This window comes from Paracoccus sp. N5 (assembly GCF_000371965.1).
GTDB lineage: Bacteria > Pseudomonadota > Alphaproteobacteria > Rhodobacterales > Rhodobacteraceae > Paracoccus.
In genome coordinates this window covers 653,374-708,153 of sequence record NZ_AQUO01000002.1, presented here as the reverse complement: position 1 = coordinate 708,153, position 54,780 = coordinate 653,374, and the positions used below count along the sequence as shown (strand labels likewise).

At 69.3% G+C, this 54,780-nt stretch carries 53 protein-coding genes (2 of these 53 cut by a window edge); 18 read left to right on the top strand and 35 right to left on the bottom strand.

What is annotated here, in order from left to right:
* The 3 genes in view from PARN5_RS0117770 to PARN5_RS0117760 are tightly spaced (at most 23 nt apart) and all read right to left on the bottom strand, a layout consistent with a single transcriptional unit that may run on beyond the window.
* Window positions 1-1,122: the 5' portion of a form I ribulose bisphosphate carboxylase large subunit gene (locus PARN5_RS0117770; RefSeq protein ID WP_198289632.1), read on the bottom strand. 333 nt of this gene lie to the left of the window's left edge; the window shows 1,122 of its 1,455 coding nt (coding positions 1-1,122); its start codon is at window positions 1,120-1,122; its stop codon lies beyond the left edge, outside the window.
* A gap of 23 nt (window positions 1,123-1,145) precedes the next feature.
* Complete coding sequence (locus PARN5_RS0117765) at window positions 1,146-2,018, bottom strand: phosphoribulokinase (RefSeq protein ID WP_018001121.1); 873 nt, start codon at window positions 2,016-2,018, stop codon at window positions 1,146-1,148.
* Between the two features lie 9 nt (window positions 2,019-2,027).
* Window positions 2,028-2,984 (bottom strand): hypothetical protein, encoded by a 957-nt coding sequence (locus PARN5_RS0117760; protein WP_018001120.1) that lies wholly within the window; start codon window positions 2,982-2,984, stop codon window positions 2,028-2,030.
* 93 nt (window positions 2,985-3,077) lie between these two features.
* Between PARN5_RS0117760 and PARN5_RS0117755 the strand changes: the two genes are divergently transcribed.
* The gene (locus PARN5_RS0117755) at window positions 3,078-4,007 is read left to right on the top strand and encodes a LysR family transcriptional regulator (RefSeq protein WP_018001119.1); all 930 of its coding nucleotides are present in this window, start codon (window positions 3,078-3,080) and stop codon (window positions 4,005-4,007) included.
* A 121-nt stretch (window positions 4,008-4,128) separates the two neighbouring features.
* Here the strand turns inward: PARN5_RS0117755 and PARN5_RS0117750 are convergent, their stop codons facing one another.
* The 8 genes from PARN5_RS0117750 to bhcA all read right to left on the bottom strand — a co-directional run bounded on the left by PARN5_RS0117750 (window position 4,129) and on the right by bhcA (window position 13,385).
* Window positions 4,129-5,631 carry a nucleobase:cation symporter-2 family protein gene (locus PARN5_RS0117750; protein ID WP_232419449.1) on the bottom strand — a complete coding sequence of 501 codons (1,503 nt, stop codon included), beginning with the start codon at window positions 5,629-5,631 and terminating at the stop codon, window positions 4,129-4,131.
* A 237-nt stretch (window positions 5,632-5,868) separates the two neighbouring features.
* Complete coding sequence (gene uraH, locus PARN5_RS0117745; RefSeq protein ID WP_018001117.1) at window positions 5,869-6,219, bottom strand: hydroxyisourate hydrolase; 351 nt, start codon at window positions 6,217-6,219, stop codon at window positions 5,869-5,871.
* Window positions 6,220-6,235: 16 nt separating this feature from the next.
* On the bottom strand, window positions 6,236-7,579 hold the full coding sequence (locus PARN5_RS0117740) for an 8-oxoguanine deaminase (RefSeq protein WP_018001116.1): 1,344 nt from the start codon (window positions 7,577-7,579) through the stop codon (window positions 6,236-6,238).
* A complete protein-coding gene (locus tag PARN5_RS0117735) occupies window positions 7,579-9,060 on the bottom strand; it encodes a nucleobase:cation symporter-2 family protein (RefSeq protein ID WP_026155543.1) in 1,482 nt (493 codons plus the stop codon). Before PARN5_RS0117735 ends, PARN5_RS0117740 begins: the two co-directional genes overlap by 1 nt.
* 34 nt (window positions 9,061-9,094) lie before the next feature.
* Window positions 9,095-10,057: an iminosuccinate reductase BhcD gene (bhcD, locus tag PARN5_RS0117730; protein WP_018001114.1), complete on the bottom strand. Its 963-nt coding sequence runs from the start codon at window positions 10,055-10,057 to the stop codon at window positions 9,095-9,097.
* Complete coding sequence (bhcC, locus tag PARN5_RS0117725; protein ID WP_018001113.1) at window positions 10,057-11,220, bottom strand: 3-hydroxy-D-aspartate aldolase BhcC; 1,164 nt, start codon at window positions 11,218-11,220, stop codon at window positions 10,057-10,059. The genes bhcD and bhcC overlap by 1 nt, the downstream gene beginning before the upstream one ends.
* 11 nt (window positions 11,221-11,231) lie before the next feature.
* Window positions 11,232-12,191, bottom strand: a complete 960-nt coding sequence (gene bhcB, locus PARN5_RS0117720; RefSeq protein WP_018001112.1) for a beta-hydroxyaspartate dehydratase BhcB — start codon at window positions 12,189-12,191, stop codon at window positions 11,232-11,234.
* Window positions 12,192-12,194: 3 nt separating this feature from the next.
* Window positions 12,195-13,385, bottom strand: coding sequence for an L-aspartate--glyoxylate aminotransferase BhcA (bhcA, locus tag PARN5_RS0117715; protein WP_018001111.1), 1,191 nt, complete (start codon window positions 13,383-13,385; stop codon window positions 12,195-12,197).
* Window positions 13,386-13,569: 184 nt separating this feature from the next.
* Here bhcA and bhcR point away from each other — a divergent pair, with 184 nt between their 5' ends.
* The 3 genes from bhcR (at window position 13,570) to PARN5_RS0117700 (ending at window position 17,079) form a co-directional block, all read left to right on the top strand.
* Window positions 13,570-14,409, top strand: coding sequence for an HTH-type transcriptional regulator BhcR (bhcR, locus tag PARN5_RS0117710; protein WP_018001110.1), 840 nt, complete (start codon window positions 13,570-13,572; stop codon window positions 14,407-14,409).
* A 182-nt stretch (window positions 14,410-14,591) separates the two neighbouring features.
* Window positions 14,592-16,277: a DUF6345 domain-containing protein gene (locus PARN5_RS0117705; protein ID WP_018001109.1), complete on the top strand. Its 1,686-nt coding sequence runs from the start codon at window positions 14,592-14,594 to the stop codon at window positions 16,275-16,277.
* A 100-nt stretch (window positions 16,278-16,377) separates the two neighbouring features.
* Entirely contained in the window at window positions 16,378-17,079 is a 702-nt protein-coding gene (locus PARN5_RS0117700) for a pentapeptide repeat-containing protein (RefSeq protein WP_018001108.1), read from the top strand.
* Window position 17,080: 1 nt separating this feature from the next.
* Here PARN5_RS0117700 and PARN5_RS0117695 read toward each other — a convergent pair whose 3' ends face one another.
* Entirely contained in the window at window positions 17,081-18,652 is a 1,572-nt protein-coding gene (locus PARN5_RS0117695) for an SARP family transcriptional regulator (protein WP_157404077.1), read from the bottom strand.
* 156 nt (window positions 18,653-18,808) lie between these two features.
* On the opposite strand from PARN5_RS0117695, the gene purM reads away from it, so the two are divergent.
* Both purM and purN read left to right on the top strand, forming a co-directional pair.
* A complete protein-coding gene (gene purM, locus PARN5_RS0117690) occupies window positions 18,809-19,855 on the top strand; it encodes a phosphoribosylformylglycinamidine cyclo-ligase (RefSeq protein WP_018001106.1) in 1,047 nt (348 codons plus the stop codon).
* On the top strand, window positions 19,852-20,448 hold the full coding sequence (gene purN, locus PARN5_RS0117685; RefSeq protein ID WP_018001105.1) for a phosphoribosylglycinamide formyltransferase: 597 nt from the start codon (window positions 19,852-19,854) through the stop codon (window positions 20,446-20,448). Before purM ends, purN begins: the two co-directional genes overlap by 4 nt.
* A gap of 70 nt (window positions 20,449-20,518) precedes the next feature.
* On the opposite strand, the gene PARN5_RS0117680 is transcribed toward purN, so the two are convergent.
* The 6 genes from PARN5_RS0117680 to PARN5_RS0117655 all read right to left on the bottom strand — a co-directional run bounded on the left by PARN5_RS0117680 (window position 20,519) and on the right by PARN5_RS0117655 (window position 26,878).
* A complete protein-coding gene (locus PARN5_RS0117680; protein ID WP_018001104.1) occupies window positions 20,519-21,859 on the bottom strand; it encodes a branched-chain amino acid ABC transporter permease in 1,341 nt (446 codons plus the stop codon).
* A gap of 13 nt (window positions 21,860-21,872) precedes the next feature.
* Complete coding sequence (locus PARN5_RS0117675; RefSeq protein ID WP_018001103.1) at window positions 21,873-22,880, bottom strand: branched-chain amino acid ABC transporter permease; 1,008 nt, start codon at window positions 22,878-22,880, stop codon at window positions 21,873-21,875.
* Between the two features lie 3 nt (window positions 22,881-22,883).
* On the bottom strand, window positions 22,884-23,594 hold the full coding sequence (locus PARN5_RS0117670) for an ABC transporter ATP-binding protein (protein ID WP_018001102.1): 711 nt from the start codon (window positions 23,592-23,594) through the stop codon (window positions 22,884-22,886).
* Window positions 23,594-24,460 (bottom strand): ABC transporter ATP-binding protein, encoded by an 867-nt coding sequence (locus PARN5_RS0117665; RefSeq protein WP_036745102.1) that lies wholly within the window; start codon window positions 24,458-24,460, stop codon window positions 23,594-23,596. Before PARN5_RS0117665 ends, PARN5_RS0117670 begins: the two co-directional genes overlap by 1 nt.
* Before the next feature lie 99 nt (window positions 24,461-24,559).
* Window positions 24,560-25,744, bottom strand: coding sequence for an ABC transporter substrate-binding protein (locus tag PARN5_RS0117660; protein ID WP_018001100.1), 1,185 nt, complete (start codon window positions 25,742-25,744; stop codon window positions 24,560-24,562).
* A 135-nt stretch (window positions 25,745-25,879) separates the two neighbouring features.
* On the bottom strand, window positions 25,880-26,878 hold the full coding sequence (locus PARN5_RS0117655; RefSeq protein ID WP_036745100.1) for a GlxA family transcriptional regulator: 999 nt from the start codon (window positions 26,876-26,878) through the stop codon (window positions 25,880-25,882).
* Between the two features lie 116 nt (window positions 26,879-26,994).
* Here PARN5_RS0117655 and PARN5_RS0117650 point away from each other — a divergent pair, with 116 nt between their 5' ends.
* The gene (locus PARN5_RS0117650; RefSeq protein WP_036745098.1) at window positions 26,995-28,401 is read left to right on the top strand and encodes a 3-deoxy-7-phosphoheptulonate synthase class II; all 1,407 of its coding nucleotides are present in this window, start codon (window positions 26,995-26,997) and stop codon (window positions 28,399-28,401) included.
* Window positions 28,402-28,465: 64 nt separating this feature from the next.
* Here the strand turns inward: PARN5_RS0117650 and PARN5_RS22555 are convergent, their stop codons facing one another.
* Window positions 28,466-29,233, bottom strand: a complete 768-nt coding sequence (locus PARN5_RS22555) for a PAS domain-containing protein (RefSeq protein ID WP_051071041.1) — start codon at window positions 29,231-29,233, stop codon at window positions 28,466-28,468.
* A 210-nt stretch (window positions 29,234-29,443) separates the two neighbouring features.
* On the opposite strand from PARN5_RS22555, the gene gmk reads away from it, so the two are divergent.
* From gmk to PARN5_RS0117625, 4 genes are all read left to right on the top strand, one after another.
* On the top strand, window positions 29,444-30,076 hold the full coding sequence (gene gmk / locus PARN5_RS0117640) for a guanylate kinase (RefSeq protein ID WP_026155542.1): 633 nt from the start codon (window positions 29,444-29,446) through the stop codon (window positions 30,074-30,076).
* Complete coding sequence (locus PARN5_RS0117635; RefSeq protein ID WP_018001096.1) at window positions 30,073-30,600, top strand: gamma carbonic anhydrase family protein; 528 nt, start codon at window positions 30,073-30,075, stop codon at window positions 30,598-30,600. Before gmk ends, PARN5_RS0117635 begins: the two co-directional genes overlap by 4 nt.
* Entirely contained in the window at window positions 30,597-31,652 is a 1,056-nt protein-coding gene (locus tag PARN5_RS0117630) for an ATP-binding protein (protein ID WP_018001095.1), read from the top strand. Before PARN5_RS0117635 ends, PARN5_RS0117630 begins: the two co-directional genes overlap by 4 nt.
* Before the next feature lie 96 nt (window positions 31,653-31,748).
* Complete coding sequence (locus PARN5_RS0117625) at window positions 31,749-32,132, top strand: hypothetical protein (RefSeq protein WP_018001094.1); 384 nt, start codon at window positions 31,749-31,751, stop codon at window positions 32,130-32,132.
* Between the two features lie 138 nt (window positions 32,133-32,270).
* On the opposite strand, the gene purF is transcribed toward PARN5_RS0117625, so the two are convergent.
* The 6 genes from purF to PARN5_RS0117595 all read right to left on the bottom strand — a co-directional run bounded on the left by purF (window position 32,271) and on the right by PARN5_RS0117595 (window position 38,200).
* Complete coding sequence (purF, locus tag PARN5_RS0117620) at window positions 32,271-33,770, bottom strand: amidophosphoribosyltransferase (RefSeq protein ID WP_085999874.1); 1,500 nt, start codon at window positions 33,768-33,770, stop codon at window positions 32,271-32,273.
* 133 nt (window positions 33,771-33,903) lie between these two features.
* Window positions 33,904-34,521, bottom strand: coding sequence for a CvpA family protein (locus PARN5_RS0117615; RefSeq protein ID WP_018001092.1), 618 nt, complete (start codon window positions 34,519-34,521; stop codon window positions 33,904-33,906).
* Between the two features lie 54 nt (window positions 34,522-34,575).
* Window positions 34,576-35,940: a DNA repair protein RadA gene (gene radA, locus PARN5_RS0117610; protein WP_018001091.1), complete on the bottom strand. Its 1,365-nt coding sequence runs from the start codon at window positions 35,938-35,940 to the stop codon at window positions 34,576-34,578.
* Between the two features lie 144 nt (window positions 35,941-36,084).
* On the bottom strand, window positions 36,085-37,275 hold the full coding sequence (locus PARN5_RS0117605; protein WP_018001090.1) for a UbiH/UbiF family hydroxylase: 1,191 nt from the start codon (window positions 37,273-37,275) through the stop codon (window positions 36,085-36,087).
* Between the two features lie 16 nt (window positions 37,276-37,291).
* Window positions 37,292-37,483, bottom strand: a complete 192-nt coding sequence (locus PARN5_RS0117600; protein ID WP_018001089.1) for a hypothetical protein — start codon at window positions 37,481-37,483, stop codon at window positions 37,292-37,294.
* A 36-nt stretch (window positions 37,484-37,519) separates the two neighbouring features.
* Window positions 37,520-38,200: a pyrimidine 5'-nucleotidase gene (locus PARN5_RS0117595; protein WP_018001088.1), complete on the bottom strand. Its 681-nt coding sequence runs from the start codon at window positions 38,198-38,200 to the stop codon at window positions 37,520-37,522.
* 64 nt (window positions 38,201-38,264) lie between these two features.
* On the opposite strand from PARN5_RS0117595, the gene PARN5_RS0117590 reads away from it, so the two are divergent.
* Genes PARN5_RS0117590 through PARN5_RS0117580 form a run of 3 tightly spaced genes read left to right on the top strand, consistent with a single transcriptional unit; the run spans window position 38,265 to window position 40,192 of the window.
* A complete protein-coding gene (locus tag PARN5_RS0117590) occupies window positions 38,265-38,900 on the top strand; it encodes a GntR family transcriptional regulator (protein WP_018001087.1) in 636 nt (211 codons plus the stop codon).
* The gene (locus PARN5_RS0117585) at window positions 38,900-39,523 is read left to right on the top strand and encodes a DNA-3-methyladenine glycosylase (protein WP_018001086.1); all 624 of its coding nucleotides are present in this window, start codon (window positions 38,900-38,902) and stop codon (window positions 39,521-39,523) included. The genes PARN5_RS0117590 and PARN5_RS0117585 overlap by 1 nt, the downstream gene beginning before the upstream one ends.
* Before the next feature lie 9 nt (window positions 39,524-39,532).
* Window positions 39,533-40,192, top strand: a complete 660-nt coding sequence (locus tag PARN5_RS0117580) for an alpha/beta fold hydrolase (RefSeq protein WP_018001085.1) — start codon at window positions 39,533-39,535, stop codon at window positions 40,190-40,192.
* A 193-nt stretch (window positions 40,193-40,385) separates the two neighbouring features.
* On the opposite strand, the gene PARN5_RS0117570 is transcribed toward PARN5_RS0117580, so the two are convergent.
* Window positions 40,386-40,805: a VOC family protein gene (locus PARN5_RS0117570; protein WP_018001083.1), complete on the bottom strand. Its 420-nt coding sequence runs from the start codon at window positions 40,803-40,805 to the stop codon at window positions 40,386-40,388.
* 62 nt (window positions 40,806-40,867) lie between these two features.
* Between PARN5_RS0117570 and PARN5_RS0117565 the strand changes: the two genes are divergently transcribed.
* The 3 genes from PARN5_RS0117565 to PARN5_RS0117555 all read left to right on the top strand — a co-directional run bounded on the left by PARN5_RS0117565 (window position 40,868) and on the right by PARN5_RS0117555 (window position 42,944).
* Window positions 40,868-41,188 carry a multidrug efflux SMR transporter gene (locus tag PARN5_RS0117565; RefSeq protein WP_018001082.1) on the top strand — a complete coding sequence of 107 codons (321 nt, stop codon included), beginning with the start codon at window positions 40,868-40,870 and terminating at the stop codon, window positions 41,186-41,188.
* A 138-nt stretch (window positions 41,189-41,326) separates the two neighbouring features.
* On the top strand, window positions 41,327-41,923 hold the full coding sequence (locus PARN5_RS0117560; protein ID WP_018001081.1) for an HNH endonuclease: 597 nt from the start codon (window positions 41,327-41,329) through the stop codon (window positions 41,921-41,923).
* Window positions 41,924-42,017: 94 nt separating this feature from the next.
* Window positions 42,018-42,944, top strand: a complete 927-nt coding sequence (locus PARN5_RS0117555; protein WP_018001080.1) for an MYG1 family protein — start codon at window positions 42,018-42,020, stop codon at window positions 42,942-42,944.
* Here the strand turns inward: PARN5_RS0117555 and PARN5_RS0117550 are convergent.
* The 4 genes from PARN5_RS0117550 to PARN5_RS0117535 are packed head-to-tail and all read right to left on the bottom strand — an operon-like array spanning window position 42,941 to window position 46,693.
* The gene (locus PARN5_RS0117550) at window positions 42,941-43,714 is read right to left on the bottom strand and encodes a heme ABC transporter ATP-binding protein (protein ID WP_018001079.1); all 774 of its coding nucleotides are present in this window, start codon (window positions 43,712-43,714) and stop codon (window positions 42,941-42,943) included. The genes PARN5_RS0117555 and PARN5_RS0117550 overlap by 4 nt on opposite strands.
* Window positions 43,711-44,781: an iron ABC transporter permease gene (locus tag PARN5_RS0117545; protein ID WP_018001078.1), complete on the bottom strand. Its 1,071-nt coding sequence runs from the start codon at window positions 44,779-44,781 to the stop codon at window positions 43,711-43,713. The genes PARN5_RS0117550 and PARN5_RS0117545 overlap by 4 nt, the downstream gene beginning before the upstream one ends.
* Window positions 44,781-45,656, bottom strand: coding sequence for an ABC transporter substrate-binding protein (locus PARN5_RS0117540; RefSeq protein ID WP_018001077.1), 876 nt, complete (start codon window positions 45,654-45,656; stop codon window positions 44,781-44,783). The genes PARN5_RS0117545 and PARN5_RS0117540 overlap by 1 nt, the downstream gene beginning before the upstream one ends.
* Window positions 45,653-46,693: a hemin-degrading factor gene (locus PARN5_RS0117535; protein WP_018001076.1), complete on the bottom strand. Its 1,041-nt coding sequence runs from the start codon at window positions 46,691-46,693 to the stop codon at window positions 45,653-45,655. Before PARN5_RS0117535 ends, PARN5_RS0117540 begins: the two co-directional genes overlap by 4 nt.
* A gap of 143 nt (window positions 46,694-46,836) precedes the next feature.
* Between PARN5_RS0117535 and PARN5_RS0117530 the strand changes: the two genes are divergently transcribed.
* Window positions 46,837-48,885 carry a TonB-dependent receptor gene (locus tag PARN5_RS0117530; protein ID WP_018001075.1) on the top strand — a complete coding sequence of 683 codons (2,049 nt, stop codon included), beginning with the start codon at window positions 46,837-46,839 and terminating at the stop codon, window positions 48,883-48,885.
* A 177-nt stretch (window positions 48,886-49,062) separates the two neighbouring features.
* Here PARN5_RS0117530 and PARN5_RS0117525 read toward each other — a convergent pair whose 3' ends face one another.
* The 5 genes in view from PARN5_RS0117525 to PARN5_RS0117505 are tightly spaced (at most 23 nt apart) and all read right to left on the bottom strand, a layout consistent with a single transcriptional unit that may run on beyond the window.
* Window positions 49,063-50,763 carry an ABC transporter ATP-binding protein gene (locus tag PARN5_RS0117525; protein WP_026155540.1) on the bottom strand — a complete coding sequence of 567 codons (1,701 nt, stop codon included), beginning with the start codon at window positions 50,761-50,763 and terminating at the stop codon, window positions 49,063-49,065.
* 23 nt (window positions 50,764-50,786) lie between these two features.
* On the bottom strand, window positions 50,787-51,563 hold the full coding sequence (locus PARN5_RS0117520; protein WP_018001073.1) for an ATP-binding cassette domain-containing protein: 777 nt from the start codon (window positions 51,561-51,563) through the stop codon (window positions 50,787-50,789).
* Window positions 51,560-53,536 (bottom strand): Fe(3+)-hydroxamate ABC transporter permease FhuB, encoded by a 1,977-nt coding sequence (fhuB, locus tag PARN5_RS0117515; protein WP_018001072.1) that lies wholly within the window; start codon window positions 53,534-53,536, stop codon window positions 51,560-51,562. The genes PARN5_RS0117520 and fhuB overlap by 4 nt, the downstream gene beginning before the upstream one ends.
* Entirely contained in the window at window positions 53,533-54,426 is an 894-nt protein-coding gene (locus PARN5_RS0117510; protein WP_026155539.1) for an ABC transporter substrate-binding protein, read from the bottom strand. The genes fhuB and PARN5_RS0117510 overlap by 4 nt, the downstream gene beginning before the upstream one ends.
* Window positions 54,420-54,780 carry the end of a TonB-dependent siderophore receptor gene (locus PARN5_RS0117505; RefSeq protein ID WP_018001070.1) on the bottom strand. Its footprint extends 1,736 nt past the window's final position, so 361 of the gene's 2,097 nt are visible here — the last part of the coding sequence; its start codon lies off the right edge, out of view; it ends in the stop codon at window positions 54,420-54,422. Before PARN5_RS0117505 ends, PARN5_RS0117510 begins: the two co-directional genes overlap by 7 nt.

The window sequence follows — 54,780 nt, the reverse complement described above, 5'->3', positions numbered from 1 at the left end:
CACCTTCTTCAGGTTGCCCCAGTCCTGCGCGAAGAAGATGCCGCGCGGCAGGTCGACCGCGTTCTGCATCTCGCGGCAGACGTTGTAATAGCCCTGCACGGTCAGCGGATCGCCCTCCAGCTTGCCGACGGCGGTGCCGCAATGCAGGTGATCGACCCCCGCCATGCGCAGCCATTTGGCGATGACGCGGAAGCTGATGCCGTGGTTCTTCTGCCGGGTATAGGTGCCGTGCCCGGCGCGGTGCATGTGCAGGATCATGTCGTTCTGCCGGCACCAGTTGGAAATCGACTGGATCGCGGTCCAGCCGACGATCAGGTCCACCATGACGATGACCGAGCCCAGCTCCTTGGCCAGTTCGGCGCGGCGATACATCTCTTCCATGGTGCCGGCGGTGATGTTCAGGTAATGGCCCTTGACCTCGCCGGTGGCGGCGGTGGCCTTGTTCACCGCCTCCATGCAGTAGAGGAAGCGGTCGCGCCAATGCATGAAGGGCTGCGAGTTGATGTTCTCGTCGTCCTTCATGAAGTCGAGCCCGCCCTTCAGCCCCTCATAGACCACGCGGCCGTAGTTCTTGCCCGACAGCCCCAGCTTGGGTTTGGTCGTGGCGCCGAGCAACGGGCGGCCGAACTTGTCCAGCCGCTCGCGCTCGACCACGATGCCGGTGGGGGCTCCGGCAAACGTCTTCAGATAGGCGATGGGAAAGCGCATGTCCTCGAGCCGCGCCGCCTTCAGCGGCTTGAAGCTGAAGACATTGCCGATGATCGAGGCGGTCACATTGGCGATGGAGCCTTCCTCGAACAGGATCAGGTCATAGGCGACGTAGCAGAAATATTGCCCCGGCGTGCCCGGCACCGGCTCGACCCTGTAGGCTTTCGCGCGATACTGGTCGCAGGCGGTCAGCCGGTCGGTCCAGACCACGGTCCAGGTCGCGGTCGAGCTTTCGCCGGCCACCGCCGCCGCCGCCTCGATCGGGTCCACGCCCTCCTGCGGGGTGATGCGGAACAGCGCCAGCACATCGGTGTCCCCGGGCTCGTAATTGCCGTCCCAATAGCCCATCTGCGCATATTTCAGCACGCCCGCGGCATAGCGCTGCTTCTTGTCGGTGATCTCGGACCGGGGCATCTCGTCCATGGCGAAGCCTCCTTTCAGGCGCGTTTCGATTCGCTGACCAGCCGCAGGATCATCGGCGTCAGGATCAGCTGCATGGCGAGGTCGAGCTTGGGCCCCGGGATGACGATGGAATTGGCGCGGCTCATCCACGAGCCCTGCAGCATCGAGGTCAGATAGGGAAAGTCGATGCCGCGCGGATTCTTGAAGCGGATCACCACCAGGCTTTCGTCGGCGGTTGGGATCCAGCGCGCGATGAACGGGTCCGAGGTGTCGACCACCGGCACGCGCTGGAAGTTGATGTCGGTCTGGGTGAATTGCGGGCAGATGACATGCACATAGGCATGCATCCGGCGCAGGATCACGTCGGTGACCGCCTCGGTCGAATAGCCGCGGCTGGCCTTGTCGCGGTGGATCTTCTGGATCCATTCCAGGTTGATGACCGGCACCACGCCGATCTTCAGGTCGGCATGGCCGGCGATGTCCAGGGTCTCGGTGCGGACCGCGCCATGCAGCCCCTCGTAGAACAGCAGGTCCGAGGTCGGGTCGAACTTCGCCCAGGGGGTGAAGCTGCCGGCCGTGACGCCCCATTCCTTGGCCTCGTCCTCGTCATGGATGTAATGGCGCGTCTCGCCCATGCCGGTGGCGCCATAGTCGCGAAACACCTGTTCCAGCTTTTCCAGGTCGTTGGCGTCCAGGCTGAAATGGCTGAAGGTATGGTCGCCCGCCTCGGTGCGGCGCGCCAGCTCCGCCTTCATCGCGGCGCGGTCGTAGCGGTGGAAGGCGTCGCCCTCGATGCTGACGGCGCGGATGCCCTCGCGGCGGAAGATCTGGTCGAAGGTGTTCTTGATGGTCGTGGTCCCGGACCCCGACGAGCCTGTGACCGAGATGATCGGGTGCTTCCTGCTCATGCTCTCCTCTCAGGCCCGGAACAGGCCGCGATGACCGAAAAGCGCCGAGACCTCGGGCTCCGGCAGGTCGTGATAGGCGGCGATGCGCGCGACCTTCTCGGTCGAGCCGAAGGCGAAGGGGATGCGCTGGTCTAGCCCGGCTGGGCGCAGGCCCAGCACCGGCTCGCACAGGTCGGTGGCGCGGCCGCCGGCCTCTTCGATCAGCCGGGCGATCGGGGCGCAGTCATGGACCAGCCGCAGCCGGCTTGCCGCGTCGCGGGCGTCGCCGCCGGGTTGCAGGAACACGCCGCCATGCATCAGGATGCGATGCGTCTCGGCCACCAGCGAGGCGAGCCAGCGCATGGCGAAGTTCTTTTTCCGCGGCCCGTCGCTGCCGGCCAGGCAATCGTCGATATAGGCCCGCACCGGGCGCGGCCAGTGCCGGTAATGCGCCACGTCGATGGCGAATTCGAAGGCGCATTCCGGCATGCGCAGCCGCCGGTTCACCAGCCGGAAGACCTGGGCGTCGGGGTCCAGCAGGTAATGCTGCACCCCGTCGCCGAAGCTGACCATCATCATGCAGCGCGGGCCGTGGATGACATAGCCCGCCGCCAGCTGCTCGGACGGCGGGCGCAGGAAACTTTCGGCCGCGGTATCGGCGGCGGCATGCAGCGAAAACAGCGTGCCGGTGGCAAGCTCGATACCGATATTGGCGCTGGCGTCGAGCGGCGTCAGCGCCAGGGCGAAGCCGCCCTGCGGGTCCAGCCCGGCCGGGCCGTTGCCCATGTCGAGCCAGCGCAGCCCGGCGCCGGGCAGGGCGTGGGTAAAGACGGCGGCGGCCTCGCGCTCCAGCCGCGCGGGCGCGCGCGGGTCGGTCGAGGCGCGGCGGACCAGCCCGGCCAAGGCGACGCTGCCGCTGGCCAGCGCCTGCATCGCCGGGCGCAATTGCGCCGGGATTTCCGCGCTTTCCATGCGCTCGGCCGTCATGTTCCGTCTCCCCCCAAACGTCCGGAGACTTGTTGACACGGCGGCGCCTTTCAGAACATTTAATAATACAGAAATCGTTTTTGGAAATTCTGAATGGCTCGCATCGACGCCGTGACCCTGCGCCACCTGCGGGCGCTGCGCGCCGTGACCGGCAGCGGTTCGCTGACCGCCGCGGCGGCCGAGCTTGGGCTGACGCCGCCGGCGGTGCACGGCCAGCTGCGCGCGCTCGAGGATCTGATGGGCGCCGCGCTGGTCTGCCGCGGCGAGCATGGCGCCTTCCTGCCCACGGACGAGGGCCGGGCGGTCCTGGCCGCCGAGGCGCAGATCGCCATCGCGCTTGACGGTTGCGCGCGGCGGGTGGCGGCGCTGCAAAGCGGCCATGTCGGCAATGTCTCGCTGGGGGTGATCTCGACCGGCAAGTATTTCGCGCCGCGCCTCGTCGCCGATCTGCGCCGCGCCTTGCCCGAGGTCGAGGTGACGCTGCGCATCGGCAACCGCGACGCGGTGATCCAGTGGCTGCAATCGCGGGCGCTGGACCTGGCGATCATGGGTCGGCCGCCGCGGGCGCCCGCCGTGCTGGCCGAACTGATCGGCCCGCATCCCCATGTCATCATCGCGCCCGCCGGCCATCCGCTGGCCGAGGCCGACCCGGCCACGCCGCAGGATCTGCTGGCCGAGACCTTCCTTGCGCGTGAGGCCGGTTCGGGCACCCGCATCCTGATGACCCGGTTACTGGACCGTCTCGGCGAGGGCACGCCCTGGCGCATGGTCGAGATGGGCACCAACGAGACCATCAAGCAGGCGGTGATCGCCGGGCTCGGCATCGCGCTGATCTCGCAGCATACCGTGACCGAAGAGCTGCGCGCCGGCCGGCTGGTCGCGATCCGGGCCGTGGGCCTGCCGATCCAGCGCAGCTGGTTCCTGATGCGGCGCGAGGACATGGCGCTGTCGCCGGCCGGCCAGCGCGTCCACGACCACATCCTGGCGCAGCGGGGTGGTTTCCTGCCGCGACTGGACGGCTGAGCGCGGGAGTTCCGGCGATCCGGTTTCGCGCAAGCGGCAGACCGCAGATGATCGGCGGCCCCCTCATGGCAGACAGCCGCCCCGCCAGCATGGCCGGGGCGACCGCCGAAAGAGCGCGCGCCTAGTGCTCGGCCGGGCGGATCAGCGGCACCTCGTTGCCGGCCGCGTCGAAAAGCTTGCCATCCAGGAAATAATCCCCGTCCTCGAGCTGCGAGATGTCGGTGTAACGGATCACCCGCTCGGCCGCGGCGCCGAAGACCGAGGGCTCCTCCGAATTCCCGGCGGTGAAGTGGTTGAACATCAGGTTCAGCAGGATCGCCATGATGGCCGAGGAGCTGATGCCGGAGTGGAAGATCGTCTGCACCCAGGTCGGGAAATGGTGGTAGAACTCGGGCAGCATGATCGGCAGCGTGCCGAAGCCGATCGAGGTCGCGACGATGATCAGGTTCATGTTGCCGTGGTAATCGACCTTGGCGAGCGTGCGGATGCCGCTGGCCGCGACCGTCCCGAACAGCACGATCCCCGCCCCGCCCAGCACCGGCATCGGGATGGTGGCGACGACGCGGCCCATGATCGGCAACAGGCCCAGCAGCACCAGGATCAGCCCGCCGGTGGCGACGACATAGCGGCTTTTCACCCCGGTGACCGCGACCAGCCCGACGTTCTGGGCGAATGCGCTTTGCGTGAACGAACCCACGACCGGCGCCAGCATCGAGGACAGCATGTCGGCGCGCAGCCCGTCGCCCAGCCGGCGCGAATCGACCTTGGTCTCGACGATCTCGCCCACGGCGAAGATGTCGGCCGAGGTCTCGACCAGCGTGACCAGGATCACGATGAACATCGAGATGGTCGCCGCCACCCCGAAGGTCGGCCAGCCGAAGTGGAAGATGTCCGGCAGCGCGAAGACCGCGCCATTGCCGACCTGGGAAAAGTCGGTCATGCCGGTCAGCCATGCGATCAGCGTGCCCGCGACCAGCGCCAGCAGGATCGACAGGCGCGAGATGGTGGCATTGCCGACCTTGCTGAGCAGCAGCACGATGGCCAGCGTCACCCCGGCCAGCAGGATGTTTTCCACGCTGCCGAAATTCTCGGCCTTGCTGTTGCCGCCCATGGCCCAGCGACCGGCGACCGGCATCAGCGTCAGCCCGATGGTGGTGATGACGATGCCCGCGACCAGCGGCGGAAAGAAGCGCGTGATGCGCGAGAAGATGGGCGTGATCAGCAGCCCCAGGAAAGAGGCCGCGATCACGGCGCCGAACACCGCCTGGATGCCGCCATTGCCCGAGATGGTGATCATCGTGGCGACGCCGGCAAAGGACACGCCCTGCACCAGCGGCAGCTGGCAGCCGAAGAAGGGCAGGCCCATGGTCTGCAGGATCGTGGCCACCCCACCCGCGAACAGCGATGCGGTGATCAAGAGCCCGATGTCGGCCGGCGACAGGCCCGCGGCCTGGCCGACGATCAGCGGCACGGCGACGATGCCGCCATACATGGTCAGGATGTGCTGGATGCCGTAGGCGATATTGGCGAAAAGCCCGAGCTTCTCGTCCTCGGGCCGCGTGGCGGCCGCGGCCGGGGCCGAAGGCGGGGCCGAAGCCGGGGCCATGTCTGGGGTTGTCTGCACGGTGTTCTCCTCCGTCTCGTCGGACCCTGCGCTCTCTCCTCGCGGGGGCTGACCGGAATTTAGCGGGATGGGTGCCGGCTGACTTTGCATGATCGGTTTAAGCTAACCCAAGCTGCGATAGAAAGTCGCAGCCTGGCACGCAGCCGGTCGCGGCCGCCGCCGGGGGCCGGCGGCGCGGATTTCAAGGGGAGTTTGCGGAAAGAAGGACCGGCCCAAGGGGGCCGGCCGGGGCGCGGTTCAGCTGCCGCGATAGGTCGAATAGCCGTAGGGCGAGATCAGCAGCGGCACATGGTAATGGTCCTGTTCCGACATGCCGAAGCGCAGCGGCACCACGTCCAGGAAGCGCGGCTGCGCCGCCTGGTGGCCGATGCCGTCGAGCCAGGCGCCGACATGGAACACCAGCTCGTATTCGCCGGCCTGGAACTCGGCTTCGGGCAGGATGTGCTTGTCGGTGCGGCCGTCGTGGTTGGTGACGGTCTCGGCAATCAGCCGGCGCTCGCCGTCCAGGCGGTAGAGCTCGATCCGCATGCCCTGCGCGGGCGTGCCATTGGCGGTGTCCAGCACATGGGTGGTCAGATAGCCGGGCATAGTCTTCCTTTCCTTGTCAATCCGCCAGCCGCACGATGGCACGGCGGGCCTGTTCGTTCAGATGATTCGTGTCGGCGCCGGTCAGGTGATGATCCTGCACCACGGCGCGGCCCTCGACATAGACCGCGCGCGGCCGGATCGGCGCGCAGAAGACCAGCGCCGCGACCGGGTCCCATTGCCCGGCGGCCGGCAGTTCGGAAACGTCCCACAGCACCAGGTCGGCGCGCTTGCCGGGCTCCAGCGCGCCGATGTCGCTGCGGCCCAGCACGCGGGCGCCGCCTAGGGTGGCGATCTCCAGCGCCTCGCGGGCGCCCATCGCCGCCGGCCCGTCGCGCAGGCGCGCGACCAGCATGGCCTGCCGCGCCTCGAGCCCCAGATGCGAGCAGTCGTTGCTGGCCGAGCCATCGACGCCCAGACCCACCGGCACGCCCGCATCGCGCATCTTGCGGACCGGCGCGATGCCCGAGGCAAGCCGCGCGTTCGAGCAGGGGCAATGCGCCACCCCGGTGCCGGTGCGGGCGAAGAGGTCGATTTCCTTGTCGGACAGTTTCACGCAATGCGCGTGCCAGACATCGTCGCCGGTCCAGCCCAGGCTTTCGGCATAGTCGCCGGGCAGCATGCCGAAATTTTCCAGCGAATAAGCGATGTCCTCGTCGTTTTCCGCCAGGTGGGTGTGCAGACGCACGCCCTTGTCGCGGGCGAGAATGGCGGCGTCGCGCATCAGTTCCCGACCGACCGAGAAGGGCGAGCAGGGCGCGAGGCCGACCTGCACCATGGCGCCGGGGTTCGGGTCGTGGAAGGCGGCGACGACGCGCTCGCTGTCCTTGAGGATCGCGGCCTCGGATTCGACCAGCGCGTCGGGCGGCAGGCCGCCCTTGGACTCGCCGATCGACATGGCGCCGCGGGTGGCGGTGAAGCGGATGCCGATCTCCGCCGCCGCCTCGATGCTGTCGTCCAGCCGCGACCCGTTCGGGAACAGATACAGGTGGTCCGACGAGCAGGTGCAGCCCGACAGCGCCAGCTCGGCCAGGCCGATGCGGGTGGACAGGCGAATGTCGTCGGGCGTCATGCGGCCCCAGATCGGATAGAGCGTGCGCAGCCAGCCGAACAGCGCCGCGTCCTGCGCCGCAGGCACCGCGCGGGTCAGGGTCTGGAACAGGTGGTGATGCGTGTTGACGAGGCCGGGCGTGACGACGCAGCCCCGCGCCTCGACCACTTCGCTGCCCTCGGCCACCAGGCCGGTGCCGACCGCGGAGATCACCCCGCCGTCCACCAGCACGTCGCCGCCCGCGATCTCGCGCCGGGCGCCGTCCATGGTGACGACCACCTCGGCGCCGCGAATGAGCAGGCGTCTTGCCATCAATGAGCCTCCGCTGCATGGGCCGCCGCGGCGATTTCCTCGTCCGAGGTATGCGGCGCACCGTTGAAGAACCAGTTCAGCCCGACGGCGGCCAGCGCGGCCAGCAGGATGCCGGAATGGATCAGCGTGTGCAGAGAATGCGGCAGCCACTGGTTGAAGTCGGGCGCGATCATCGGCACCATGCCAAGCCCCAGCGAGACGGCGACGATGAACAGGTTGTGCTTGTTGCCCTTGAAATCGACGGTCGACAGGATGCGGATGCCGGTCGCGGCGACCATGCCGAACATCACCAGCCCCGCGCCGCCCAGCACCGTGGTCGGCAGGCTTTCGACCAGCGCGCCCATCTTGGGGATCAACCCCAGCACGATCATGATCGCGCCGCCCGCCACGCAGACGAAGCGCGAGCGCACGCCGGTCACGCCGACCAGGCCCACGTTCTGGCTGAAGGACGTATAGGGGAAGGTGTTGAACAGCCCGCCGATGGCGGTGCCGAGCCCGTCCACGCGCAGGCCCGCGGCCAGCGCCCTGGGTGTCATGCGGCGGCCGCAGATGTCGGACAGCGCCAGGAACATGCCGGTCGACTCGATCATGGTCACGAACATGACCAGAAGCATGGTCAGGATCATCACCGGATCGAAGATCGGCGCGCCGAAATGCAGGGGCTTGATCGGCGCGAACCAGGCCGCGCCCAAGACGCCGCCGAAATGCATCATGCCCAGGGTGGCGGCCAGCACGCCGCCGATGACGATGCCCAGAAGCACCGCGATATTGGCGACGAAGCCCCGCGCATAACGCGCGATCAGCAGGATCGAGGCCAGCACGGTGATGCCGATCAGGATGCGCGGCAGCGAGGCATATTCGGGGTTGGCCACGGTCGGCAGCAGCTTGACGGCCTCGGGCACGCCGCCGGCGGCGCGGGCGGCGTCAAGCCAGGCCTGGGCGGCGGGATCGACCAGCTTCGGCGCGGTCGGGCCGACGGGCAGGCCGAAGATCCAGTTGATGCCCACCGGCATCAGAGACACGCCGATGACCAGGATCACCGTGCCGGTGACGACGCTGGGAAAGAACCGCAGCATGCGGCTGACCAGCGGCGCGAACAGGATCGAGATCAGGCCCGCCGCCATGATGGCGCCGAACATCATCCGCGCGCCCTCGGGGCCGGGATTGGCCGAGGCGATGGCGACCATGGGCCCCACGGCCGCGAAGGTCACGCCCATCATCACCGGCAGCTTGATGCCGAACCATTGCGTGGCGCCGAAGCTTTGAATGATGGTGACGATCCCGCAGACGAACAGGTCGGCGGAAATCAGGAAGGCCACGTCCTGCGGCGAAAGCTGCAGGGCGCGGCCGACGATCAGCGGCACCGCGATGGCGCCGGCATACATGACCAGCACATGCTGGAGACCCAGGGTCAACAGCCGAGGAGCGGCGATGCGCTCCTCGACCGGATCGAACCCGGGCGGGGTTCGGCTTACTTGCATTCGTCCCATACCTCCCAGTTTTCAGGACGTTACTTCAGATCTCGACCTCTTGCGCCAGTCCCTTTTCCTTGGCGATTTCAAGGACTTTTTGCGCCACGGCCAGGTCTTGCAGGCCCACGCCGGTGCCGTCGAAGATCGTGACCTCCGCGCCGTCGCGGCCCGGATCGTCGCCCGAGACCACCGCGCCCAGCTCGCCGATCGCCTCCTCCGCGATCAGGCCCGCCGCGATGGCGTGCTGGCATTCGCCGATCGTCACCGACTGCGCGACCTCGTCGGTGAACACCCGGGCGCGCGCGACCAGCGCCGGGTCCAGCTCCTGCTTGCCCTTGGTGTCGGTGCCCATGGCCGCGATATGCGTCGGGCCCTTGACGTGCTGATCCATCAGCAGCGGCGAGAAGGACGAGGTGATCGAGATGATCACGTCGGCTTCCGCGCCCAGCCGGTCCAGCTCGACCGCCTCGAAGGGCAGGCCCAGATCGGCCGCGGTATCGGCCAGCCGGGTCAGCATCTCGGGATGCGGGTTCCAGCCGATGACCTTTTCGAAGCCGTGCACGGCAGCCGCCGCCCGCATCTGGAAGGCGGACTGGTGGCCGGCGCCGATCATGCCCAGCACCTTGGCACCTTTCGGCGCCAGATACTTGATCGACACCGCCGAGGCCGCCGCGGTGCGCAGCGCCGTCAGCAGGTTGCCCCCGATGGCGGCCGAGACCCGGCCGGTATCGGGGTCGAACAGGAACACCGTGGACTGGTGGTTGATCAGGTTGTGCTTCTGGTTGTTCGGCCAGTAGCCGCCGGCCTTCAGGCCCAGCACCAGCGCCGAGGCGTCGAAGCCGCCCTTGAAGCCATAGAGCGCATCCTCATGCCCGATGGCCTCGCGGACCACCGGGAAGTTGTAGGCCTTGCGCCGGGCCATCGAGGCAAAGACCGCCTCGATGGCCTCGAAGGCCGCCTCGGGGGTCATCAGACCCGCGATTTCCTTTTCGGCGACGACGAACATCAATAGGCCTTTCCGCGCGCCGAGACCGGCCAGACCGACTCGACCTTGCCGTTCCGGACGCCGACATACCAGTCGTGCACGTTGCAGGTCGGGTCGCAATGGCCGGGCACCAGCCGCAGCTTGTCGTTGACCTTCAGCACGCCCTGCGGATCCTCGACCACGCCATGCTCGTCGCTGCACTTGATGTATTTCACATCGTCGCGGCCATAGATGAAGGGCAGGCCGCTGTCGACCGACTGCGCCTTCAGGCCCGCATCGACCACCGCCAGATGCGGCTTGGCATGGCTCATGACCGAGGTCAGGATGAACAGCGCGTTTTCCCATTCGCCCTGGTCGATGCGCTTTCCGTCCTTGTCGTGGATGCGGCCGTAATCCGCGTCCATGAAGGCATAGGAGCCGCATTGCAATTCGTTGTAAACGCCCGAATTGCTTTCGAAATAATAGGAGCCGGTGCCGCCGCCCGAGACGAATTCGGGCTTGAGCCCTTCGGCGGTCAGCGCGTCCACGGCATCCTTGACCTGCGCGATGGCGGCGTCGAGCTTCGCCTTGCGATCCTCATAGCTGTCCATGTGCTGCATGGCGCCCTGATAGGCCTGGATGCCCTTGAAGGTCAGGCCGGGGGCTGCCGCCACGGCGCGGGCGATTTCCAGCACTTCCGGGGTGGTCTTGACGCCGCAGCGACCGGCGCCGCAGTCGATCTCGATGAACACGCCAAGGTTGGTGCCGTGCTTTTGCGCCGCCGCCGACAGGTCAGCCACGTTCGCCACGTCATCGACGCATACCGTCACGGTCGCGCCCAGCTTCGGCATGCGGGCCAGGCGGTCGATCTTGGCCGCGTCGCGGACCTGGTTCGACACCAGGATGTCCTTGATGCCGCCACGGGCAAAGACTTCGGCCTCGCTGACCTTCTGGCAGCAGACGCCGACGGCGCCGCCCAGGGATTCCTGCAGCTTCTGCACGTCGACCGACTTGTGCATCTTGCCGTGGCTGCGGTGGCGCATGCCATGGGCCTTGGCGTAGTCGCCCATCTTCCTGATGTTGCGCTCCAGCGCGTCCAGGTCCAGGATCAGGCAGGGCGTCTGGATGTCGCCCTCGTCCATGCCGGGCAGGGCGGGAATGTCATAGCCGACTTCGAAGCCGGCGAAATCCGCTTTCGCGTTCATGGGAATGCTCCTCAGATCCAGGGCAGCTTGTCGAGATCGACATTGCCGCCGGTAACGATGATGCCGACGCGCTTGCCGGCGAAGGCTTCGGGGTTCTTCAGGATGGTGGCCAGCGGCACGGCGCTGCTGGGCTCCATCACGATGCGCAGGTGCTTCCAGATCAGCTTCATCGCATCGACGATCTCGGCGTCCGAGGCGGTGTAGATCTCGCTGACGTGGTTCCTGACGAAATGCCAGGTCAGGTCCTTGAGCGGCACCAGGAGGCCGTCTGCGATGGTCTTGGGCGCGTCGTCGGCGATGATGTGGCCGGCCTTGAAGCTGCGATAGGCGTCGTCGGCCTGCTCGGGCTCGGCCGCGATCACCTTGACCTCGGGCGCCAGCGTCGAGAGCGTCAGGCAGGTGCCCGAGATCATGCCGCCGCCGCCGATCGGCGCGACCATCATGTCGAGCCCGTCGGTCTGCTCCATCACCTCGCGGGCGCATGTGCCCTGGCCGGCGATCACGCGCGGGTCGTTATAGGGATGGACGAAATCGCCGCCGGTCTCGGCCTGCACCTTGGCGAAGGTTTCCTCGCGCGAGCTGGTCGAGGGCTCGCATTCGGTGATCTTGCCGCCATAGCGGCGCACGGTGTCCTTCTTGGCCTGCGGCGCGGTGCGCGGCATGACCACGTTGCAGGGGATGCCGCGCAGCATGGCCGCGTAGCTGAGGCAGGAGGCATGGTTGCCCGAGCTGTGCGTGGCGACGCCCTTGGCCGCCTGCGCCTCGTCCAGGCCGAAGACCGCGTTGGTGGCGCCGCGGACCTTGAAGGCCCCCGGCTCCTGGAAATTCTCGCATTTGAAGAACAGCTGCGCGCCGGCGAGCTCGTTCAGGTAATCCGAGGTGCGGATCGGCGTGCGGCGGATATGCGGCTTGATGCGCTCATGCGCGTCCAGCATGTCCTGATAGGTCGGGATATACATGGCGTCCTTCATCCCTCAGGCGGCCTTTTTCAGCGCCGCGGCGGTGGACTGGCGATAGTGCTCCTGCGCGGCGGCGACGCCCGAGCCCAGCTTGACCGGCAGGCCCAGGTCGGCCATCACCATCTCGGCCGTGGCGATCCCCGACAGCGCCATGGCGTCGGTCAGGCTGCCCAGGTGGCCGATGCGGAACACCTTGCCCGCGACTTCGCCCAGGCCGGTGCCGAAGGCCATGTCATAGGTCTCCAGCGCATGGCTGACGATGCGGTTGGCGTCGAAACCCTCGGGCACGCGGATGGCGCTGACGCTGTCGGAATAAAGCTCGGGCCGGACGGCGCAGAGCTTCAGCCCCCAGGCCTCGACCGCGGCGCGCACGCCGGAGGCGATGCGGTTGTGGCGGGCAAAGACGTTCTCGAGCCCTTCGGACAGCAGCCGCTCGCAGGCGACGTTCAAGCCGTTGATCAGGCCGACCGGCGGCGTGTAGGGATAGCCGTTGCGGGCATAGCCGGTCGCCATGTCGCGGATGTCGAAGAAGGTGCGCGGCAGGCGGGCGGTCTCGACCGCCTCCATCGCCTTGGGCGAGAAGCCGACGATGGCCAGGCCCGGCGGCAGCATGAAGCCCTTCTGGCTGCCGGTGACGGCGATGTCGACGCCCCATTCGTCCATGCGGAAATCCATCGAGCCGATGGAGCTGACGCCATCGACGAACAGCAGCGCCGGGTGCTTGGCCGCGTCCAGCGCGCGGCGGACGGCGGCGATGTCGGATTTGACGCCGGTCGCGGTCTCGTTATGCGTGGCCAGCACGACGCGGATCTCGTGGCCCTTGTCGGCGGTCAGGATCTCCTCGAAGCGGTCGGCCGGGATGCCTTCGCCCCAGGGCGTCTCGACATAGGTCACGTCCAGGCTGTGGCGCTGGCACATATCGATCCAGCGGTGGCTGAACATGCCGTTGCGCGCGGCCAGCACCTTGTCGCCGGGCGACAGCGTGTTGCTGATGGCGGTTTCCCAGCCGCCGGTGCCGGTCGAGGGAAACAGGAAAACCTGCGCGCTCTCGGTTTTCAGCACTTTTTTGACGCCTTCCAGGGCGGGGTGCAGCATGCGGCCGAACACCGGCGAGCGGTGGTCGATGGTGGGCATGTCGACGGCCTTGCGCATCTCCTCGGGGATGTTGGTCGGGCCGGGAATGAAGATCGGGTTCTGGCTGGTCATGGCAATTCCTCCTGCGCTTGTCACCCAGCCTAGGCCCTGCTGTCCATTCGGGCAATTTTTCTGAAAAATATTTCGCAATCGCGGAAAAACCGTGTAAAAGGACATGGAAACAGGATGTTGGGCTTTTCCATGCGGGATTCCTGATTTTCAATAATCCCGCATATCTATCGCAAGGAATATTTGAATGTCAGCAGAGCTGCGCAAAAGGGGCCGCCCGCGCGGGCGCACGGCCGGGGCGGGGGCCGAGGATTCGGGCGGCATCCGCGCGCTCGACCGGGCGCTGGACATCCTGGACCTGATCGCCAGTTCCAGCGGGCTCACGCTCAGCGAGATCGGGCAGCGGCTCGACATGGCGCCCTCGACCGTGCACCGGGTGCTGGTGACGCTGGCCGCGCGCGGCGTGGCCGAGACCGATCCCGCGACCCAGGCCTGGCATGTCGGGCCGACCGCCTTTCGCCATGGCTCGGCCTTCATGCGCCGCTCGGGGCTGGTGGAACGCGCGCGCCCGCTGTTGCGGCGGCTGATGGAGCAGACCGGCGAGACCGCGAACCTTGGCATCCTGAACGGCGATGCGGTGCTGTTCCTGTCCCAGGCCGAAACGCATGAGACGATCCGTGCCTTCTTTCCGCCCGGCACCCGCTCGGCGCTGCATGCCTCGGGGATCGGCAAGGCGCTTTTGGCGCATGTCCGCCCGGCACAGTTGCGGCTGATGCTGCAGGGGATGGCGTTGCAGCGTTTTACCGACAAGACCCTGACCGAAGCGCAGGCGCTGGAGCAGGATCTGGCCCGGATCCGCGCCCGCGGCTATTCGCTGGACAATGAGGAACGCACGCCCGGGATGCGCTGCATCGCGGCGCCGATCTTCGACCTTTCGGGCGAGGCGGCGGCGGGGATCTCGGTCTCGGGGCCGACGTTGCGCATGTCGGACGCGCGGCTGGAGGCGATGTCCGAGGCGGTGATCGCGGCGGCGCGCGAACTGTCCTTTGGCATGACGCCGGCGCGGGGAACGGGCGGCGAATCGTGATTCCTCATCCGCCCGCCAGCCTAAATGCGCAAAATTGCGCCAAATTACCGGGAAACCGGCGCGGTCGTTAAGTGAATTGGCGGATTCACGCCCAGTTCACGCGGGCCGGCCTAGCCTCTTGCAGCAGCCGTCGCGTCGGGACCGGCCTACGGTCCCGGCGCTGTCCGCAAGGAGCTTTGGTGATGGACGATTACACGCCCCGTTTCGGCATTCTGCACCCGCAGCGCGCCCACCCGGTCCCGCAGGCGGACGACGACCCCGATCCCGCGGAGGTTGTGGCCGGCGGCGTGCTGGATGCCGGCAACGCGGCGAGCCGGCTTTACGGGGCCTGCAGCGTCGAGACCTATCGCGCCGCGGGTGCGCTGCATGCCGCGCATCGCGATGCCGAAGGCTTCCTCGATGCGGTGGACGGCTTTGCCACCCCCGAATTCTGGCGCCGCGACCTCGGCGTGAAATCCTGGATCTATGATCGGCGCGAGACCGAGCACGCTCCCGGCCGCGACATGGATTCCGTGCGGGTCTTCTATCACGCCGGCCACGGTCGCACCGATGAGCGCGGCGTCTTCCACCTGCCGATGGGGGCGCTGTGGAACGGCGCCGACCATTGCCTGACCTCGGAGCGGATGCGCTTCGGCGGCGGCGGGCTGCGCTATCTGTTCTGGTCGGCCAGCCAGTCGCTGCCCTGCGACGTGAGCCAGGATCAGGGCCAGGGGCCGGCGCAGGTCTGGGCGCGGGCCAATGCCGGGCTGCGGATGATGTTCGGCTTCGACAGCTCCTGCTGGGATTCGGGCCAATACGGCCGCAATTTCTGGCGGCACTGGCGGCTGGGCAAGAGTTTCTCGCAAGCCTGGCTGGACGGCTGCGGCGACGTCTCGACCGACCAGAGCCCGGCGGTGGCCGCCTGCGGCGACAGCCGCGACGAGGCGCTGGACCGGCTGTTTCACGAACGGCGCTTTCGCGCGGCGGCGGCGGGCGGGACCTGGTGGGCCTGGCGCTGGCATGTCCCGACCCCGCTTGGCCCGCGCGAGCCCGGGCTCTCGACCCCGCCCGAGGCCTTCTCGGCCGTGCGGCTGGTGCCCCCGGCCGAAGATCACGCCCTGGCCGGCGAGGTCCTGTCGCGCATCGGCGGCGAGCCTGGGCTGCTCTGCCGGCAGGGCGAGGACGGGCTGCGCCTGGAACAGGGCGGAAGCCTGTTCCACCTGCGCCCCGACGGCCGCATCCTGCTGGCCTTCGCGCCCAGCCGGCCCGGGCAGCAGGCCCGCATGCCGCTGCAGCGCCGGGCGCTGGTCGCCCGCGCCCGCAGTGCGCTGCGCCGCTACGGCTTTCTGCAACCGGGCTGCGAGCTGGTCTTCGACCGGGTGCTGCTGGCCATGTCGGCCAGCGCCACCCCCTGCCGCCCCGACGAGCCTGCCCGCGAAAGCCTGGACGAGATCGTGGTGCAGTTCCGCCAGAGCTTTGCCGGCATCCCGGTGCTGACACCGGATTCGGGCAAGCTGCGGCTGACCATGCGCCCGGACGGCACGGTGCTGCGCATCGAATCGAGCCTGCGCCGCGTGGCCGAGCTGCTGCCGGCCCGCGCCCATCGCAACGGCCTGCCGGACGATCCGGCCCCGCCGGCCGGCGCCGAAACCGGGCTCGAGCCGCCGGCGATCCCGCAGATGCTGGCCCAGCATTCGGCGCGGCTGATGCGCGACCTGGCGGCACGCGGCGCGGCGCCGCTGGAACTGACCGTGCTGCCGGGCACGCAGGAAATCGGCTACGGAATCCGCAGCAACACGGCGCGTCTCGTGGCCCGCAAGGCGATCGAGATCGAATGCCGGCGCGGCTTTCGCAAGCGTTACTGGATCCAGTCCGACCTGGGTGACTGACGATCCGGTAGCCCGGGGACGGAGGCAGCCGTCTCCGGGCACAATTCGGCGGCCGGGCAGGGGCCCGGTCCCAGATCTCTGCCACGGGTCGAGGTGGGCGATGGCGGATTACACCCGCGCCGAAATCGTGCGGCGCATCGCGACGATGGGCCGGTTGCAGCTGGCCGGGGCCGATCTCGCCGGGCTCGACATGGCGGGCCTGACGCTGGTCGGCGCCGACCTGTCCTATGCCGACCTGACCGAGGCCGACCTGACCGGCGCGCAGCTGTCGGGCGCCAGCCTGTGGTCGGCGCGGGCGGCGGGCGCGCGGTTCTTCCAGGCCAATCTCTCGGGCGCCAGCATGGGGCTGGCGGATCTCGGCGGCGCCGACCTGCGCGAGGCGGTGCTGGAGCGCGCCGACCTGACCGGCGCCAGGCTCGACCGCGCCGACCTGACCGGAGCACGGCTGCGCGGCGCCTGGCTTGACGCCATGCAGCGGGCGCTGGCGATCAGCGCGCCGCCGCTGCGCTATCCGGCGCCGCGCCACCGCGCCACGACCTGCATCCTGCACGAGGCGCAGCTGGGCGCGCCGGTCTGCCTGCGCTGCGGCGACCGGCTGGAAATGCATCTGGACGGCCCGACCCCCGCCGCCCATGTCGAGGGCGCGCCGATCCTCTCGGGGCCCGAGGCCCCCGACACCGCGCCGGGGCCGCTGCGGGTGCTGGCCTTCAGCGCCGTGGCGCCGGGGCGGGCGCGGCTGGTGCTGGACCTGCGCCAGACGGGCCGGGCGCCCATCGCGCTCGAGGTGCTGGTCACGCCCTGAGCTACAGCCCGGACCGGACGATGCCCATCAGCCCGGCGCTGCGCAGGGTCTGGACCGGGTAATCGGGATGCGCCATCAGCTCCAGCGAGAAATCCGGCTCGATCCGGCGCAGGTGGCGCAGCGCATCCGCCGCCCCGGCGCGGTCGCCGCGATGGTGGCGCAGCGCCGCCAGCAGCCGCAGTGCCGGACGGTGGTCGGCGGCAAAGGCGAAGGCGGCGGCGGCGGAGTTCTCGGCATCGCCGAAGCGGCCCAGCCGGACCAGCACCTGCGCCCGCCGCATCAGCCAGCTGGCTTGGCCCAGCTCGGCCAGCGCGCCGCGGGCGCCGCGCTCGATCGCCTCCAGCGCCTCCAGGTCGCGGCCGACGCCGCTCAGCGCCTCGGCCAGGGCATGGCAGGCCAGCTCGTTGTCCGGGTCGGTGCGGCAGGCGGCCTGCGCCAGCTCCAGCGCCCCCACCGCATCCCGCCGCCAGGACGCCGACAGCGAGGCCACCGCCAGCACCACCGGATTGTTCGGCGCCAGCGCGCGCGCGCGCAACGCGAAATCCTCGGCCTCGTCCGACAGCCGCGCTGGATCCTCGGCCAGCCGCTCGCAGACCAGCGTGTGGCGCAGATAGGAGCGCAGCGCCAGGCTGACGGCATTCTGCCGCCGCTCGGGCAGTTGCGCCAGCACCGCGTCGGCCGCCTCCAGCCGCTCGCGCGAATAGCTGAACACGTCCCAGATCGGGAAACTGTCCCATTTCGCCGAAGCCGTGCGCCGCGCCCGGTCGAGCAGCGCGACCGTGATCTGCGCCACGGCATGGCGCATGGTCGCGGTCTCGTCCGCCGCGCGGATGGTGAAGCGCCGCGTCCAGACCCGCCGGCCGGTGGCCAGGTCGCGCATGACCGTCAGCAGCGCGCAATCGCCGCCGGTGGCATAGCAAAAGGGCAGGATCTGCACGCCGATCAGCGCCGCGCCGGGTTCGGGCCGGTCGGCCAGCGTCGCCGGGATCATCTCGCAGGCCCGCGCCGCGGCCTCGTTCACCACCATCTCGCCGACCAGATGCGCGCGGGCGTCGTTGCCCTGGACCGGCGCCAGCGCCACGACATAGGCGCCGGCGCCCGGCTCGCCCGGTTCGGGCCGCAGCGCCACCCGGCCGTCCTCCTCGGGCATCAGCCGCAGCCGCATGTCGCGCAGCCAGCTTTCGAATTCGGGGTCGGGAATGTCGATGTCGGCGGCGAATTCGATCGGCGCGCCGCCGGCGTCATAGACCGGGCTCAGGTCGATGCGCAGCCGGTCCGGGTCAAGCCCGACCCAGCCGATTCCGGTCTGCAGGATATTGCGTTCGTCGGACATGGCGCCGCGCAATTCGCGCAGCATCTGGCGCAGGCTGGCCGAGCCCTGCTGCTTGCCGCGCTCGCTCCACAGCAGGTCTTGCAGCCGGGCCCGGCTCAGCCGCAGGTCCGGCGCCGTGCCCAGAAGCACCAGCGCGCCCCGCGCCTTCTGGCTGCGCGGGGTCAGGTCATCCCCGCCCGAGCCGCGAAGGCGCACGGATCCCATCAGGCTCAGCTTGGCAGGCATCTCGACTCGCCGCATTGCCCCGTTCCGGTCTTATTAACCATAATTCCTCCAGGCCCCGCGAAACAACAGAAACACGCGCCGGGAGGCGTCGGGCTGTCCTGGAAACGCAGGCGATCATTGCCACTTGGCCGCGCCTGCGCTATCGGGGCGTCAAAGCGAAGGGGAACCGAAATGACCGAGCGCAACAGCGGCCTGTCCTATGCCGAGGCCGGAGTGGATATCGACGCGGGCAATGCGCTGGTCGAGCGGATCAAGCCCGCCGCCGCCGCCACGCAGCGCTCGGGCGTCATGGAGGGCCTGGGCGGCTTCGGCGCGCTGTTCGACCCGCGCGCGGCCGGCTTCACCGACCCGGTCCTGGTCGCGGCAACCGACGGCGTCGGCACCAAGCTGCGCATCGGCATCGACACCGGCGCGCTGGACGGGCTCGGCATCGACCTGGTGGCGATGTGCGTGAACGACCTGGTGTGCCAAGGCGCCGAGCCGCTGTTCTTCCTGGATTATTTCGCCACCGGCAAGCTTTCGGTCGACGAGGCCGCCCGCGTCATCGCCGGCATTGCCGAGGGCTGCCGGCGTTCCGGCTGCGCGCTGATCGGCGGCGAGACGGCCGAGATGCCGGGCATGTATGCCAAGGGCGATTTCGACCTCGCCGGCTTCGCGGTCGGCGCGATGGAACGCGGCACCGCGCTGCCCGCCGGGGTGGCGGATGGCGACGTGCTCCTGGGCCTCGCCTCGGACGGGGTGCATTCCAACGGCTTCTCGCTGGTGCGCAAGGTGGCCGAGCATGCGGGCCTCGACTGGGAATCGCCCGCGCCCTTCGGCACCGGCACGCTGGGCCAGGCGCTGCTGGTCCCGACCCGGCTCTATGTCAAGCCGGTGCTGGCCGCGATCCGCGCGGGCGGCGTCCATGCGGCCGCCCATATCACCGGCGGCGGCATCACCGAAAACCTGCCGCGCGTGCTGCCCAAGGGGCTGGGCGCGGAAGTGGACCTCGACAGCTTCAGCCTGCCGCCGGTCTTCGACTGGCTGGCCGAGGCCGGCGCTATCGCCGAGGCCGAGATGCTGAAGACCTTCAACTCCGGCATCGGCATGATCCTCGCGGTCGCCGCCGACCGCGCCGAAGCCATCGAGGCGCTGCTGCAGGACCAGGGCGAAACCGTCCACCGCCTCGGCCATGTCGCGCCGGGCGAGGGCGTGCGCTACACCGGCCGGCTGCGGTGAAGCGAGTCGCCATCCTGATCTCGGGCGGCGGCTCGAACATGGTCAAGCTGGTCGAGTCCATGACCGGCGACCACCCGGCCCGCGCCGTGATCGTCGGATCGAACGACCCGGCCGCGGCCGGCCTCGCCCGGGCCGAGGCGCTCGGCGTGCCGACATTCGCCGTCGATCACCGTGCCTTCATGGGCGACCGCGCCGGTTTCGAAGCCGCGCTGCTGCAACCGCTGCTCGCCGCCCAGCCCGACATCCTCTGTCTCGCCGGCTTCATGCGCATCCTGACGCCGGCATTCGTGCAGCGCTTCCAGGGCCGGATGCTGAACATCCACCCCTCGCTCCTGCCGAAATATCCCGGACTCCACACCCACCAGCGCGCCATCGAGGCCGGCGATGCCGAGGCCGGCGCCAGCGTTCACCTGGTGACGCCGGAACTCGATGCCGGCCCGATCCTCGGCCAGGCCCGCGTGCCGATCCTGCCCACCGACAAGGCCGAGACCCTCGCCGCCCGCGTGCTGGCCCAGGAGCACCGCCTCTATCCCGAGGTGCTGCGCCGCTTCGCCCGAGGTGACACGAACCCGGTCCAACTGACCGCCGCATGACAAAGGGCCCCGACGGGCCCTTCTCTTTTGTGGAAATATCCTGGGGGTGTGGGGGCAAAGCCCCCGCCAGCTACTTTTCCGGCACCAGTCCCCTTGGCGCAAAGCGCAAGACCAGAAGCAGCACCAGCCCCAGCGCGATGAAGCGCATATGCGGCGCACCGCCCAGCATATGGCTGCGGAACGCACCCTCGGGCAGGGGCAGGGTGATCAGCCGCATCAACTCGGGGCCCCAGACCTCGGCCTTGATCCACAGGAACCAGATCAGCACCGCGCCCAGCACCGCGCCCCAGTTGTTGCCCGAGCCGCCGACGATCACCATGACCCAGATCAGGAAGGTATAGCGCAAGGGGTTGAAACTGTTGGGCGACAGAAGCCCGTCCAGCGTCACCATCATCGCCCCGGCCAGGCCGATCACCGCCGAGCCGATGACGAAGATCTGCAGATGCCGGCGGGTGACATGCTTGCCCATGGCCTCGGCCGCGGTCTCATTGTCGCGGATCGCCCGCATCATCCGGCCCCAGGGTGATTTCAGCGCCAGCTCTGCCAGCAGGATCAGCGCCAGCAGCACCGCGCCGAACAGCCCGGCATACATCAGCTTGACCCAGATCCCCGAGGCGACGCCGGGGCTCATCCCCCATTCGGCGGCGCGGGCGACGAAGCCCGGATCGCTTTGCAGGTCCAGCTCATAGGGCACCGGGCGCGGGATGCCCGACATATTCTTGACCCCGCGCGCCAGCCATTCCTCGTTGCGCATGACGGCAACGATGATCTCGCCGATGCCCAGCGTGGCGATGGCCAGGTAGTCCGAGCGCAGGCCCAAGGCCACCTTGCCGACGCCCCAGGCCGCGGCGGCGGCGAACAGCGCGCCGACCGGCCAGCTCAGCAGCACCGGCCAGCCCAAGCCGCCGATATTGCCGGCCGCGGCCGAGTTGTTGGCCTCGATCGCCGCGACCGCCGGGTCGAAGAGGTAACGATACAGCACGAAGCCCAGCACCAGCACCGCGATCATCGCCACCACCCGCAGCGGCCCGGCGATGCGCCGCCAGGCCAGTGCGGCCAGCGCCAGCGTGCCCAGCCCCACGGCCAGCGCCAGGATCACCCGCGGCCCGCCCGCGGCCCAGGCCCCGGCCACCGGCGCGGTCGAAACCAGTACGGGCGCCAGCCCGCCAAGCGCCAGGAACCCCACGACGCCGGCATTGAACAGCCCAGCATAGCCCCATTGCATGTTGACGCCCAGGACCATGATGGCCGAGATCAGCCCCATGTTCAGGATCCCCAGCGCCGTGTTCCAGCTGCCCGAGAACAGGACGCTGCGGAAACTGCCCTCGAGGACGAACAGCACGGCCAGGACCAGGAACAGCAGCGGCGCCCGCCATGGATTCGAGGCTTCCGCCTGACGTGTATGCGACATGGGTAAGCCCTCCTCAGACGGATTTGCCGCGGAACAGGCCGGTCGGCCGGAACAGCAGCACCACGATCAGGATCACGAAGCTGACCGCGAACTTGTATTCGGTGGACAGCAGTTGCAGCATGCCGTCCGATTGGAAGCCCAGGTAGGCGGCGATCTTCTTCCAGGGATAGGTGACCGCCACCTCGGAAAAGGCGACGATGAAGCCGCCGGCGACCGCGCCCAGCGGGTTGCCGAGACCGCCGACGATGGCCGCGGCAAAGATCGGCAGCAGGATCTGGAAATAGTTGAAAGCCTTGAAGCTCTTGTCGAGCCCGTAGAGCGTGCCCGCCGTCACCGCCAGCGCCGTGGCGATGATCCAGGTCAGCCGCACCACCCGCTCGGGGTCGATGCCCGACAGAAGCGCCAGATCCTCGTTGTCGGAATAGGCCCGCATCGCCTTGCCGGCGCGCGAGCGGTTCAGGAATCGGAACAGCGCCCAGCAGGCCAGCGCGGTGACGACCAGCGTCAGCGCCTGGCTGACGCGCAGCGCCAGGCCCTCGTTGAGCCCGGTCCAGGCCTTGAACTCCTGCACCGAGATCAGGAAGCGCGCGCCGTCGTCGAAGCGGACCTCGTTCACGCCGATCTTCGGCGTCATCCGGGTCAGCCCGTTCATGATGAACATGACCCCGACCGAGGCCATGACCAGGATGATCGGATCCGACCGCTTCCGCCTATAGAACCGATAGACCACCCGGTCGGTGGCCAATACGAAGACCGAGCACAGCGCGATGCCGATGGGCAGCGCCAGGAGCGCGGTCGGCAGCGGCGCCAGGCTGATGCCGATGGCCTGCAGCCCCCAGGTCACCAGGATCACCAGCGCCGTGCCGAAGGCCATGGTGTCGCCATGGGCGAAGTTGGAAAAGCGCAGGATGCCATAGATCAGCGTCACCCCCAGCGCGCCAAGCGCCAGCTGCGCGCCGTATGAGGCGGCGGGGATCACCACGAAGTTCAGGATGGCCACCAGGGCGTTCAGGATGTCCATGCGTCAGCCCCCCAGGAAGGTGCGGCGAACCTCGGGATCGGCCAGCAGTGCGGACCCCGAGTCGGTATAGCGGTTCGCGCCCTGCACCAGGACATAGCCGACGTCGGCGATCTCGAGGGCCTGGCGGGCATTCTGTTCCACCATCAGGATGGAAATCCCGGTGCGGGCGACCTCGATGATGCGGTCGAAAAGCTCGTCCATGACGATGGGCGAAACGCCGGCCGTGGGCTCGTCCAGCATCAAGAGGCTGGGCCGCGTCATCAGCGCCCGGCCGACGGCGACCTGCTGGCGCTGGCCGCCGGAAAGCTCGCCCGCGTTCTGCCTGCGCTTGTCGGCGACGGCGGGGAACAACTCATAGACCTGGGCCATGGTGTCGCGATAGTCGTCCTCGCGGATATAGGCGCCCATCTCTAGGTTCTCCTCGACCGTCATGGTCGGGAAGATGTTGTGGGTCTGCGGCACGAAGCCCATGCCCTTGCGCACCCGCTCCTGTGGGGTCAGCGCGGTGATATCCTCGCCGCCCAGCGTCACGCGGCCCTCGCGCAGGGTCAGCATGCCGAAGACCGCCTTCATCGCGGTGGACTTGCCGGCACCGTTCGGGCCGACGATCACCGCGATCTGGCCCTTGTCCACGGTCAGGGTGCAGCCGTTCAGGATGTCGGCCTTGCCATAGCCGCCGCGCATGTCCGTCGCGGAAAGATAGGGAGCCGCCATCAGGGTTTCTCCTGGTCGAAGACGCCGGCCTCGTCGCCAAGGCCGGGCTGGGCGCCATGGCTTTCGCCGGTCACGCGCTCGACCGCTTCCTCGGCCGCGACCTTGTTCTTGAGCCCGGTGCCCAGATAGGCCTCGATCACCGCCTCGTTCTGCATGATGCTGGAGGCGCTGCCCTGCGCCAGCACCTTGCCCGCCGCCATGACGATCACCGGGTCGCAAAGCCGGCCGATGAAATCCATGTCATGCTCGATGACGCAAAAGGTATAGCCGCGCTCCTTGTTCAGCCGCACGATGGCGTCGCCGATGGTGTCCAGCAGCGTGCGGTTCACCCCGGCGCCGACCTCGTCCAGGAAGACGATCCTGGCGTCCACCATCATGGTGCGGCCCAGTTCCAGCAGCTTCTTCTGCCCGCCGGACAGGTTGCCGGCCTTTTCATCGGCGACATGGGAAATCGTCAGGAATTCAAGCACCTCGTCGGCCTTCTTGCGAAGCGCGCGTTCCTCGTCGCGGATGCGGCCGCGGCGGAACCAGGTGTTGACCAGCGTCTCGCCCGACTGGCCGGCGGGGACCATCATCAGGTTCTCGCGCACCGTCATCGAGGAAAACTCATGCGCCAGCTGGAAGGTGCGCAGCAGGCCCTTGTGGAACAGCTCATGCGGGGCAAGGCCGGTGATGTCCTCGCCCGCCATGGTCACGCGGCCGGACGTGGGTTTAAGAACCCCGGCGATCACGTTGAATAATGTGGATTTCCCCGCACCGTTCGGGCCGATCAGCCCGGTGATCGAGCCCTGCTCGATGGTCAGGCTGGCGCCATCGACGGCGCGGAAGCCTCCGAAATGCCGGTGCAGGTCATGGACCTGGATCATGTCGCTCCCCAGCTTCATGCGTTGCATGAAGATATTCCCTTACGGGATTGTTATCGTTATCGAAGGGGCCCGGCGCAAGCCGGGCCCAACCTGCATGCGTCAGTGGAACTTGACGACGTTCAGCGTGCCGCCCTTGAAATCGACCTCGCGATAAACCCCGGCGCTTTCGCCCGGCTCGACCAGCTCGACCGAGGTGGCGCCGACATAGTCGATGTCGGTGCCGGCGGCGAGCAGTTCCAGCGCCTTGGCCAGTTCGCCCGGATAGATCTTTTCGCCGGGCGCGTTGGCGACCTCCATGACCTTGTCCTTGTAGACCTTGGGATCCGAGGATTTCGCCGCCTGCATCGCCAGCAGCATCAGCGCCGCCGCGTCATAGGATTCGCCGGCATAGGCCGAGGTGCCGTCGAAGCCTGCCGCCTTGGCCAGTTCGGCGAACTTGTCATGGCCTTCGCCCTCGGCCGAGGGGTTCTGGCCGAAGGAAGTCTCCAGCTGGGTGCCGAACTTGTCGACCAGGGCCTGGTTGACCATACCGTCGGGCAGCACGAAGGTCGAAAAGGCGCCGCTGTCCAGCGCGCCCTGGATCACGCCCGAGCCGCCCTGGTCGGAATAGCCGGCCACGACCAGCGCATCGCCGCCGGCGGCGGCCAGCGCCGCGACCTCGGCGGAATAGTCGGCCTTGCCGTCGTCATGGGCCGAGACCACGGTGACATTGCCGCCCTTGGCCTTGTAGGCCTCGGCAAAGCTGTCGGCCAGGCCCTTGCCATAGTCGTTGTTGGTATAGGTCACGGCGACCGACTTGATGCCGTGCTCCAGCACGATGTCGGCCATGACCTCGCCCTGGCGCGCGTCCGAGGGCGAGGTGCGGAAGAAGAAGCCCTTGTCGTCCAGCGTAGACAGCGCCGGCGAGGTGGCCGAGGGCGAGATCATCACCACGCCCTGCGGCACGCCGACCTGCTCGACCGAGGCGATGGTCTCGCCCGAGCACATGCCGCCCATGACGCCCTTGACGCCCTCGGCGGTGACGAGGCGGGTGACGGCGGCGACCGAGGCGGCGGCGTCGGTGCAGGTGTTGTCGGCCACCACCGGGGTCACGGTCGAGCCGTCCAGCAGCTTGCCGCTGTCGCTGACTTCCTTCATCGCCAGCTCGGCGCCCTTCTGCATGGCGGGCGAGATCGATTCCAGCGGCCCGGTCAGGCCCAGCGAGATGCCCATCTTGATCTCTTCGGCGCCCGCGGCACCGGCAAGCAAGGCACCCGCGGCGCTGGCCAGAAGAAGCTTTTTCATTCCTAGTCTCCCTGAGTGGATCGTTGTCCTGTCTGACAGGTTATAAGGGTGCCGGCGAAAAGAAAAGCCGCTTGCGGGCCGTGGGCCGGGGCAAATCTGCCGTTTGCCTTGGCGAAATGTCGCGCCACGGGCGCCTTACCCATCCCTTTTGCGATAGGGCGTCTTGCCATATTGTGCGCGGTAGCATTTCGAGAAATGCGCGGTGCTGGCGAAGCCGCAGGCGAGCGCGATCTCGATCACGCTCATCTCGGTCTGCAGGAGCAGGTTCTGCGCCCGCTCCAGCCGCAGCGCCATGTAATGCCGCTTGGGCGAGCGGCCGAGATAGCGCGCGAACAGCCGCTCGAGCTGGCGCGGCGACAGGCCCGCGTCCTGCGCCAGCCGCGCCGGGCTCAGCGGCTCCTCGATATTGGCCTCCATCCGCGCCACCACCTGCGCCAGCCGCGGATGCCGCGCGCCCAGCCGCACCGGCACCGACTGGCGCTGGTGGTCCTCCTCGGAGCGGATCGCGGTGTGGATCATCTGGTCGGCCACGCGCCCGGCCAGCGCCTCGCCGTGGTCGCGGGCGATCTGGCGCAGCATCAGGTCGATGGCCGCGGTGCCGCCGGCGGCGGTCAGGCGGTTGCCGTCCTCGACGAAGACGGTGCGGATCAGGGTGGCGTCGGGGAATTCCTCGGCGAAGGCGTCCTGGTTCTCCCAATGGATGGTGCAGCGCCGGCCGGCAAGCAGCCCGGCCTCGGCCAGCACCCAGGCGCCGGTGCAGAGCGCGCCGATGCGGGCGCCGCGCCGGGCCTCGCGCCGCAGCCAGGCCAGCACCGGGCGCGAGGTGGCGCGGGCGATGTCGAGCCCGCCGCAGACCAGCACGGTATCACCGCGATTGCCGTCCTCGAGGCCCCCGTCCAGCATGATGCGGGCGCCGTTCGAGCAGCGCGCGAAGGCCCCGCCCTCGCCCACCAGCCGCCAGTCGTAGAGCGGGCGCCCGGCGATGCGGTTCGCCAGCCGCAACGGCTCGATCGCCGCCGAAAAGGACACCAGCGTGAACCGGTCCAGCAGCAGGAAGACATAGCGGGCGGGGCGGGGGACGGCGGCCGGAACCGGCCCCGGATCCGGGGGGATTGCTGGATCGTGCTCTGGCATGTCGGTCGCGCGGCTGTTCTGGGCGCAGATCATCAGGCGGATGCGGCGCGCGCAAGGCTTTTCCTTCGCCGCGCCAGCCTCTATATGGCGCAAAGGGCTACATGAAGGACAGGATCATGGCACAGACGAATTCCAGTTCCGCGACCCCGGCAAAGGCATGGGACAAGCGTGGCTGGCGCGCCTATCCGCGCGTCCAGATGCCCGACTATCCCGACCAGCCGGCGCTGAACGCGGTCGAGGCGCAGCTGGCGAAATACCCGCCGCTGGTCTTTGCCGGCGAGGCGCGCCGGCTCAAGCAGTCGCTGGCGGCGGTGGCGCAGGGCCGCGCCTTCCTGTTGCAGGGCGGCGACTGTGCCGAGAGCTTCGGCGAGTTCTCTGCCGACAATATCCGCGACACCTTCAAGGTCATGCTGCAGATGGCCGTGGTGCTGACTTGGGGCGCGCAGCTGCCGGTGGTCAAGGTCGGCCGCATGGCGGGCCAGTTTGCCAAGCCGCGCAGCGCGCCGACCGAGGTGATCGGCGGCCAGGAGCTGCCCAGCTATCGCGGCGACATCATCAACGGCTTCGACTTCACCCCCGAGGCGCGCATCCCCGACCCGCAGCGCATGCTGGCGGCCTATACCCAGGCGGCGGCCTCGCTGAACCTGCTGCGCGCCTTCTCGACCGGCGGCTATGCCGACATGCACCGGGTGCAAAGCTGGATCAGCGACTTCACCGGCGGCGAGGAAGCCGCGCGCTACCGCGACATCGCCGACCGCATCAGCGACGCCATGGCCTTCATGGCCGCCGCCGGCGTGACCTCGGAAACCGCGCATGACCTGGGGCAGGTGGATTTCTACACCAGCCACGAGGCCTTGCTGCTGGAATATGAAGAGGCGCTGGCCCGGATCGATTCGACGACCGGCCTGCCGGTGGCGGGCTCGGGCCATATGCTGTGGATCGGCGACCGCACCCGGCAGCCGGATGGCGCGCATGTCGAGTTCTGCCGCGGCGTGCAGAACCCGATCGGGCTGAAATGCGGCCCCTCCACCACGGCCGAGGACCTGAAGGTGCTGATGGAGCGGCTGAACCCGGAAAACGAGGCCGGCCGGCTGACGCTGATCGCCCGCTTCGGCGCCGGCAAGGTCGGCGACCACCTGCCGCGGCTGATCCGGACCGTCCAGGCCGAGGGCGCCAATGTCGTCTGGTCCTGCGACCCGATGCACGGCAACATCATGAAATCCTCGACCGGCTACAAGACCCGGGCCTTCGATTCGATCCTGCGCGAGGTGCGCGAATTCTTCGCCATCCACCGCGCCGAGGGCACCATCCCCGGCGGCGTGCATTTCGAGATGACCGGCCAGGACGTGACCGAATGCACCGGCGGCGTGCGGGCGGTGACGGACGAGAACCTGTCCGACCGCTATCACACCGCCTGCGACCCGCGGCTGAATGCCAGCCAGTCGCTGGAACTGGCCTTCCTGGTGGCCGAGGAACTGCGCAGCCGGCGCCTGAACGGCGGCCAGCAGGCCAAGGCCAGCTGAGCGCGGCGGTCAATGACCGAAACGGGCGGCGGGATCATCCCGGCCGCCCTTTTTCATGGCTTCGTCAGTAGCGGGTGCCGCGCGGCGTGGGCTCGACGCCGGTAATCAGGCGAAAGCGGGCGCGGCGTTCCTCGGGCGTGTCGGGCGCGGGTGCCGGCTCGGCCTGGGGCATGGATTTCCAGGGGGCCGGCGACTCCTCGAACCCGGCGCGCGAGGGCGACGGCTCCAGCACCCTGGCGCCGGGGATGACCGGGAATTCCTCGTCCGAGACCAGGTCGAAGCGGCGCGGGCTTTCGCCGACCTCGCCCTCGCAGATCATGCAGCCAAGCGCGCGCGTGACGTCGCCCAGGTCCGAGCGCAGCGGCAGCAGCAGCATGTGCCCCGACATCGCCGGCCGGCCATAGGTGGCCGGCGAATCCAGCACAAGCTCGGCGATCTGCGGACCGCGGAACACGCTTTCCAGCACGTCCGACAGCCGCCCGCGCGAACTGGTGTTCAGGAAGGCGCAGATCGGCATGCCGCGCACCTCCATGCCCATCAGGTCGATCAGGTGCCGCCCGGCCAGACGAAAGCGCGCCGCCCCCGGCGCGATGCGCTCCAGGATAAAGGCATAGTCCAGCGCCCGGCGGATGCCGCGCGGTTCCACGTCGCCGCGCGAGGGGATGGCGCGCCCCTGGCGCAGCCCTTCCCAATAGCCGCGCAATTCGCCAAGGATCCGCTCGGCCTGCACCGGCTCGTAATCGGCAAGGCGCAACAGCTTGCCCTTGCCGCGCGCGCGCCGCGACACCTCGTCCTCGGTCCCCGGAATGTCGTCCCCCTGGTCCTGCATCATCAGCCCCGACCCACCTGTTCACTCGTAAAACACTCGCACAGTCTGAATTTAAACCTTTCGTTCACCATTTCCGAGAGAATTTTCCGGCGATGGTTAAAATCGGCGACGCTTTTGCCGGGCGGCGGGGCCGGCTCTTGACCCCGCTGCCGGCCGGGGCCATTCAGGCGGCGCGGGCAGGATACGGGAACGGTCGGGGGCTGACGGATGGATCTGGGGCGCAATGGTTTGCTGGTGATCCTGTCCTCGCCCTCGGGGGCGGGGAAATCGACGCTGGCGCGCCGGCTGATGGACTGGGACCCGGACCTGCGCTTTTCCGTCTCGGCCACCACGCGCCAGCCGCGCCCGGGCGAGGTCGAGGGCAGCCATTACTATTTCCGCAGCCCCGAAGAATTCCAGGACATGGTCAAGGCCGGCGAGATGCTGGAACATGCCGAGGTCTTCGGCAATTTCTACGGCACGCCGCGCGCCCCGGTCGAGGCGGCGATGCTGGCCGGGCGCGACACGCTCTTCGACGTGGACTGGCAGGGCGGCCAGCAGATCCGGGCCTCGAGCCTGGGCAAGCATGTCGTCTCGATCTTCGTGCTGCCGCCGAGCCTCATCGAGTTGGAGCGGCGGCTGGTGTCGCGCGGCCAGGACGCGGCCGAGGTGATCGCGGCGCGGATGCAGAAAAGCCGCGCCGAGATCAGCCATTGGGCGGAATATGACTATGTCATCGTCAACGACGACCTTGACCGCAGCACCGATAGCCTGATCACCATCCTGAAGGCGGAACGGCAGCGCCGGGACCGGCAGGTGGGGCTTGGCCCCTTCGTTCGCGCCCTGATGGAGGAGGAGAGCCGATGATCTGGGAACTGGACGGGATCACCCCGCAACTCGACGCCGAGGCCTGGGTGGCGCCCGGCGCGCAACTGATGGGCCGCGTGGTGCTGGAGCCGGGCGCCAGCGTCTGGTTCGGCGCCGTGCTGCGCGGCGACAACGAGGAGATCCGCGTCGGGCGCGGCTCGAACGTGCAGGACCTGACCGTCTGCCACACCGACATGGGCTATCCGCTGACCATCGGCGCCAATTGCACCATCGGCCACCGCGCCATCCTGCATGGCTGCACCATCGAGGACGGCGTGCTGATCGGCATGGGCGCCACGATCATGAACGGCGCCCGCATCGGCGCGGGCTCGCTGATCGGCGCCGGTGCGCTGGTGGCCGAGGGCAAGGAGATTCCGCCCGGCTCGCTGGTCATGGGGGCGCCGGGCAAGATCCTGCGCCAATTGGACGACATCGCCCGGGCGCAGCTCTTGAAATCGGCCGAGGCCTATCGCCGCAACGCCGCCCGTTTCCGCAAGGGACTGACCCGGGCCTTCGAGGGATGATCGAGGCGCGGCTGCATGCGCTCTTGCGGGGCGTGCCCGTGGCGATGCTGGTCGTCGACCGCCAGGCCCGGATCATGGGCGCCAACGAGCCGGCCGAGGCCCTGCTGGGCCCGGTTCCCGGCGGGCGGCCCTTCGTCACCGTGCTGCGCCAGCCCGAGGTCAACGCCGCGCTGGACGCGGTGCTGGCCGGGCAGCAGGACCGGGCGCAGCTGAGCCTGGCGCTTGGCGCCGCCGAGCGGCGGATGTTCTGCGCGGTGACGGTGACGCGGCTCGACGCGCCGGGGCTGGCCGGCGCCACGGTCGCGATCGAGGACCGTTCGCGCGACGAGGAAACCGAGCAGATGCGCCGCGATTTCGTCGCCAATGTCAGCCATGAATTGCGCACCCCGCTGACCGCGCTGATGGGCTTCATCGAGACGCTGCGCGGCCCGGCCCGCAACGACGAGGCCGCGCGCACCCGCTTTCTCGACATCATGGAACGCGAGGCCGGACGGATGAACCGGCTGGTCGCCGACCTGCTGTCGCTGAGCCGGGTCGAGCAGGACGAGCGCCGCCGCCCGGCGCAGAGCCTGGACCTGGTCGCCCTGCTGCGCGGGGTGGTGGCGACGCTGACCCCCGCGGCAGGCGCGGCCGGGGTGCGACTGGAACTGACCGGCGCCGCCCAGAAGGCGATGATTCCGGGCGATGCCGACCAGCTGGTGCAGGTGTTTCACAACCTGGTCGAGAACGCGCTGAAATACGGCGCCGGCGGCGGCGTTGTCACGGTCACGCTGGAGCATCTGGGACACGAGCCGGTGCTGCGCGGCCCGGCCTGGTCGGTCTCGGTCGCCGACCGCGGCGAGGGGATCGACCAGCAGCACCTGCCGCGCCTGACCGAGCGCTTCTATCGCGTCGACACCCATCGCTCGCGCGAGCAGGGCGGCACCGGGCTGGGCCTCGCCATCGTCAAGCATATCGTCAACCGCCATCGCGGCCGGCTGCGCATCGAAAGCGAGCGCGGCCAGGGCAGCCGCTTCACCGTGATCCTGCCGGAAAAGATCGGGCGGATCTGAGGCTTGCGCGCATCTGCCGGAATCATGGGCAGGTTTACCGGATGTAAGGGATTTCCGTGTTCATTGAAAGTTCTCGACATGATGTGAGGACTGAACATGATCCGATTCCTGGCCGTGGCCCTGGCCATCTTCTCGCTCGCCGGCTGTGCGACGATCACTCGCGGCACCAAGGACGTGCTGGTGGTGAATTCCAATCCGCAGGGTGCGCAGGTGAAGCTGAGCAATGGCGAGACCTGCGCCGGCACGCCCTGCACCTTCAAGCTGCCCCGCAAATCCGAACTGAATGTGGTGGTCAGCAAGGACCGCTGCCAGCCGCAGCAGGTGCGGGTGACGAACCGCGTCGCCGGTGGCGGCGGTGCGGCCATGGCGGGGAACGTGGTCTTCGGCGGCATCATCGGCGCCGGCGTCGATGCCGGCAGCGGCGCGATGCTGGAACTGGTGCCCAATCCGGTCGAGGTCTCGCTGGATTGCCGGAAGTGACCGGACCCCAGCCGATCGCGCGGGTTCTGCGCATTTGATCCTAGCTTTGATCTCCCCTCGGGCGGATCAAAAAAGCCGGGGGCATCGAACCCCCGGCTTTTTTCGCGGCCCCAGCGCGTCGCAACGCTTGTCCAGGCGCTATTCGGCCGCGTGGCCGGTCACGACGGTTGCGCCTTCCGAATTCGGCTTCATGCGGAAGCCGCGCTCGAGCTGGTCGAAGGGTGCGACCGGATAGTCGCCCGAGAAGCAGGCATCGCAATACTGCGGGCAGGATTTGTCGCGGCCCTTGGCCTCGCCCGCGGCGCGGTAAAGCCCGTCCAGCGAGACGAAGGCCAGGCTGTCGACGCCGATCCAGTCGCGCATCTCGTCCTCGGACATCTGCGCGGCCAGCAGCTTGTCGCGGTCGGGGGTGTCGACGCCATAGAAGCAGGGCCAGGCGGTCGGCGGGCTGGCGATGCGGAAATGCACCTCGGCCGCGCCGGCGTCCAGGATCATGTCCTTGATCTTGCGCGAGGTCGTGCCGCGCACCACCGAATCGTCCACCAGCACCACGCGCTTGCCCTTGACCAGCGCCCGGTTCACGTTGAGCTTCAGCCGCACGCCCATGTTGCGGATCTGCTCGGTCGGCTCGATGAAGGTCCGGCCCATGTACTGGTTGCGGATGATGCCCATGCCGAAGGGGATGCCGCTTTCATGGGCATAGCCGATGGCGGCCGGGGTGCCCGAGTCGGGCACGGGACAGACCAGGTCGGCCTCGACCGGGGCCTCGCGCGCCAGTTCCACGCCGATCTGGCGCCGGGTCTCATAGACGGAACGGCCGCCGATGATCGAATCGGGGCGAGAGAAATACACATGCTCGAAGATGCAGAACCGGCCCTTGGACGGGCCGAAGGGGCGCGAGCTTTCGACCTCGCCCTTGGAGATCACCACCATCTCGCCCGGCTCGATCTCGCGGATGAACTCGGCGCCGATGATGTCCAAAGCGCAGGTTTCGGAGGACAGCACGAAGCCGTCGTCGCCGACCTTGCCCAGCACCAGCGGCCGCACGCCCAGGGGGTCGCGCACGCCGATCAGCTTGGTGCGGGTCATGGCGATGACGCTGAATGCCCCCTCGACCCGGCGCAGCGCGTCCTTCATCCGCTCGGGGATGTTGCGCTGGATCGAGCGCGCCATCAGGTGGATGATGCATTCCGAATCCGACGAGGACTGGAAGATCGAGCCGCGCTCGATCAGCTCGCGCCGCAGCGCCATGGCATTGGTGATGTTGCCGTTATGCGCCACCGCGCAGCCACCCATGGCGAATTCGCCGAAAAAGGGCTGCACGTCGCGAATCGCCGTCGCCGCCTTGGTGCCGGCAGTGGAATAGCGCACATGGCCGATGGCCAGCGCGCCGGGCAGCGTCTCCATCAGGCTTTGCTTGGTGAAATTGTCGCGCACATAGCCAAAGCGATGGGCGCTGTTGAAGCCCTGCTCGGCATCGTGGCTGATGATGCCGCCGGCCTCCTGGCCCCGGTGCTGCAGCGCGTGCAGGCCGAGGGCGACGAAATTGGCGGCATCCACGACTCCGATCACGCCGAACACGCCGCATTCTTCGTGCAGGCGGTCGGAATCGAAGGGATGGGCAAGGAATGGCTGCATCATCACCGACTCTTGGGGCTATTCCGGGGGCTGGGCATGGGTGGTCGAGGCCAATCTAGGGTGTCGGGCCGCCGAAGTCACGCCCCGCCGGCAGGACGGGGCGCTTTTTATGTCACGAAAGCGGCATATTTCCTCAGTTCGCCGGCGCGGCACCGGCCGGAGCGGGCGTCGGCGTCGCCGCATCGACCGGCTCGGCGGTCGGGCCGCAGCTGCGCACCAGCTGCTCGTAGCGGCTGACGACCCAGCCCGGCGCGTCCTGCGGGATCTGCTGGTCCATCTGGCCGCGCATGCGCTCGAACACCTGGGCCGAGCGCGAATTTTCCACCATGGCGACCGGCTGCGTGGCCATGACGCGGTCGTAGACGATGAAGGCGATGGCGACCAGCAGGATGCCGCGCGCCACGCCGAACAGGAAGCCCATGCCCTGGTCGACCCCGCCGAGCGCCGAGCGCTGCACCACCGAGGAGAACAGCGGCGTGATGATCGAGAACAGCACCAGCGCCAGGGCGAAGACCGCGGCAAAGCCCGCGATGGTGGCAAGCTCGCAACTGTCGGCCAGGAATTTGTTCAGCCCGGGGATCTGCGCCACCATGGGCCGGACCGTCGGCGCGAAGATGAAGGCCAGCACCGCCGCGCCGATCCAGCCGAGGATCGCCAGCGATTCGCGCACGAAGCCGCGCGCATAGGCCAGGATCGCCGACAGGATGATGACCGCCGCGACAATGCCGTCGATGAGGGTGAAACCGTCCATTTACACGCCCTTTCGCGGGATTGCCCGCGTTTGGGGGCGAAAGATGCGGTGCCGTCAGCCGGCGCCGAATGTCTCGCCCACGAAACTTGTCAGATCCGGGGTGCGATCGATCCGCATCCCGGCAACGCCCTCGACCTTGGTGGCCGACGGCAGGATCGCCCGTGAAAAACCAAGTTTCTGCGCCTCTTTCAACCTGTTTTCCGCCTGGGAGACCGGCCGCAGCGCGCCCGACAGGCTGATCTCGCCGAAAAGCACCGTGTCCGCGGGCAGGGCGACATCCTCGCGCGCGCTCAGCAGCGCGGCGGCGATGGCCAGGTCCGCGGCGGGCTCGTTGACCCGCATCCCCCCGGCAACGTTCAGGAAAACATCGAGCCCGGCAAAGGGGATGGCGCAGCGCGCCTCGAGCACCGCGAGGATGGTCGAGACCCGGCCGCTGTCGAGCCCGACCACGGTTCGGCGGGGACTTGCCAATGTCGAGGGCGCGACCAGGGCCTGGATCTCGGTCAGCACCGGCCGCGTGCCCTCGATGCCGGCAAAGACCGCCGAGCCGGGGTTGGGCTCGCCACGCTCCGACAGAAACAGCGCCGAGGGGTTCGCGACCTCGGACAGCCCGCCGCCGGTCATCTCGAAGACGCCGATCTCGTCGGCGGGGCCGAAGCGGTTCTTGTGGGCGCGCAGGATGCGGAACTGGTGGCCGCGCTCGCCCTCGAAATACAACACGGTGTCGACCATGTGCTCGACCACGCGCGGGCCGGCGATCTGGCCTTCCTTGGTGACATGGCCGACCAGGATCACGGCGGTGCCGCGCCGCTTGGCGAAGGTGACCAGCTCATGCGCGCTGGCGCGGACCTGGCCGACCGAGCCCGGCGCGGCCTCGATCTGGTCCGACCACAGCGTCTGGATCGAATCGATCACCGCGACATCGGGGCGCTCGGCGTCGAGCGTGGTCAGGATGTCGCGCAAGGCGGTCTCGGCGCCCAGCCGCACCGGCGCATCGCCGAGCCCCAGGCGCTGCGCCCGCATGCGGACCTGGGCGCTGGCCTCCTCGCCCGAGATATAGATCGCGCTCTGCCCCGAGCGGGCAAAGGCGCTGGCGGCCTGCAGCAGCAGGGTGGATTTGCCGATGCCGGGATCGCCCCCCACCAGCACGGCCGAGCCCGGCACCAGCCCGCCGCCCAGCACGCGGTCGAGTTCAGCCATGCCCGAAACGGCCCGGGCAGGCGGCGCCTCCTGCGTGTCGAGGCCCGAAAGCGGGATGCTCTTACCCTTCAGCGTGCCAAGGCCGCGACCCGGCCCCTGGCTCAGCGGTGCCTCCTCGACGATGGTGTTCCAGGCGCCGCAGGCGTCGCATTTGCCGGACCATTTCCGGTGGCTGGCGCCGCAGGCGGTGCAGGTGAAGGCGGTGATCGGTTTGGCCATGGCGCTATGTCGCAGATCGGGCAGCGCAGCGCCATGGGGCTGCGGCCGATGTTTCACCGTTTTTCAAATACCCCTGCTGCCCGCGCCATCCACTGGAACGTCGGGCTGGTTGCGAGACGGGTATTTGGAAAACGGTGAAGCGGATCAGCTGACGCCCAGACCGGCCCGCATCATGATGCGGCGCACCGGGGCGACGGCGTAAAGCCCGCCGAGGGCCGCGGCGCGCAGGTCGCGCAGGGGGCGGGCCGAGATCATGCTGGCGCGGTTCAGCGCGTCGATGCCGATCAGCCGGGCCAGCGCCTCGGGGCGGCGGCGGCGCTCATAGGCGTCGAGCGAGGCGGCGCTGCCCGGATCGCCCGCGGACAGCGCGACCAGCGCGGAAAGATCGGCGAGGCTCATGTTCAGCCCCTGGGCGCCGATGGGGGGGACGACATGCGCGGCCTCGGCGATCAGCGCCGTGCGCGGGCCGGTGAAGCGGTCGGCGATCTGGCTGATGATCGGCCATTCCGTCAGCCGTGTCGCCTGGGTCAGATGGCCCAGAACGCCGGCCGAACGCCGGTTCAGCTCGGCCTCGAAGGCCGCGCGGGGCAGGGCGCGCAGCCGGGCGGTTTCGGCGCCGCGCTCCATCCAGACCACGGCCGAGCTGGGCCTGCCGTCGCGGTCGGGCAGCGGCACCAGCGTGAAGGGGCCGCCCGAGCGGTGGATCTCGGTCGAGACATTCTCATGCGGGCGCTCGTGGGTGACGGCGAAGGCCAGCGCCTTCTGGCCATAGCGCAGCGTGCGCGTGCCGATGCCGAGCGCCTGGCGCACCGCCGAGTTGCGGCCGTCGGCGCCGATGACCAGCCGGGCGCGCAGCTGGCTGCCGTCGCTCAGCGTGGCCAAGGCCTCGGTATCGCGGGCCAGCAGGCCCGCCGTGCCGGTGCCGGACAGGATGCGGACATTCTGCAACCCGGCCAGCCGGGCCGAGATTTCCCGCTTCAAGAGCCAGTTCGGCAGGTTCCAGCCGAAGGGCTGGTCCGAGATCTCGGCCGCGTCGAAATCGCGCGTCAGCCGGGCCTGCGCGCGCTTGCCGCCGGCGTCGATGATGCGCATGACTTGCAGGGGCGTGGCATGCGGGGCCAGCCGCTCCCACAGCCCGGCCGCCGACAGGACGGCGATCGAGGGATGCAGGAAGGCGGTGGTGCGCAGGTCGGCGCCCTCGGCCGATTCCTCGGTCACCGGCGGGGCGGGGTCGACGCAGGTGACGGCATGGCCGGCGCTGCCGAAGGCCGCCGCCGCGATCAGCCCGGCGATGCCGCCGCCGGAGACCAGGATCTCGGTATCCTCGATGCGCATCGCCCTGCCTTCGGTGTCAGAATCCGGCCGCGTAGGCCGCGAGCATGCCATAGACCAGAACGGTCGCGGCCAAGCCGATCATCGCCAGCGCCGGCAGGCCCCAGAGCGCGAATCCCACCACGCCCGCCACCACCACCAGAAGGGCGAAGGTGAACAGAAATCGGGCGGTCCGCCGTTCGGCGAGTTCGTCGGCGTGGCTGTCGGTCATGGCGCGCTTCCTGGAGTCATGTCGGGGTTGCCACGATCATACCGCGACGCGGTCACGCGACAAGTCCCGCAGGAAGCCGGTCAGATCCAGCGTCCGGTGCCGGACATGCGGCTCGGCCGGGCGGTCCGCGGCCAGCGCATCCGGGCCGTGCCGCCCGCAACCGACCAGAATCGTTTGCATTCCCAGCCGGTGCGGCACCAGAAGGTTGCGGGCGTCGTCCTCGAACATGGCGGCCTCGGCCGGGTCGAAACCCTCGACCGCCAGGACTGCGGCATAAGCGCGCGCATCGGGCTTGGGGTGGAAGTCCACGGTATCGACGCCGTGGATCGCGTCGAAGACCGTCAGCCCGCGATGCTCCAGCACGCGGGCGGCATAGGCGGTGTCGCCGTTCGTATGCACGATCTTGCGGCCGGGCAGGGCGCGGATCAGCGCCGCCAGCTCGGGATCGGGGCTGAGCGCGCTGAAGTCGATGTCGTGGACGTCGCGCAGATAGGCCATCGGCTCGACGCCATGCTCGGCCATCAGCCCGGCCAGCGTGGTGCCGTGCTGGCGCCAGTAATGCTCGCGCAGCCGGCTGGCCTCGGCCTCGGCCACGCCCAGCGTGCGCATGACATAGGCGGTCATGCGCCGCTCGATCTGGGCGAAAAGCCGCACTTCGGGCGCGTAAAGCGTATGGTCCAGATCGAAGATCCAGGTGGTGACATGCCGAAAATCCATGGCCCATGCCTAAACCCGCGGCATGGCGCTTGCAATCGCCGCGCCAAGGGGGAATCGTGCGCGGATGAAAGACGCCTATTCCCTGATCCTCTCGGCCATCGACAACGGCAGCTATCGCCCCGGCGACCGGCTGGTTGAATCCGAACTGGCCGAGCGTTTCGGCGTGTCCCGCACCCCGGTGCGCGAGGCGCTGCAGCGGCTGGAAACCCAGTCGATGCTGAAGCGCGACGGCCGCAGCCTGATCGTCGCCACCCTGGACCACAACCAGCTGGCCGAGCTTTACACCGTGCGCGCCGAACTCGAGGCGCTGGCCGCGCGGCTGGCCGCCCGCCACGCCACGCCCGAAGAGATCCGCGTGCTGGCCGGCATGGTCGAGGACGACCGCAAGATCCTGGGCGATCCGCAGCAGCTGGCGCGCACCAACCGCCGCTTTCACCACCAGCTGCATCTGGCCTCGCACAACCGCTACCTGGTGCAGCAACTGGACCTGGTGCATCGCAGCATGGCCTTGATGGCGCGCACCACGCTGGCCGCCAAGGGCCGCGACGCGATCTCTCTGGACGAGCACCAGGCCATTGTCGACGCCATCGGTCGACGCGACGAAAGTGCTGCGGAACAGGCGCTTAGGCACCATATCTCCATGGCTTTCGAGACCCGGCTCAAGGAGGAGGCGCATCTGGGCGGCGAGGACCAGATCTGATGCGCGAGATCCGCGGCCCCGCCGACCTGGATGAGGGCGCGGCGCATCTGATGCGGGTCTGCCCGGTCTGGGCGCGGGAATTGCCGGCGCTGCTGCCGCTGCCGCTGCGGCGCTGGCCCGAGGGTTTCGGGGCGCTGCGCGATGCGGTGCTGGGCCAGCAGATCTCGACCGCCGCCGCCGCGGCCATCGCGGCCCGCATGGCGGCCGCCGGTCTCGACAGCGAGGCGGCGATCGCGGGTGCGGGTGACGAGGCGCTGCGTGCCGCCGGCCTGTCGCGACCCAAGATCCGCACTCTACGCGGCATCGCCACGGCCGGGGTGGATTGGCCCGGCCTGCGCGCCCTGCCGGACGACGAGGCCGTGGCCCGCCTGACCGCGCTGCCGGGCATCGGCCGCTGGACCGCCGAGATCTACCTGAAATTCGCCCTGGGACGGCCGGACGTCTTTGCCGCCGGCGATCTTGCCCTGGCCGAGGCGGCGCGGCTGCTCTACGCCCTGCCGGAACGTCCCGGCCCTGCGGCGCTGGTCGCGCTGGCCGAGCCCTGGCGGCCGTGGCGCGCGGTTGCGGCCCGGGCGCTCTGGGCCTATTACCGGGTCGCAAAGGGGCGCGAGGGCGTCCGCTAAGGGGGAAACATGCCGCGCGAGTTGAAATCCGAACGCAGGGGGCCGCAAAAGGCCGATTCCGTGGTGGTGTTCCTGCACGGCTATGGCGCCGATGGCGCCGACCTGCTGGGCCTCGCCGATCCGCTGGCGCCGCATCTGCCCGGGACCGCCTTCTACGCCCCGAACGCGCCCGAGCCCTGCGCCAACAATCCCATGGGCTATCAATGGTTTCCGATCCCCTGGATGGACGGCTCCAGCGAGGATCAGGCCCGCGCCTCGGCCGCGCAATCCTTCGACGACATCAATGCCTTCCTGGACAAGGTGCTGGCGGATGAGGGCGTGAGCCCCGACCGGCTGGCGCTGGTCGGCTTTTCGCAGGGCACGATGATGGCGCTGGCCGTGGCGCCGCAGCGCGAGCCGGAGCTGGCCGGTGTCGTCGGCTTCTCGGGCCGGCTCATGGAGCCCGAGAAGGCGGGCGAGGCCAGGACCAGGCCGCCGATCCTGCTGTTGCACGGCGACCAGGATCCGGTGGTGCCCTTCGAGAGCATGGGCATCGCCGGCGAGGCGCTGCAGGCCGCGGGTTTCACCGTCTATGGCCATGTGATGAAGGGCACGCCGCATGGCATCTCGCCCGACGGGCTGTCGGTGGCGCTGGCCTTCCTGAAAGAGCGGTTTGCCGCCAGGTCGTGAAGGTTTGAGCGATTTCGCACTTGCGAAACCGGGCGCAGACCCTACCTTCGAGTCGAGGAAGACGAGGAGAATCCGATGACCCTGTTCTGGATGACCGCTATTGCCCTGATCCCGGCTGGCCTGGCGGCCTCGCACCTCCTGGCACCGCAGGCGCAGCGCGTGGCCGTGCGCGCCCGGCGCTGAGACCGTCGCATCAGTCCCAGATCGCCGGGTCGGCGATCTCGATGGAATTCCCGGCCGGGTCGCGGAAATACAGCGACCGGCCACCCTGGGGCCAGATGAAATCGGCCTCGATCCCGATCCCCGCCGCTTCCAGATGCGCGCGCCAGGCGTCCAGGTCGCCGGGGCGCGCCGCCATGCAGAAATGTCCCGCGCCGTCGCTGCCATGCGGCGGCACCGGCAGGCGGGCGTCGGCTTTCGGCGGCTGGCGGGTGGCCTCGGCCCGGAACACCAGAAGCACCTGCGCGCCGCAGCGAAAGAACACATGCCGATCCGGCACGCGGGCGATTTCCGGCAGACCGATCACCCCGGTCCAGAAGCGGGCGGCCGCGTCCAGATCCTTGGCGTAAAGCGCGGATTCCAGGGTGCCGAGCAGGGAAGGCGGTTGCGTCATGCCCGCCATCTTGCCAGTAATTTCCCATGGCGGCCAGAGCGGCGCGGAAAAGAGGGGACGGCATGGCGTGGGTCTATCTGATCGTTGCGGGGTTGCTGGAGGTGGTCTGGGCCTATGCCATGAAGCAGTCCGAGGGCTTCAGCCGGCCGATCTATACCGCCGTGACCCTGGGCACCATGCTGGTCAGCTTCTGGTTCCTGTCGCTGTCGATGAAGGTGCTGCCGCTGGGCACGGCCTATGTGATCTGGACCGGCATCGGCGCGGTCGGCTCGTTTCTGGTCGGCATCGCGCTGCTGGGCGAATCCGGCGACCCGCTGCGGCTGGTCGCGGCGGCGCTGATCCTGTCGGGGCTGGTGCTGTTGAAGATCGCCTCGCCGCACTGACCTGTTGTCACACCCGCGTCACGGCCCGCGTTTAATTGATCCCCGGGCACATATCGGGGACTTGTCAGCCCGCCGCCGCGATATATAGTCGGGGCAACAGAAGACGACGAGTTCCGGGCAGGGCGAAACGAGGTGCCGATGCTGGATGACCACGGCGATTTTCGAACCCAATTCGTGCGGGAACCCTCAAGCCTGCGCCGACATCCCGCATTGGTGCTGAACGCCGATTTCCGACCGCTGAGCTATTACCCCCTGTCGCTCTGGCCCTGGCAGGAGGCGATCAAGGCGGTATTCCTCGACAGGGTGCAGATCATCGCCGAATATGACGAGGTGGTGCGAAGCCAGAGGCAAAGCATACGCATCCCCTCGGTCGTGGTGCTGAAAGATTTCGTCAAACCCCAGAAGCGCGTGGCATTCACGCGCTTCAATCTTTTTCTGCGGGACGAATTCTGCTGCCAGTATTGCGGCGCCAAGGGCGATCTGACCTTCGACCACGTCATCCCGCGCTCGCGCGGGGGGGTGACCAGCTGGGAGAACGTCGTCGCGGCCTGTTCGCCCTGCAACCTGAAAAAGGCCAACAAGTCGCTGCGCCACTCCGGGCTGAAGCTGCGCCAGCCGCCGCGCCGGCCCAGCCCCGAGGAAATGCATGCCGTCGGCCGGCGCTTTCCGCCGAACCACCTGCATGAAAGCTGGATGGACTATCTTTACTGGGACACGGAGCTGCTGGCCGAGTGACGCGTGGACGGCCATTCCGCGCCGGGGATTTTTCGGCTAAGGGCCGGGCGGCGCGCCATCCGGGGCCGCGTCTGACCTTCAAGGGCCGCATTCCATGACCATTTCCTTTCTCGTGACCCATTCCGGCGGCTTTCACGCCGATGAGCTGCTGTCGACGGTGATCCTGGCGCGGCTGTTCCCGGACGCCCGGCTGGTGCGCAGCCGCGACGCGGCCTGGATCACGCCCGCGCCCGACCGGCTCATCTATGACGTCGGCCGGGCCTATGACGCGCAGGCCGGGGTTTTCGACCATCACCAGCGCCCGGCGCCGCTGCGCGAGGATGGCCGGCCGCTCAGCTCCTTCGGGCTGGTCTGGCGGCATTTCGGCCGCGGCTACCTGCGCGCCCTGGCGGTGCCCGAGCCGGATGTCGAGGCGATCCACGCCGATTTCGACGCGGGCTTCGTGCTGCCGATCGACCTGATGGACAATGGCGCGCTGGACCCCTCGACCGCCGGGCCGCTGCTGGCCGACCTGACCCTGCCGATGCTCCTGGAAAGCCTGAAGCCGGTCTTCGACGATCCCGACCCGCAGGCCGAGGCCCAAGCCTTTGCCGACGCGCAAGCCATCGCCCAGGCCTTCGTCGAGGCCAGCATCCGCCGCAAGGCCGCCAAGGCCCGGGCCGAGGCCGTCGTGCTGCGCGCCATCGCCGATGCCGGCACCGCGCGGGTGCTGGAGCTGCCGCAGGGCATGCCGTTCCGCGCCGCCATCGAGAAGGCGGGCGCCGATCACCTGCTGTTCGTCATCCACCCGCGCGAGCGCGACTGGGCGCTGACCGGCATCCGCAAGGCCGAGGACGGTTTCGCGCAGCGCGCCGACCTGCCCAAGGCCTGGGCCGGGCTGACCGATGCGGCGCTGGAAGCCGCCTCGGGCGTGCCGGGCGCGCGCTTCTGCCACAATGGCCGCTTCATCGCCGTGGCCGAGACACGCGAGGCCATCCTCGCGATGGCCCGCATCGCCGTGCGCGAGGCCGAGGCGCCCTAGGCAGCGGCGTGGGGCAGCACCCAGATGCCGCTCTCTGGCACGGCGTTCACCCGCAGCCGGCAGCCATAGGCCCGCGACAGGAAGTCATCGGTCAGAACCTCGGCCGCGGGGCCCTGATGCAGCACGCGCCCGCCGCTCATCAGCAGCAGGTTCTGCGCGAAAAGCGCGGTCAGGTTCAGGTCGTGCAGCACCGCCACCACGCCGCCGCCGCGCCTGGCGTAATCGGCGGCAAGGCGCATCACCACCAGCTGATGCGCGATATCGAGGCTGCTGACCGGCTCGTCCAGCAGCAGCCAGCGCGGCCCCGACTCGTCGACCGGCTGCCAGACCTGCGCCAGCACCCGGGCCAGTTGCACCCGCTGCTGCTCGCCGCCCGACAGTTCCTGATAGAGCCGGCCCGAGAAGCCGGGCAGGTCCACCGCAGCCAGCGCGGCCGGGACCAGCGCCTCGGCCCGTTCGCCGCGCGCCTCCAACCCGATGCGGACCACCTCGGCCACGGTAAAGGGAAAGGACAGCGCCGCCGCCTGCGGCAGCACCGCCCGGCGCCGGGCCTGCTCCTCGGGCGGCATGGCGGCCAGGTCGCGATCGCCCAAGCTGATCCGGCCCTTGCAGGCCAGCTCGCCGGTCAGGCAGCGCATCAGGGTGGTCTTGCCCGAGCCGTTCGGGCCGACGATGGCCGTGACCTCGCCGGCACGGGCGGTCAGGTCGACGCCGTGCAGCACCGGCTTTCGGCCCAGGCTGACATGGATGTCGCGGGCGATCAGGCTCACAGGTCCAGCACTCCGCGATTGCGCAACAGGATCCACAGGAAGAACGGCCCGCCCATGATGGCGGTGACGATGCCGATGGGCAGCTCGGCCGGCGCGACCACGGTGCGGCTGACCATGTCGGCGCCCAGCAGCATGACCGCCCCCAGGAGCGCCGAGTTGACCAGCAGCCAGCGGTGATCCGGTCCGCTGATCAGCCGCAACAGATGCGGCACCACGATGCCGACGAAGCCGATCCCGCCCGAGACCGCGACCGCGGCGCCGGTGGCGCCGGCCACGGTCAGGATGGCCAGGTTCTTGACCCGCTGCACGCGGATGCCGACATGGCCGGCGGCGGCCTCGCCCAGGGCCAGCGCGTTCAGGCCGCGCGCCAGCATGGGCGCAAAGACCAGCGCCAGCATCATGATCGGCGCCCCGGCGATCAGCTTGGGCCAGTTCGCCCCGGCCAGCGAGCCCAGGCCCCAGAAGGTCAGGTCGCGCAGCTCGGCATCGGTGGCGCGGAACACCAGGAGCCCCGAAAACGCCCCCATGATCGCCCCGAGCGCGATCCCGGCCAGCAGCATGGTCGCGACCGAGGTGCGGCCGCGCCGCGTGGCGATGCGGTAAAGCAGCAGCGTCGTGACCCAGCCGCCGAAAAAGGCCGCGACCGGCACCAGATACCAGCCGAACAGCGCCGCGATCCCGGCCGGCAGCGCCGAGCCCAGCACGATGGCGCAGATCGCCGCCAGCGAGGCGCCGGCACTGACGCCGACGATGCCCGGATCGGCCAGCGGGTTGCGGAACAGCCCCTGCATCACCGCGCCCGAGACCGCGAGCGAGGCACCGACGACCATGCCCATCAGCACCCGCGGCAGGCGGATGTCCATCAGCACCACCCGGTCCTGCACCGCCAGCTCGCGCCCGGCCAGCCAGTCCGACACCGCCCGCATGAGCGAGGTGCCCGAGGCGCCCCAGCCCAGCGAGACCAGCGCCACCGCCACCAGCAGTAGCGCCAGCGCCAGGCACAGCCGGCGGGCGCGCGGGCCGCGGTCACCCTCGATGCGCGCGCCTTCGGGGTGCAGGGCCACCATCACGACCCGGCGTAGATCAGGTCGTGCAGTTCGACCGCGGCCTCGCCGGTGCGCGGCCCGAAGCCGAGCAGCTTCAGCCCGTCCATCATCACCAGCGCGCCGTCGCGGCCGGCCGGGGTCTGGGCCAGCGCCGGCATGGCCAGCGCCGCCTGTTTCGCCGCCGTGTGGCTGTTGCCGCCATTGGCCTCGGCATCGGCCTTGTCGTCGCCGCGCCGCATCATCAGGATCACGTCCGGCGCCGCCTGGATCACCGCCTCGTCGGTCAAGGGCTTGTAGCCCTGGATCTGCGCCATGGCGTTTTCCGCGCCGGCCAGCCGGATGATGCCGTCGGCGGCCGTGCCGGTGCCGCCCGCCATCACGCGGCCGCCTTGCAGGGACAGCACGAACAGCACCTTCTTCGGCGTGCCGACGGTGGCTGAGCGTTCCGCCGCCGCCTTCAGGTCGGCCGCCAGCTTCTCATGCAGCGCGCGGCCCTTTTCGGCGACACCCAGGGCGCCGGCGACCGCGTCGACCTTTTTCAGCACACCCTCGGCGTCATAGCTCTCGTCCACCGTGACATAGGGCACGCCCGCCGCCTTCAGCACCGAAACCGCCTCGGGCGGGCCGGCGCCATCCTCGGCGATGATCAGGTCGGGCGAGACCGACAGCACCCCCTCCGGCGCCAGCGCCCGCACATAGCCGACATCGGGCAGGGCATTCGCCTCGGGCGGCCAGTTCGAGGTGGTGTCGCGCCCGACCAGCCGGTCCTGCTCGCCGAGCGCATAGACTATCTCGGTGACCGAACCGCCCAGCGGCAGCACGCGCCTGGCCTCGGGCCAGGATTGCGCATGGGCGGTCCCGGCCAGCAGCAGCGCGAGAAGCGCCAGCCGCGTCATTCCGCGGCCTCGGCCAGCGCGGGCAGGGCCCCGACCAGCGCCGCCCATTGCGCCGCGTCGCCGCCCTTTTCGGGCCGCAACCCGAAGCATTGGAAGATCAGCGCCCCCTCGGCGTCGAAGGCCTCGACCGAGAGCGCCGGGCCGCGCTTGGTCGGCTTTTCCACCGCCCAGACCTCGGCCACGTGATCGCCGCGCAGGTGCAGGTTGAAGCGCGGGTCCATGACGTTCAGCCACGGGCCCATCGGCCGCAGGGTCTCGAACCGGCCCGAATGGATCTCGATGCAGCCCTGGTTGCCGACGAACATCATCACGCCGCAGCCCTCGGCCTGCACGCGCGCGATCAGCGCCGGCACCGCCTCGACCGAAAGCGGCCGCACGAAGGGCGCGCCGATGCTGCGATAGGCGCCCAGCCGGTTCATCTTCAGCCGGCGGATCAGGATGTTGAACTGATGCGTGTCGGTCATCTCGGACCACTCGCGGCGCAGCGCCTCGACCCGCTCGGGCGCGGCCTTGGCCGGCTCGACCGGCGCGCGCGGGGCAAATTCGCTGCTGTCTCGCTGCTCCGGCAGCGCCAGCGCCTGCTTCAGCGCGGCCCAGGCGCCCAGGTCCGAGCCCTCGCGCAGATGGATCTTGTGGATGGCATCGCCGGCCGCGTCGAAAACCTGGATCGAGCGGCGGATGCCGGCATCGCCCGCCTTCTCGACGGCAAAGCCATGCACCCAGTGGCGCGGGAACATGCGCAGGTCGATCTCCTGATCCACCGTCATCGCGGCATGTTCGCCGTCGTGGAAGTCGTTGTAGGTGCCGAGTTTCTCGATCACGCAGGACCGGTTGCGGGTCAGGGCCATGACCTCGCCCAGGGCCTGCACCATCGGGATCAGCCGGCCGGGCGTGGCGTCGATGCGGGTGACGCCGCGCCCGGTCTCGGCCGCGACCAGCGCCGCTTCGGGCACGCCCAGACGCTCGGCCAGGTCGAAGGGTCGGCCCGCGTCCTCGGCCGCCAGGCGGCGCAGGTCTTCGGGGGAATATTGGCTCATGCTCGGGCCTTTCGCTGGATTGCTCCCGGGACAGCCGGGATGATCGGCAGGGAATCATTGACAGATTTACTAGGATTAATTTACCCAGCGCAAGATGCCAGCCCCGTGGCCAGCCGTAACTTTCCTGACAAGACCACGGGGACATGATGCCACGCCACCTGCTTCTGGGCGCGCTGCTTGCCGGCTCGACCTGCCTGACCACCATGACGCTCGCCGGCCCGACCTGGGCGCAGGACGCCGCGCCGCAAACCTTCGTGCTGGACCAACTGGTGCTGCGCGCCGGCAAGCCCAAGGTCGCCTCCGAGGTGCCGCAATCCGTCTCGGTCGTGGACGGCCAGCAGCTTGACGACATCGAGGCGACGCATATCGGCGAGGTGCTCTCGACCGTGCCCGGCGTCGCCGGCGTCGGCTCGGGCAGCTTCTTCGGCCAGGGCTTCAACATCCGCGGCTTCGGCTCGTCCAGCGCCGCCGCCTCCGAGGCCGGCATCGTCCAACTGATCGACGGCGAGAAAAAATACTACGAATCCTATCGCCAGGGCGCGCTGTTCGTCGAGCCGGACTTCCTGCGCCAGGTCGAGGTGCTGCGCGGACCCGGCTCCTCCACGCTCTACGGCTCGGGCGCGCTCGGCGGCGTGATCGCCATGGAGACCATCGAGGCCGGCGATCTGATCGCCCCCGGCAAGAATTTCGGCGGCAAGGCCAAGTTGGGCTATGCCAGCAACCCGGACACCGTGCTGGGCAGCGTCGCGCTCGGCTGGCGCCCGGCCGAGGATTTCGAGGCCCTGGCCGCCTTCGCCTGGCGCAAGCTCGGCGACACCAAGGATGCCGACGGCAACACCACGGTGCGCGCGAATTCCAGGACGCCCAACCTGCTGCTGAAGGCGAAGAAAACCTTCGGCGACCACTATGTCGCCTTCTCCTACCAGCATCTCGAGGCCAAGGGCGACGACCAGGACTTCAACCAGCTCGAAGGCGCGCAGGCCGGGCTGTTCCCGGGCTTCCCCGGCTGGGGCGTCGGCGACATCACCACCCGCGACCAGACCGCGCGGCTGATCTGGGGCTGGAACCCGCAGGACAACCGCTATGTCGACCTGACGGCGACGCTGTCCTATACCAATACGCTCAAGGACGTGCGACAGGGCAACGACCCGGACGAGCCGATCATGGATTCGCTTCTGGGCGAACGCGATTACCGGCTGTGGAAGTTCAAGCTGCGCAATATCGCGGACCTGTCGGGCGCCGGCTACGAGCATCACCTGACCACCGGCGCCGAGGTGCTGAAACAGGACCGCTCCTCCAGCGTGCCCTCCAGCTCGCACCCCGAGGCCTATACCCGCAGCTGGGGCGCCTATGCGCTGTCCGAACTGACCTGGGGCAATCTGACGGTCAATTCCGGCCTGCGTTATGAAAAGCAGCGCACCGAGCCGAAATCCTCGGTCACGGTGACGGATGACGACTACAGTTCGGAATCGATCGAGCCGCAGGTCGCCGCCATCTACCGGCTGAACGACAGCCTGTCGGTCTTCGGCTCGGTGGCCTTCGTGAACCGCATGCCGACGGTGGACGAACTTTACGACAGCTTCATGGGCGGCGCGCCCTCGGGCGACCTGAAGGACGAGAAGGGCAAGAACATCGAGCTGGGCCTGTCCTATCGCGGCAGCGGCGTGCTCGCCGCGGGCGACGAGGCGGTGGTGAAGCTCACGCTGTTCCGCAACCATATCGACGACATGATCGTGCGCACCAATGCGCCCGCGCCGGTGCCCGCCTATGTCAACATCGACCGCGCCTATCTGCGCGGCGGCGAACTCGAGGCCAGCTATTCTATCGCGGCTTGGGAACTGGGCGCCGCGGTCTCGGTGGTGAATGGCGAGGACCAGGACGGCGCCGACCTCGACACGCTGCCGAACAACCGGCTCACGCTTTCGGCGATCTGGCAGGCGAATGACACCTGGCGCATCGGTCTGCGCAGCACGCTCGCCGCGGGCCGCGACAAGCCGGAAGGGGATCGCCGCGCGGGCTATGGCGTGCACGACGTCTTCGCGACCTGGCAGCCGCAGGGCGGTCAACTCGAAGGCATCGAGGTCCATATGGGCGTCGACAATGTCACCGACCGCGACTACACGCCCGCAACCTGGCTCACCGGCCCGGCGCCCGGCCGCAACCTCAAGCTCTCGGTCTCGCGCAGCTTCTGAAGCGCCCGCCAGCACCGAACGACCGACGGCCAGCCCCACCCGGCTGGCCGTTCCCTTTTCTCCGCACGAAAGCCCGCCGCTTCTTTGCTCCCCAAATACCCAATTCAGCCAGCCCGCCACGCGCGATGCGCCCGCCGTTTCACCGTTTCCCAAATACCCGAAACGGCAAGCGTGCCGTCAACGCGCCAGCCCCGCATAGACCCCGCCCCGGGCAATCAGCCCCTCATGCGGTCCGGTCTCGACGATGCGGCCGCCGGCCATCACGACGATGCGGTCGGCGTGGCGGATGGTGCCCAGCCGATGCGCGATGACCAGCGTGGTGCGCCCGACCGCCAGCGCATCCAGCGCCGCCTGGATCTCGCGCTCGGTCTGGCTGTCCAGCGCCGAGGTCGCCTCGTCCAGGATCAGGATCGGCGGGTTCTTCAGGAACGCCCGCGCGATCGCCACGCGCTGCTTCTGCCCCCCCGACAGCATCACGCCGCGCTCGCCGACGACGGTGTCCAGCCGCTCGGGCAGGGTCTCGATCATCGGGCCCAGCTGGGCCTGGCGCGCCGCCTCCAGAATCTCGGCATCCGTGGCGCCCAGCCGGCCATAGGCGATGTTCTCGCGCAAGGTGCCGCCGAACAGGAACACGTCCTGGCTGACCAGCCCGATCTGGCGGCGCAGGCTGTTCAGCTGCATCCGGTCCAGCGCGATCCCGTCCACGGTGATCCGCCCCGCGGTCGGCTCGTAGAAGCGCGGCAGCAGCGCCAGCAGCGTGGTCTTGCCCGCGCCCGAGGGGCCGACGAAGGCCACCGTCTCGCCGGCGCGGATGTCGAGGTCGATCCCTGTCAGGATCGGCCGCGTCGCGTCATAGGCGAAGCTCACGCCCTCGAAGCGGATGTCGCCCTTCAGCGCCGGCGCCGGGATGGCGCCCGGGGCATCGGCGATCTCGGGCTCGGTCGCGAGCAGCTCCTGATAGCGGCGGAAGCCGGCGATGCCGCGCGGATAGGTCTCGATCACCGCGGCGATCTTTTCCAGCGGACGATAGAACACGCCGACCAGCACCAGGAAGCCGACGAAGCCGCCGGTCGTCAGCGAGCCCTGCAGCACGAACCAGGCGCCGACCACCATGACCACGACCTGCACCAGCCGCAGCCCCATGTATTGCAGGGCCGAGACCGTGGCCATGACCTTGTAGGCCTCCAGCTTCGTCGCGCGGTAATTCTGGTTGTCGCTGGCGAAAAGCTCGCTCTCGTGGCGTTCGTTGCCGAAGGCCTGGACGACGCGGACGCCGCCCAGGGCCTCTTCCAGCCGGACGTTGAAATCGCCGACGCGGGAATAGATCGCGCGCCAGGTCTGGGTCATCTTGCCGCCATAGATCACGATCAGCGCCAGCATCGCCGGCACCACCAGCGCCACGATGAAGGCCAGTTGCGGATGGATCCAGAACATCAGCACGAAGGCGCCGACGAAGGTCATGATGGCGATGATCGCATCCTCGGGTCCGTGATGGGCGACCTCGCCGATCTCCTCGAGGTCGCGGGTGACGCGGGCGACCAGCTTGCCGGTGCGGGCGCGGTCATACCAGCGCCACGACAGCCGCGTCAGGTGGTCGAAGGCGCGGGCGCGCATCTCGGTCTCGATATTGATGCCCAGCTTGTGGCCCCAATAGACCACCACCGCCATCAGCCCCGAGTTCACCAGGTAGAGCACCAGAAGACCCACGGCGGCGGCCACGGTCAGCGTCCAGTTGCCCTGCGGCAGCAGTCGGTCGATGAAGCCGGTGATCGCCAGCGGAAAGGCCAGCTCCAGCAGGCCCGAGACGACGGCGCAGCCGAAATCCAGCCAGAAAAGCCCCATCCAGGGCCGGTAATAGGCGAAGAACGCGCGCAGCATGGCCATGACTTCCACTTCCCTTTTCAGGCGGGAACGGCGACGGCCTCGCCATTCTCGCGCCGCAGCACCTGCATCGGCAGGCCATAGATCTCGGCCAGCACCTCGGGACGCATCAGCGCGGCGGTGGTGCCCTGCATGACCAGCCGCCCGCCCTTCAGCGCCACCACATGATCGCAGAACCGCGCGGTCATGTTGACCTCGTGCAGCACGATCACCGCGCTGCGGCCCTGTGCGTGGCACATTCTGCGCACGAGGGAAAGCACCTCGACCTGATGCGCGATGTCGAGGGCCGAGATCGGCTCGTCCAGCAGCAGCGTCTGCGCCTGCTGCGCCACCATCATCGCCAGCCACACCCGCTGCCTTTCGCCCCCGGACAGGGTATCGACCAGCCGGTCGGCGAAAGCGGCGACGCCGCATTCGGCCATCGCGGCCTCGACCGCGGCGCGATCCTCGGGGCCGAAGCGCCCCAGAGCGCCATGCCAGGGATAGCGTCCCAGCGCCACCAGCTCGCGCACCAGCATGCCTTCGGCCGGGGGCGTGGTCTGGGGCAGGAAGGCCAGCGACCGGGCATAGTCGCGGGCCGGCCAGTCGGCCAGCGCGCGGCCGTTGAAGGCGACGCGGCCCGCCGTCGCCGCCACCTGCCGCGCCAGCACCTTGAGCAGCGTCGACTTGCCCGAGCCGTTATGCCCGATCAGCGCCACCATCTGCCCGGCCGGCAGCGCCAGCGTCAGCCCGTCGAGCAGCCGCCGGCCCGGCACGTCCAGGGACAGCCCCTCGATCGAAAACAGCGCAGCCGTCATCGTCCCCCCCTCATCATCAGCCAGATCAGCCAGGGCGCCCCCAGAAGCGAGGCGAACAGCCCCAGCGGCAGTTCATAGGGAAAGCCCGCCATGCGCGCACCAAAATCGGCGGCGATCATCAGCAGCGCCCCGATCAGCGCCGCGCCCAGCACATGGTCCCATGCCCGCGCCAGCCCCAGCCGCCGCGCCAGATGCGGCGCCATCAGCCCGGTAAAGCTGAGCGGGCCGACCAGCACGCTGGCCGCGCCCGTGGCCAGTCCCGCGACCAGGATCAGCGCCAGCCGCGCCCGCACCAGGGGCAGGCCCAGCCCGGCCGCGACCTCGGGGCCGAGCGGCAGGGTGGCGAGCCAGCGCCGGCTAAGCCAGGCCGCCGCCGCGACGGCCCCGGCGATGGCGCTCAGCGCCGCCGCCTGCACCGGGCCGACCTTGCTCGACGAGCCGCTGAGCCAGGCCAGCACCTGCCAGCTTTGCGGACTGCCGGTCGCCATGATCGCCGAGAGCACCGCTGCCGCCATGGCCGACACCGCGATGCCGGCCAGCAGCACGCGCTCGGCCGGCATGTCGCGCCGGCGGGCATAGGTCGCGACCAGGGCCAGTGCCAGCGCCGCGCCGGCCATGGTGCCCAGCGTCAGCGGCCCCTGTCCCGGCGCCGTCACCGCGAAAAGCGTCGCCGCATAGCCGATGGCCGCGCCGCCCGAGACGCCCAGCACCTCGGGCGAGGCCAGCGGATTGGCGGTCAGCCGCTGCAGGATCGCGCCCGCCATGGCCAAGGCCGCCCCGGCCGCGCCGGCGGCAATGAGCCGCGGCAGGCGCAGCGGCAGGAAGGCGCGGAAGCTCTGCCAGTCGAGCACGGCCCAGCCGCCCGGCAGCCGGCCGATCCAGACCAGCAGCAGCGCCATGGCCGCGGCCGCCAGCGCCAGCGCGACCAGCACCCGGCCGGGGCGGTCGAGGCGCGGCGCCGGGCCCTCGGCCGCCTCGGTCCCGGGCGGGGTCGAGCCGCGCAGGCGCGGCAGCAGCCAGATCAGCAGCGGCCCGCCGATCAGCCCGGTCAGGGCGCCGGTCGGGAACATCTCGCCGCCGGCGCCGGCCAGCGCCAGCACCACCCCGTCGCAGACCGACAGGATCAACGCCCCGATCAGCGGCGCCAGCCACAGCACCTGCGCCATGTTGCGCGCGCCCAGCGTCCGGGCCAGCGCCGGACCGGCCAGGCCCACGAAGCCGATCAGCCCCAGCTCGGCCGAGACCGCGCCCGCCAGCGCCACCGCCAGCGCCACGGCCGTGCCGCGCACCAGCGCGATGTTCAGCCCCAGGCCGCGCGCGCCCTCGGCGCCCAGCGACAGCACCCGCAGCGGGCGCGCCAGCGCTGCCGCCCCCAGCGCACCCAGGGCCAGCACCAGCGCCAGCGCCCGGGTGCCGGCCCAGTCCTGCTGCACCAGCGCGCCGCCGTTCCAGATCACCAGCGACAGCAGGTATTCGCCGCGCGCCAGCGTGATCGCCGTGGCGATGGCCGAGGCGGTCATGCCGACCAGCATCCCGGCGATGACCATGGTCACCGGCGCGAAGGCGCGCCGCGCGCCGATGGCCATGACCAGCGCGGCGGCCGAGCCCGCGCCCGCCATGGCGACCGGCCAGCGGCCCTGGTCCAGCATCGCCGGGGCAAAGATCGTCGCCATGACCAGCGCAAGCTGCGCCCCGGCCGAGATGCCCAGCGTCGTCGGATCGGCCACCGGGTTGCGCAGCACCGCCTGCAGGATCGCGCCCGACAGTCCCAGCGCCGCGCCCGCGACCAGCGCGATCGCCCCGCGCGGCATCAGGCCGAAGCCCAGCAGGATCTGGTGCAGATCCATCGCCTGCGGGTCGAGCGGCCAGGCCGGCCAGTCGGCCCAAGGCAGCAGCTGCCGCGCGGCGGCAAGCCAAAGCGCCAGCGCCAGCGCGGCGGCAAGGGGCAGGACGATCCGGGCGGTCCGGCTCATGTCGCGGCGGGTCCGGTCTGGAAGGCCTGCGCCAGCAGTTCGGCGAAATGCAGCGCCGAGGGCGTGCCGCCGAAGGCATTGACCGCGGGGATCCGGTAGAGCCGGCCCTGCGCCACCGGCGGCAGCGCCTGCCACAGGATGCTGCGCCTCAGCCCGGTGCGGGCTTCGACCGGGATCTCGCCGACGATGACCAGCCGCGCCTCGGGCATGGCGGCCAGCCGCTCCAGCGGCAGGGGCGCGCGGAAGCTGAAGGCGGTGCGCTCGGTCCAGGCGTTGCCCAGCCCCAGCCGTTCCAGCACATTGCCGAACATGCTGTCATAGCCGAAGGCGCGCAGGTGGCGGGCGTCGCCGATGTCGATCAGTGCCACCGGCCGGTCGCGGAAGCCGGCCAGCCGGGCGGCCAGCACATCCAGCCGCGCCTCGGCTTCCATCTGCGCGGTGCGGCCCGCCGGCGCGTCGCCGATGCGCGCGGCCAGGTCCGCGAGCGCCGCCAGCGCCTTGGGCAGCGGCGGCTCGCCCGGGATGTAGAAGGGCAGCGACAGCACCGGCGCTATGCGGCTGAGCTGCGCCTCATGCGCCGGATAGAAGGTCGAGCTGAGGATCAGGTCCGGCCGCATCAGCTGGAGCAATTCGTAATTCGGCGCGCCGCGCAGACCCAGGTCGGTGACCGAGGCGGGGATCCGCGGCTCGGTGGTGTCCTGGCGATAGCGCACCAACTCGCAGGCCGCGACGGGCATGTGTCCCAGCGCGACGGCGGTCTCCATCATCGCCCAGTCGATGGCGGCGAGGCGCAAGGACTGCTGCGCAAACGCAGGCCCCGCCGCCGCGAGCGCGGCGACGGAGCAAAGAAAGGCGCGCCGGCCGAGGCCCGGGGCGCGCGCCGCTACCACTTGTAGGTCAGCCGCGCCTGGATCGTCCGGCCCTCGCCATAGGAGCAATAGGAGAAGCCGCAGGCGCCGACATAGACCTCGTCGGTCAGGTTGGTGATGTTGAGCGAACCCTCGACATTGCGATAGGTATAGCTGCCGCCCAGGTCGACCAGGGTCACGCTGTCCAGCTTGGCGCTGTTCGTCGCGTCGATGAAGCGCGAGCCGATGTAGCGCACGCCGCCGCCCAGGCGCAGACCGTTGCCGAAGTCGCGGTCAAGCCACAGGCTGGCCAGGTGGCGCGGCGCATCGGCCAGTTCCTTGCCGTTCAGCGGGTCGGTGGCCGGGGCCTTCTGCTCGGTCTTGTTGTAGGCATAG

What these genes read in the sequence shown, in the direction of transcription:
- PARN5_RS0117765 (WP_018001121.1), bottom strand. Translation starts at nt 2,018, where the DNA reads ATGAGCAGGAAGCACCCGATCATCTCGGTCACAGGCTCGTCGGGGTCC.
- PARN5_RS0117760 (WP_018001120.1), bottom strand. Translation starts at nt 2,984, where the DNA reads ATGACGGCCGAGCGCATGGAAAGCGCGGAAATCCCGGCGCAATTGCGC.
- PARN5_RS0117755 (WP_018001119.1), top strand. Translation starts at nt 3,078, where the DNA reads ATGGCTCGCATCGACGCCGTGACCCTGCGCCACCTGCGGGCGCTGCGC.
- uraH (WP_018001117.1), bottom strand. Translation starts at nt 6,219, where the DNA reads ATGCCCGGCTATCTGACCACCCATGTGCTGGACACCGCCAATGGCACG.
- PARN5_RS0117740 (WP_018001116.1), bottom strand. Translation starts at nt 7,579, where the DNA reads ATGGCAAGACGCCTGCTCATTCGCGGCGCCGAGGTGGTCGTCACCATG.
- PARN5_RS0117735 (WP_026155543.1), bottom strand. Translation starts at nt 9,060, where the DNA reads ATGCAAGTAAGCCGAACCCCGCCCGGGTTCGATCCGGTCGAGGAGCGC.
- bhcD (WP_018001114.1), bottom strand. Translation starts at nt 10,057, where the DNA reads ATGTTCGTCGTCGCCGAAAAGGAAATCGCGGGTCTGATGACCCCCGAG.
- bhcC (WP_018001113.1), bottom strand. Translation starts at nt 11,220, where the DNA reads ATGAACGCGAAAGCGGATTTCGCCGGCTTCGAAGTCGGCTATGACATT.
- bhcB (WP_018001112.1), bottom strand. Translation starts at nt 12,191, where the DNA reads ATGAAGGACGCCATGTATATCCCGACCTATCAGGACATGCTGGACGCG.
- bhcA (WP_018001111.1), bottom strand. Translation starts at nt 13,385, where the DNA reads ATGACCAGCCAGAACCCGATCTTCATTCCCGGCCCGACCAACATCCCC.
- bhcR (WP_018001110.1), top strand. Translation starts at nt 13,570, where the DNA reads ATGTCAGCAGAGCTGCGCAAAAGGGGCCGCCCGCGCGGGCGCACGGCC.
- PARN5_RS0117705 (WP_018001109.1), top strand. Translation starts at nt 14,592, where the DNA reads ATGGACGATTACACGCCCCGTTTCGGCATTCTGCACCCGCAGCGCGCC.
- PARN5_RS0117700 (WP_018001108.1), top strand. Translation starts at nt 16,378, where the DNA reads ATGGCGGATTACACCCGCGCCGAAATCGTGCGGCGCATCGCGACGATG.
- PARN5_RS0117695 (WP_157404077.1), bottom strand. Translation starts at nt 18,652, where the DNA reads ATGCGGCGAGTCGAGATGCCTGCCAAGCTGAGCCTGATGGGATCCGTG.
- purM (WP_018001106.1), top strand. Translation starts at nt 18,809, where the DNA reads ATGACCGAGCGCAACAGCGGCCTGTCCTATGCCGAGGCCGGAGTGGAT.
- PARN5_RS0117680 (WP_018001104.1), bottom strand. Translation starts at nt 21,859, where the DNA reads ATGTCGCATACACGTCAGGCGGAAGCCTCGAATCCATGGCGGGCGCCG.
- PARN5_RS0117675 (WP_018001103.1), bottom strand. Translation starts at nt 22,880, where the DNA reads ATGGACATCCTGAACGCCCTGGTGGCCATCCTGAACTTCGTGGTGATC.
- PARN5_RS0117670 (WP_018001102.1), bottom strand. Translation starts at nt 23,594, where the DNA reads ATGGCGGCTCCCTATCTTTCCGCGACGGACATGCGCGGCGGCTATGGC.
- PARN5_RS0117665 (WP_036745102.1), bottom strand. Translation starts at nt 24,460, where the DNA reads ATGATCCAGGTCCATGACCTGCACCGGCATTTCGGAGGCTTCCGCGCC.
- PARN5_RS0117660 (WP_018001100.1), bottom strand. Translation starts at nt 25,744, where the DNA reads ATGAAAAAGCTTCTTCTGGCCAGCGCCGCGGGTGCCTTGCTTGCCGGT.
- PARN5_RS0117655 (WP_036745100.1), bottom strand. Translation starts at nt 26,878, where the DNA reads ATGCCAGAGCACGATCCAGCAATCCCCCCGGATCCGGGGCCGGTTCCG.
- PARN5_RS0117650 (WP_036745098.1), top strand. Translation starts at nt 26,995, where the DNA reads ATGGCACAGACGAATTCCAGTTCCGCGACCCCGGCAAAGGCATGGGAC.
- PARN5_RS22555 (WP_051071041.1), bottom strand. Translation starts at nt 29,233, where the DNA reads ATGATGCAGGACCAGGGGGACGACATTCCGGGGACCGAGGACGAGGTG.
- PARN5_RS0117635 (WP_018001096.1), top strand. Translation starts at nt 30,073, where the DNA reads ATGATCTGGGAACTGGACGGGATCACCCCGCAACTCGACGCCGAGGCC.
- PARN5_RS0117630 (WP_018001095.1), top strand. Translation starts at nt 30,597, where the DNA reads ATGATCGAGGCGCGGCTGCATGCGCTCTTGCGGGGCGTGCCCGTGGCG.
- PARN5_RS0117625 (WP_018001094.1), top strand. Translation starts at nt 31,749, where the DNA reads ATGATCCGATTCCTGGCCGTGGCCCTGGCCATCTTCTCGCTCGCCGGC.
- purF (WP_085999874.1), bottom strand. Translation starts at nt 33,770, where the DNA reads ATGCAGCCATTCCTTGCCCATCCCTTCGATTCCGACCGCCTGCACGAA.
- PARN5_RS0117615 (WP_018001092.1), bottom strand. Translation starts at nt 34,521, where the DNA reads ATGGACGGTTTCACCCTCATCGACGGCATTGTCGCGGCGGTCATCATC.
- radA (WP_018001091.1), bottom strand. Translation starts at nt 35,940, where the DNA reads ATGGCCAAACCGATCACCGCCTTCACCTGCACCGCCTGCGGCGCCAGC.
- PARN5_RS0117605 (WP_018001090.1), bottom strand. Translation starts at nt 37,275, where the DNA reads ATGCGCATCGAGGATACCGAGATCCTGGTCTCCGGCGGCGGCATCGCC.
- PARN5_RS0117600 (WP_018001089.1), bottom strand. Translation starts at nt 37,483, where the DNA reads ATGACCGACAGCCACGCCGACGAACTCGCCGAACGGCGGACCGCCCGA.
- PARN5_RS0117595 (WP_018001088.1), bottom strand. Translation starts at nt 38,200, where the DNA reads ATGGATTTTCGGCATGTCACCACCTGGATCTTCGATCTGGACCATACG.
- PARN5_RS0117590 (WP_018001087.1), top strand. Translation starts at nt 38,265, where the DNA reads ATGAAAGACGCCTATTCCCTGATCCTCTCGGCCATCGACAACGGCAGC.
- PARN5_RS0117585 (WP_018001086.1), top strand. Translation starts at nt 38,900, where the DNA reads ATGCGCGAGATCCGCGGCCCCGCCGACCTGGATGAGGGCGCGGCGCAT.
- PARN5_RS0117580 (WP_018001085.1), top strand. Translation starts at nt 39,533, where the DNA reads ATGCCGCGCGAGTTGAAATCCGAACGCAGGGGGCCGCAAAAGGCCGAT.
- PARN5_RS0117570 (WP_018001083.1), bottom strand. Translation starts at nt 40,805, where the DNA reads ATGACGCAACCGCCTTCCCTGCTCGGCACCCTGGAATCCGCGCTTTAC.
- PARN5_RS0117565 (WP_018001082.1), top strand. Translation starts at nt 40,868, where the DNA reads ATGGCGTGGGTCTATCTGATCGTTGCGGGGTTGCTGGAGGTGGTCTGG.
- PARN5_RS0117560 (WP_018001081.1), top strand. Translation starts at nt 41,327, where the DNA reads ATGCTGGATGACCACGGCGATTTTCGAACCCAATTCGTGCGGGAACCC.
- PARN5_RS0117555 (WP_018001080.1), top strand. Translation starts at nt 42,018, where the DNA reads ATGACCATTTCCTTTCTCGTGACCCATTCCGGCGGCTTTCACGCCGAT.
- PARN5_RS0117545 (WP_018001078.1), bottom strand. Translation starts at nt 44,781, where the DNA reads ATGGTGGCCCTGCACCCCGAAGGCGCGCGCATCGAGGGTGACCGCGGC.
- PARN5_RS0117540 (WP_018001077.1), bottom strand. Translation starts at nt 45,656, where the DNA reads ATGACGCGGCTGGCGCTTCTCGCGCTGCTGCTGGCCGGGACCGCCCAT.
- PARN5_RS0117535 (WP_018001076.1), bottom strand. Translation starts at nt 46,693, where the DNA reads ATGAGCCAATATTCCCCCGAAGACCTGCGCCGCCTGGCGGCCGAGGAC.
- PARN5_RS0117530 (WP_018001075.1), top strand. Translation starts at nt 46,837, where the DNA reads ATGATGCCACGCCACCTGCTTCTGGGCGCGCTGCTTGCCGGCTCGACC.
- PARN5_RS0117525 (WP_026155540.1), bottom strand. Translation starts at nt 50,763, where the DNA reads ATGCTGCGCGCGTTCTTCGCCTATTACCGGCCCTGGATGGGGCTTTTC.
- PARN5_RS0117520 (WP_018001073.1), bottom strand. Translation starts at nt 51,563, where the DNA reads ATGACGGCTGCGCTGTTTTCGATCGAGGGGCTGTCCCTGGACGTGCCG.
- fhuB (WP_018001072.1), bottom strand. Translation starts at nt 53,536, where the DNA reads ATGAGCCGGACCGCCCGGATCGTCCTGCCCCTTGCCGCCGCGCTGGCG.